This window comes from Nostoc sp. DedVER02, assembly GCF_034530675.2.
Taxonomy (GTDB): domain Bacteria; phylum Cyanobacteriota; class Cyanobacteriia; order Cyanobacteriales; family Nostocaceae; genus Nostoc.
In genome coordinates this window covers 1-57,671 of sequence record NZ_JAVRCP020000034.1, presented here as the reverse complement: position 1 = coordinate 57,671, position 57,671 = coordinate 1, and the positions used below count along the sequence as shown (strand labels likewise).

Below are 57,671 nucleotides of genomic sequence, written 5' to 3'. Positions count from 1 at the left end.
TTCTCCATACGATCTTTCCAGTTAAGTTTATTTGTATTACGTGTCTTATATGTAACTAAGGGGTATTAGCTTAAAGAATGTAAACTTTTATAAACAAAATATATATAAAGATGTAAGTTCTAGTTATATGTATAAAGAGTGAAATTACAAGTTGCCAAATCAGGGCTATCTAAAATTATCACTGAATATTGTTGTGTGGATATTTCAGGAAATTGGAAATTTACGCAGGTGTAATTCTTACACTAGGCGAAAGATAACAATAAAGAAGTTTGGCTAAACAGAACATGAATCTTAGCTGACAAAGCTAAAATCGTGTAGAGATTCAGTAGATATGCCGTCGAAAAGTTTACTAGTTGTGAGTTTAATTCTTGTATTGCTCTGATGGAATTGGTTATCGAAGTTGACGCCCCGACATCCCCAGCTCTTTTCCTCCTTGGAACCAAGCAAGAGAAGGAGGTCGTCCACTGCGACAGTAGAACGACTCTATGCCATAGTGGAACCGGAATCTAAGCCCCACTGGTGCTTAAGAAGCTCCTGATAAGTTGCCTCACGCACTACCATTTGCTCATAGAGTTTTACCAAAAAGTCTTTGGCTTGATCGTGGCTCATGTTTTGAACTTGAGTGGCAAATGAACAGATGCTGAATTGCTGTTCCAAGGATAGTTTCATTGGTTGGCTCATAGTTAACTCCGAAAAAACAACGTGTAAAGGTAATATCGCTTACAGAAGTCCAAATGGGATAATAATTGGACTTATATTTGTCCAACATTTGTTCCTCCGTATTAAGGAAGATAACAATTGTTTGACAGATTGCCCACATCCGAAGTGTGGAACTTTTTTGATATGATATCTTGCACCTAATCCTACTGATATACTACCCAAGTTAGTCGAGCCGTATTCCAGAAAATAGGCTCTGTTTGAACGAAGGTAGAATAACATACCTTTCACTCCTTTCTGCTTTGCACAAGTCTCTTTTGAGGAGATGAGCAGATTTTGTCCTGAATTCTATAGTTCCCTGTTTGAGAGAAACTAAGGTGGTGTCTTCCCAAATATGGAGGAAACTTCGGAACGTGGACTTAAAGGAGGTTGGGGAATGAATGGTAATAAGCGTGAATTATAATCGCTCTACCTTATTATGTGCAAGATGTCAATTTATCGATTTTATGCAAATTCAGCCTCATTAGGTCTTTTTAGAGGCTAAAAATATTTGTATCAAATTGTAAAAGTGAAAAATGCTCACACTGAACAAATTACTGAGTATATCTACCAGATTTGTCATAAGTCATTTGTCAGTTGTCCTTTGTTCAAGGTTACTAAGCATTGACTAATGACTAATGACTATTTATTCGAGTGAAACGATCACAACTGTGATGTTATCGTGCCCTCCCTGCTCCTTAGCAGCCTCAATTAGAGAGATGGCGGCTTTATCAAGCCAAGGAGCATCTTGGAGGCAGCTAGCAATCTTCTGTTCTACAAGTTCTTCTGTTAGACCATCACTACATAACAGTAGGCGATCGCCAGCTTTTACATCTAGTGGTTGCACATCAACTTGATGCAAGTCTTCACGCCCCAAACAGCGCGATAATACATGACGAAAAGGATGCGATCGCGCTTCATCTAAGCTGATGTCACCGATTTTGATTGCTCGTGCAACCCAAGTGTGGTCTTCTGTTACCTGTTCTAATTGCGACTCTCGAAAGCGATACAGCCGCGAATCGCCAACATGAGCGCACCAGGGCGGCTCTGGAGCGCGAAAAATTACTGCTACAACTGTTGTACCCATGTCGGCGCGTTCAGGATGATTTTGCTGATCTTGCAAAATCGCTTCATTAGCACCCCACAAAGCTTGCTCGAGTAATTCTTGAGAAGATTTAGAAGATTCCCAATTTGCCAGCAAATACGCCTGAATTTCTTCAGTGGCTATGCGACTTGCTTCTTCACCTCCAGCATGACCGCCCATTCCATCGGCGACAACGAAAAACCGCCCTTCTGGGTCGACATAGTAAGCATCCTGATTATTAGAACGAATAAGTCCCGGATCGCTAAAACCCGTGAAATTAAGTTTCATAAATTTTTTTGCAACAATTAATACATCCGATCGTAACGGTCAAGGCGCAAAAGTAGTCTGATCAGGATTACTGAAATCCCTAGTGCAATTAAACCAGGTACTAGTGCCCACAATACATAATTGCTAACCACTAAAATCGTAGCTGAAAGTGTGAAACCACTAATTAACAGAGCATAGCTCATTGAAAGCTGAATGCTGCTTTGTCGCCGCAATAGTCTTTCAGTTTCTATAGAACGAACGCGGAGGCGCATATCTCCCCGTTCTAGCTTCTCTAACGTATCCTCTAACCTACGTGGTAGCCCAAAGGCAGTACTACTTACCTGAGCCGCTTGACGACTTAATTCGTTAATAAAGGTATTCCCCTCAGAACCATTCATATCGGTCATAAGCTGCATTGCATAGGGTTTAGCAACTTCCATAAAGTTAAACTCTGGATCTAAACCTTTACCTACACCTTCTAGGGTAGAAAAGGCTCGCATCACAAAAGTGAAGGTTGCTGGAAATCTAAATGGCTGATTATAAGCTATTTCATAAAGGTCGTCACTGATTGCCGCGACCGATTGATTTTCAAAGGGCTTATCCATGAAATGATCCAGCATATACTGGACAGAACGCCGCACTGGGCCCATGTCATCAGTTGGGGCGATCGCACCTAAATCGATCAGAGATTGCACAACGCGATCGCCATCTTTTTGAGCGATACCAAACAGTGTTTGCATCAGTCCTTCGCGCACGTTGGATTTAATCCGCCCCATCATGCCGAAATCGTAGAATATTAAAGCCCCATTTGCACTAATGGCAATATTGCCTGGGTGAGGATCGGCGTGGAAAAAGCCACTATTGAGTAACTGTAGTAAGTAAGCTTGAGCGCCTTGACGAGCGATCGCCTTTCGATCTAAACCGGCTGCTTCTAAAGCTTCGTATTGGCTAATTTTAATTCCAGGGAGATATTCTAAAGTCAGCACTCTGGAACTAGCATAACGCCAGTATACTCTTGGGACATTCACCCAATCGTAGCCGCGAAAGTTCCGGCGAAAAGTATCAGCGTTACGACCTTCGTTAAGATAATCAATTTCTTCCCAAAGAATGCGACAACATTCTTCATAAATACCTAACCAATCTCTTCCCCGTCCCCATTTGGGATGGTTTTGAAAGTAGCGGGTAATTCCTTTGAGAATTTGTAAATCTATTTCAAATAATTTCTTTAATCCAGGGCGTTGCACTTTCACAACAACCGATTCTCCACTATGCAGTACAGCTTTGTGTACTTGCCCCAAGCTAGCAGCAGCTAAGGGAATCGGTTCAAAATTATGGAAGAGTTCAGGAATTTTCTTGCCTAATTCTTTCTCAATGGTCGTTTCTACTTGCTCATAGCTAAATGCCGGTACTTTGTCTTGTAATTTGGCTAATTCTTCTACATATTCACCAGGAAATATATCAGCACGGGTAGAAAATAGTTGCCCAACTTTTATGAAGGTTGGGCCTAAATCCAGCAGGGTATTGCGAATCCAGACCGCTTGGGCTTTGCGTCTTGCAGCTTGCTTTGCCTCAGTCACACCACCCGCATAACTCCAAGATTTGTTGTATAGCCAAAGTTTGAACAATAAGGTCAAGACAAAAGACCAAATGTCCACAAAACGCCGTCTGCTAGAGTATTTTTCCCGATTCCAACGGTATGCCTTATCTGAATAACCTTGTTCCATATCCTTTGTGTACCGTTGGTTTGCAACCGAATCACTTGAGAGAGAAGACACTCTGATTCCTAAACTGTTTTTTCTTATAATGTCATTTGTCATTTGTCATTTGTAAATAATTTTTGACCAATGACCAATGACCAATGACTAGATTTACGCAGAAGTTCTGCGATAATGTTGCAATTCTGTTCGTAACAGGGCAATTTCTGCTCGTAATTCATCAATATCTGCTTGCAAGTCACCTGAATCAGAACTGGCTTGTCCACTACCGGTAGTAGCTTGACCCGAATTAGCTGCTTCTGCTGAACGATTTGCCCGCTCTAGGACTTCTTCTGTAAACTGGCGTAACTGCTCTCTAGCTTCTGCATCAAATTTACCCAGATCGCTCAAAGCATCGGTCAAGGCGACCTCTAAACGCTCATTAACTACTTCGGCTACTGCTCTGCCTACGAAAAAGGCTTGTACTAGTGGGTTACTCATAAATTTTTGTTACGTTGATCCGCAAGAGAATTATAACTTGCCTGTATGCTTTACGGCTTCTGCTGAGGAGTTAGAGATTTGGCGTTGCTGATGGCTAAAGTAGTTAATTAGAAAATATGCTTGATGAAATTTTATAAAATACGACAATCTTTAGGCAGGTAGAACTAGTAGTCTGCCAACCCAAAAATGCTAAGTGAGGACTGGGAAAAGGGGAAAGGGAAAAGGGTAAGGGATTTAAACCCTTTCCCCCTTCCCCCTTCCCCTTTACCCCGCCAAGTTTCCTTGGCGAACTACTAGCTATATAATTGATAAAATTCGCATCTACACAGGTAAGGGCGCGCATAGCCCCACTTTGCATAGTCACTGACAATGTATGTAACTGATTCGAGAAAGTTAAAACCGACTTCCACCAATGCCCCATAGATATGGAAAATTCTCATAACATAGTGGCTGAGTTAATGACACTAGCTCCTATGGGCCCAAGCAGAGATGCAGAATTTTATTGTAGGGCTGCGATCGCTCTTTCTCGGCGTTGGTTCCTTGCACTGGAAATATAACCATTTGCAGCAAGTACCAAAAAAACTAGCTGAACGTGTCATTTACAGCAATGGCAATGGTGGTAATGGCAACGGTAATAAAACAGGAGTCAGAATACAGAACGGGCTAAACGCCTCGCTACCGCTAACAGAATTCAGAATACTCTACCCATAAAGGGATAGAGTTTTGAGGCGAGAATATTTTAATTTTTTTCACTTGACTTCGGGCGAAAGCCGTGTATTGGGGCGTTCGCAGTAGCGTCTTTAAGAGTTGCCAGGTTTTAACCTCTATTCGTCACCCACTCGTACATAATTCATACCTGTTAGCGATAGCGGGGCGTTTAGACCATTCTGACTCCTGAGTTCTGAATTCTGACTCCTGAGTTCTGAATTCTTCTTATAAATGATTTTGGACTTTAGGTTGTTCTTACACCATCGTAGGCTTTTTTAATTTGCGATCGTTAAAAACCAGAGCAATTCATATAGATGCAAAGCACATCTATCGTAGGATATTGCCCCTACAATAGATGTGGTTTTTCAAAACATTTATATTTATTCTTTCCTGTCAACGAGTAAGCTTTATGGTTGATGCACCGCCAGGGATTCTCAGGTTGGCATAGTCGCCGCTTAGTTGAACACGTGACGGTGGTTGGTGTAGGACTACACAACATCTTTGAACTGCGGCTTGATATTCTCGCCATTGCTTACGGATTGCTATACTGGCGGCATCGTCACCTAAGTCTGAAAATCTTAGCCCAGCCCGAATTAGCCAAGATTCTACATCAGTTGTTTCACCGAGTATTTCTTGAATGGGATTAATCTTTTCCATGAGTAATATCTTTTATCTATATTTAAAATTGGTCATTTCACTTTAAAAGAAACTATCAATAATGACCAACATAATTGGTTATCAAAATCATAAATAAAAATGATTAAAAAAATGTGTCATATCTGGGTATGAGTACCTAGATATGACAGAACGAATTCCTATTACAGCTGGTAAACATCATGCTTTAGCTTGCGAATAAGCTGTTTCCTAGCTCGTAAGAACTAGAAACGATAGCCTAATCCAGCTTGGAAGCTGACAGCATCAGCATCACTATTTCTGTAGGCATCAATACCCCATTTAGTATCACCATAGGCAATGACATTCTTGCTAACTTCTGATTCAATACCAAGGGTGACTACAGGTGCATTCTGATTGCCCAATGGGGTTTTTTGACCTTCGTCAGTTACAAAGGAATAACCACCACCGAAGTAAACGTTAGTATTTTTGGCGATGGGCGCATCATAAGTCACGATGGGCATAATTGCAGCAGCATCACCACCATACAGCACAGAACCACGCAGGGAAACAGGTGCATTAGGAACGGCGTAACGTCCTTGAATATTACCGCCAATTTGTGATTCATCGTTTCCTTGTCCGCCACTGGTTGCACCAACTGCAACACCAGCACCGATGTAATTACCGTTTGTACCGGCTGTTTGAGCAGAAGCAATTCCTGCCGAGAGGACAATGGAAGCAGCAGCGAGGAAAGAGGCAGCTAATTTTGTAAATTTCATAGAATTCTTCTCACTAGAGTTAGGTAAAATCAATCTTCTCTAGTACTAGAATCTCTTTTTTTACAAAATGTAACCTCGCACACCTGGTTCACCCAAGTGGCTGAATTCTTTCTCACCCACTTGGGTGTGCTAATTGAAGAATTCAGGAGTCAGAATTCAGGAGTCAGAATCCAGGAGTCAGAATCAAGATGCTCTCTACGAAAAGACTCTTGTTTCCGAAGTGTCTCCAATATTAGAAGAGAAGGCTTTATATTGCGCTATCCACTTTTTCGGTGATAATTTATTCTGTTAGCGGATAGCTAAGGTTTAGCCCATTCTGACTCTTGACTCCTGAATTGTATTGCGATCGCTAAGAGTTATTTCTTCAAAAAACGTTGACGTAGGCGAGATATAAAAGTATTCACCTCTGGTATTTTCATCCAAGAAGCGATCGCAGCAAATACCGCAATACCTACAAAGCCAGATACGCACAACTCCAATACCAAAATCAGTAAACCCGTTTTACCCAGTAATTGCTGAGAACCAATCAATGTACCATAGCTTGCTACTCCAGCTACCACGCTACCAGCAGCCAAACCCAAAATTGGCAAACTCCACTCACGCCAAGGTAAGCCATTGAGTTTGCGATCAAGTAACCATAACAGCATTAACATTGAGCTACAATTTACACCCACTGTTGCTAACACCAAACCGGGAGCGCCAAAAGGTTTAACGAAAAACCAATCTAATATGATGTTGAGCAAGATGTTAAAAACACTGATGCGAAAAGGCGTTTGTCCATCGCCTAAAGCGTAGAACACCCGCACTAAAACATCACGTCCCAAATAGACAAACATCCCAATTCCGTAAGCGACTAACAAGGATGAAACTAGCTGTGTGGCTTCTGGTTTGAAAGCACCACGCTCATATACCACCTGCACAATGGGTACTGATAATGCTACCATCAGCGCCCCTAAGGGTAGCATGGTGAAGGCAGTGAGTAGCAGTCCTTGGCGAATGCGTAATTTTAAATCTGGCCAATTTTCGGGGCCAGCAAGTTTGGCAAATATTGGTAACAGGGGCAGTAAAATAATATTTGAAATAATCCCTAATGGAGTTTGGACTAATAGATTCGCATAGTTAAATCCTGCCGCAGCACCAGGGATAGGACTGGCGAAATAAAGGTCAGTAGCAACATTAATTGGCATCATTCCAGAGGAAACTGTCGCCGGAGTCATGATTTTAATGACTTCTTGAACGCCTGGAGATTTAAAATCAAACCGCAGGCGTAATGTGCCGAGTCCTAATCGCCACTGGACAATTAGCTGCACTAACCATTGGAGAACTGCTCCTGCTAAGGTTCCCCAAGCTAAGACCATTCCCCCAATTAAAGCGTACTCCGGCTTAATAATATCCTTGCCCAGTTGCATCGCCAGGATACCAAGACCGATAACAACGGTAATACTAGATAATAAGGGACTAATGGAAAGTAACCAATATTGATTGGCTGCGTTGAGAGTACCGAAGCCAATGCCAATTAAACCAGCAAATAAAGCCATTGGTGCCATAATGCGGAGTTGTTGAATGGCGATCGCTCTGGTTGTCGCTTCCAAACCATGACCAACTAAATCAACGATCGCATCCGCAAATAAAACTTGAGCAACTGTCACCACCAACAGCAATCCAGCCACCAGCGTTGTCACGGTTTCCACTAAAGGAGCCGCTTCTTCTCGCCGCCGCTTGGCTAAAACGCTGACAACTGCACTATGTAATGGCCCATTTACACCACCGAGTAAGATCAATAGAAAGCCAGGGATAATATAGGCATAGCTATAGGCGGTAGCAGCAGCACCAACACCAAAAGCCGCAGCGATCGCTTGCTGCCGCACTAAACCGAAGACTTTACTAATTAATGTGGCTGCGGCAACAATGCCAGCAATTCCAGCGAAAGAACGAGAGGGTTTTTGGTCTTGTTGTGTCACGAATAATACCCGGCAACTCTTGCAGAGTGCATATTTTAAAACATTTAACCTGAAATACCTTAGTCTGTCAGGTAAATTTTGGCAAATCAGTCATTAGTTTATAGTCTGATGGCAATCATTTTAAGTGTGATGCCTGCGGGGAGCAAAGCAAAATTACCGAATTAGCTCTTATCTTAGTAAGCGGCTCTAGCCTTTACTACAAAACTTGAATTATTTATGTCTTTTGTTGTATACAAACTAAAATTATTTTTCAACCCATTACGAAGATAGATAGAGAAAAGGGAACTATAAGAATAGCCATCTTCTGGGAAATAGTTGAACACTGTAAAAGTTTGCGGTTTGTCATATTTTAGACTCATGAAGTTTGGTATTCGGAACCCTTGTATAAAAACGATAAAATCCAGAGCAATGGAACCAAATTCAAATTTCACAGAAAATCAACTTCTATTGTCAAGCGCTCAACTTCAAGAGCAACTAGATCAACAAAAGGCTCTGGCTAGTGTGATTGTACGAATTCGGGAGTCTCTGGATTTAGAAACGATTTTTCAAACTACCGTTACGCAAGTGCGCCAGCTGCTAAATGCTGACCGTGTAGCAGTCTTCCAATTTGACCTAGAAAAAGACTGGGAAGGAGAATTTGTTTCTGAAGATGTTGCACTTGGTTGGACTTCGGCATTAAAAGTAAAAGTTTACGACCACTGCTTTGGAGAACAATTTGCTTCCAGTTATCAACAAGGTCGAGTTCAAGCAGTAGCGGATATTTACAATGCCGGACTGAGTGATTGTCACATCGCATTTTTAAGTAAATTTCAGGTCACAGCTAATCTCGTTGTCCCCTTATTGCGCCAGAAGGAACTGTGGGGATTGCTTTGTATCCACCAGTGCAGTGAGGCTCGTGACTGGAAAGAATCGGAAATTGAATTTATTCGTCAAATTGCCGATCATCTGACAGTTGCGATTCAACAAGCAAAGCATCTCCACGAGGTGCAATTGCAAGCTGCAAAATTGGCTCAAGCGGTTCAACGCGACCAAGTAATTGCTCAGATTGTCGATGAAATTCGCTCACCCCTTGATATTGAAACCATCTTTAAAACCACAACTCAAGAAATCCGCCAGTTGCTGCAAGCCGATCGAGTCGCCATCTTTAGCTTTAATGGCGATTGGAGTGGTAACTTTGTTGCTGAATCATTTGCTGAAGGTTGGACTCCCTTAGTTGGCATTCAGCCTGCGATCGCTGATACTTATTTACAACAGACGCAAGGCGGACGTTATATTAACAATGAGACATTTACAGCCAATGACATTTATCAAGCCGGATTAACAGACTGTCATGTAACCCTGTTGGAGCAATTCCAGGCAAAAGCCTTTGCAACTGCTCCTATTCTCCAAGGAGATCAACTTTGGGGAGTCATTGCTGCCTATCAAAACGCTTCACCCAGACAGTGGCAATCTTATGAAGTCGAATCATTGACCAAAATCGGTACACAAATTGGTGTGGCGTTACGACACTATAAATTGCTGGCACAGGCTCAGTACCAAGCAGAGCAACAAAAGACATTAACTTGCGTGATTACTCGCATTCGGGAGTCCCTAAATTTAGAGACAATCTTCCAGACTACTGTCACTGAGGCCCGGAAAATGCTGCAAGCAGACAGAGTAGCAGTCTTTCGTTTTGACCCTCAAAAAGATTGGGAAGGAGAATTTATTTATGAGGATGTTGTACCAGAGTGTAACTCGGTAATCGCAGAAAAAGTTTATGATTATTGCTTCGGTGAAAACTTTGCACCCCTTTACGCCCAAGGTCGAGTAAATGCGATCGCTGATATTTATCAAGAAAAGTTTCCCGGTTGCTACGTCCAAATCCTAGAAAAATTTCAAGTGCGGGCAAATTTGGTTGCACCTCTATTGAAGAAAGGTGAACTTTGGGGATTCCTATGTATTCACCAATGTACTGCTCCTCGTCACTGGCAACCCTCTGAAATTGAATTTGCCAGTCAAATAGCCGAGCAATTAGGAGTTGCATTAAAACAGGATTCTTATTTAAAGCAAGTTCAAATGCAGATTGTCCAGTTAGCAGAAGCTACTGAACGCGAGAAAGCAATGGAACGACAAGAATTGCTAGCTGCAACCATTGATAAAATTCGTCAGTCACTTGATATTAAAACTATTTTTAGAACTACTACTCAAGCTGTGCGAGAGTTGCTCGAAGTCGAGCGAGTTGCGATCTACCGCTTTAACGCGGATTGGAGTGGTAAATTTGTGGCAGATTCCTTCAAAGATGGTTGGAAACCTGTTGTACAAACCCAACCAATGATTATAAAAACTTTTGAAGATACAGAAGATGATAATGAACTTCCGCGCAACGAAACTTTTGTTCCTATTCGACAAGGTGAAAAATTATGGGGATTATTGGTTGCTTATCAAAATTCGCAACCCCGTTATTGGAAAGAAGAAGAAATCAATTTACTAGCTCAAGTAGCTGTGCAATTTGGAATTGCAATTCAGCAAGCAGAATTACTCGAACAAACCAAACGCCAAACTTTAGAACTGACTCAAGCCTTGCAAGAATTAAAACAAACTCAGACTAGGTTAATTCAGGGCGAAAAGATGGCAGGTTTAGGACAACTACTTGCTGGAGTGGCTCATGAAATCAACAATCCTGTGAGTTTTATTTTTGGCAATCTTATCCATTTAAATGAATATACTCAAGAACTGCTAAATGTAGTGGAACTTTACCGTCAAAATTCCTCACTCTTACCATCTGTCCAAGATAAAATTGACAAGACTGATTTGGATTTTATCATCGAAGATTTACCCAAAACTCTTGAATCGATGAAAATAGGAACAGAGCGGATTTGTGATATTGTGCTATCATTACGAAACTTTTCTCGTACAGATGAGGGTGAATTAAAAGCAGTAGATATTCATGAGGGATTGGACAGTACTTTGCTGATTTTAGGGCATCGGCTCAAAAATAATAATGAACGTCCAGCTATTGAGATTGTTAAAGAATATGCTAATTTAACTTTGCTCGAATGCTATCCCGCGCAATTAAATCAAGTGTTTATGAATCTTCTAAGTAACAGTATTGATGCATTAGAAGAAAAGTTTAAAACTATACAGCAAAAGTATTTGAACTTATCCCAAACGTGTCCTAGAATACCTTTGACTATCTGGATTAGTACGCAAACCGTTAATAATCAGATTGTAATTAGAATAGCCGATAATGGTCTGGGGATTCCAGAAGATGTGCGATCGCACATGTTTGATCCCTTCTTCACTACCAAAGCACCAGGTAAAGGTACGGGGTTAGGATTGTCTATTAGTTCTCAAATAGTAGTTGAAAAACATCATGGACAAATTAAATGCTCGTCTAAACCTGGAGAAGGAACAGAATTTTTGATTGAAATTCCCACAAGCTGATAGAGATGATGATTGACAAATAAATAACTAATCAGTTATTATTTGCGTATGGCTAGAACTCCAACCATTACCCACTCCCAAATCCTTGAGGCTGCCCGTGCAGTCTTTCTCGAACAGGGATTCAGCGCCACCGCGATGGATGTCGCAAATCGTGCAGGGATCTCAAGTGCCAGCATTTTCAAGCACTTTCCAACTAAAGAAGCTCTATTCTTCGCTGCCATGTCAGAAACGCCCTGCGATCGCATTTGGGCAAAAGAACTCGAAGCTGAAATTGGACAGGGTGACACTCGTTCTGACCTGCTAAAAATCGCATTAAGGATTGCATCTTACTCAGAAAAGTTGCTTCCATGCATGATGCTGGCGTGGTCAGTACGACAACCTGGTGAGATCGTTAGACCGCCAGGAATAGAACCCGAATTCGCCGCGCTAACTGCCTACATCGGGCGTGAGATGGCGCTCGGACGCATTGTGCGAGGCGACCCGACCATCCCTGCTATGACTTTGCTGCATACCGTTGTTGGCTTCACTATGACCCAAACTCTACAAAACACTGCTGTTCACCTAGACACAAGCAGTTTTCTTGAAGATTTTATCAATTTGCTATGGCGAGGGCTTGATCCTAACGTACAAACAGTAAAATAATTTTTTTGCTCAAATAATAACTAATCAATTAGTTATTGTGTTATGCTCCCACAAAAAGCCCTCTAACTCTGGCTTGATACTTAATACCATTTTGGATTTTAGATTTTGGATTGGGAATCGCCTTCTCTGTCTGGGTTCTATTAATTCATCTGTCGTAATCATTTTTCAAATTAATATTACTCAATCCTAAAAAGCAACCAGATGACTACAACCTACCAGAACATTACCCTTGAAGAAGTTGATATCACCTCACCCAGTTTTAGAGCCAATCCGTTTCCAACTTTCAAACGCTGGCGAGATAGCCGAACTATTGTGCCAGTTCAAGCATTTGGGGAACGCGCCTGGATTATTACCCGCTACGACGAAGTGCTGGCTGCTCTCACAGACGAACGCCTCGTCAAAGACCGCAGTAATGCTCAAGATCCTACAAAAAAGCAACAAAAAATGTGGATACCGGGATTCCTCAAGCCCCTCAAGAGCAATATGCTCGATTCCGATGTACCTGACCACACCCGCCTGCGTTCTTTGGTGCATCAGGCGTTCATGCCACGTCTGATCGCGCAAATGCAAACCCGTATTCATCGCCTCGCACATGAACTAATTGATCGTGTCCAAACCAAAGGTGAAATGGATTTAATTCAGGATTTTGCGTTGCCAATTCCAATGGTTGTGATCAGTGAAATGCTTGGTGTAGCTGAACAGGATCGAGCAGCCTTTCACCGTTGGTCAAATGTTATGGTCAAAGTGAGTAAACCTATTGATGGTATTTTTGCCATCCCTAGCCTGTACCAACTTGTTAGCTTTCTGCGCCGACTTTTGGACGAACATCGGCTAAATCCGCAAGATGACTTAACCAGCGCTCTGCTGCAAGCTGAATCAGAAGGCTCTAAATTATCCGAAGACGAATTAATTGGTATGATTGCGCTTTTGCTAACTGCTGGTCATGAAACCACAGTTAATTTAATTGGTAATGGCGTATTGGCATTACTAGCGCACCCAGCAGCACTCGAGCGTTTACGTACTGAACCTGCACTGATAAAATCCGCAGTCGAAGAAATTGTGCGCTATACACCTCCAGTATTGTTCGCTACAACACGCTATGCTCGTGAAGACCTAGTGATAGCTGGCACACTCATTCCCAAAGGTGAGTTAGTACTTGCTGCACTTGGATCGGCTAACCATGATGAATCAAAATTTCCGAATCCAGAAACCCTAATACTAGACCGACAAAACAATAAACACGTCGGTTTTGGATCTGGCATACATCACTGCCTTGGCGCGCCCCTGGCACGGCTTGAGTCCAACATTGCGTTTCAAGTGCTGTTTGAGCGTTTGCCAAATATTCGACTCGCTATCAATCCTGAAAATCTGCGTTGGAATTCTAGTCTGATTACTCGAGGCGTGAAAGCAATTCCTGTCAAATTCTAAATGACCTAGTACCGCAAGGCGGAATTCAAAATGAAAAATTAAAAATTAAAAATCAAGACAGTATGCAGATAACCCGCATTTCTCACAAGCTTAAGGCATTTGATGGAGCAGAGAAGGAGTAATAAGTAATAAGTAATAAGTTTTGGCGTTGCTGAATAATGAGATGATTTTTGCCTCACCCAAAGGCACAAATAGGCAAAGAATCAACATAGAATACTTGGTTGAAAATCTCAATTCATCCCGCAATTATGCAACACCTAAGTTTTTACTCATTACTCATTACTCATTACTCATTACTTATTACTTCTCCCCTCACAAGCGCCGGCTTTAAGAGGTGTGGTGAGAAATCCGGGATAAACCTTTATCTAACAAAAACTTTTACCAACTTAATTGGTAAAGATAGCGTTTAATACAGTTTTAGAGATTAGTTTCAGCTTTGATGCTTATCCGCAAGCGTTGTGATTCTGACCGGAGGCGGAGCAATACGGTTCGGTTAAAGGGGAAAGGTTTTAAATACATCCTTTACCCCTTACCCTTTAACCTTTTCCCAGATCACAAGGAAAGTTCATTGTGCTTATCCGAACCGTATTGGGAGGCGGGGCGTTTAGCTCGTCTGAATTCTTCTTCAAATTATGTTTCAGGAAAGAGCTAATGGAGCCATTGTTTCTGAAGTTTCCAACTAAGTTCGCAGATAGTTCCACGAGGAAAAAGTGATTCGCGTCGAAACTCTCCTTTTAGTTGTTGAGCAAGTATTTTAGAATCCTTTGTGCCTTTATTTTCTAGTTTTGATGTAATTCCCAAACCATTATCTTTCACAGACAATTTATATTGATTTAAACTATAAACACCTGATGCTTCTACACGCTTGACTCCTTGGGCATGTTTGCCAATATTACACAACGCTTCTTCTAAGAATAGACAAATTCCGCGTTTATCTTCTATGTTTAAATATTTATCATCAATTGGTTCAAAATTGCGAACTTTTACTTTTAATGTTTTAAAGTTTTCAAAGTCTCTACGTTCTAAGGTGCTAGAATAAACTTCATATAACAAATCGTGAAGTGGTCGATTCAATTCAATAATTAATCCGCTACCTAAACGCAAACTCTCTTCTGTGGTTAATGCTTCGAGTTTGAGAAATTCGCCAATTTCTCTAATTTCACAATCTAGCTTTTCAAATTCTCCCAGTAAGTGTTCATAAGGGATATCTTTAGCCCGCATGTGCTTTAATGCATAAGCAAGAGTTTGCAAAGGGCCATTATGAATTACAGAAAAAGTGTGTTGAATGGTGTTTTGGCGTTCGTGAATTTGCGATCGCAAAAATTTATCATGCTGGTAAAATGCAAAAGCACTCAAACCTACCCCATTCACGGCTAATATCAGCAAACTCGGTGTTACAGGAATCCATACACCCCACACCCACAGCATTATATACCCGCAGCTAAATAGACAAAATCCTGCTACACTCACACTCAGTATATTTTTCCAAACAGATTGGGTTAGCCGTCCGATAATAATCGGCAAAAAACCCCAAATCAATATCCAAATATACTCTTCGATATCGCCCCAACTGTAAAGCATTGGGCGGTTATCTATTACAGTACTAAGGATTTGACTAATGGCATGAGCATGATAGTCTATGCCATAAATTTGACCGTTTAATTTTAAGTTACGCACAGCAGACGTATAAATAACGTCACCTGTACTCATGTTGCGGTTTCCAACTAAGACAATGCGATCGCGCAGTAATTTTGGATCAACTTTCTGATTGAGAATATCGCGCAGCGAGACAACATTAAAAGGTTGATTACTGTTGCGGAAATTCATTAAAATTGACAATCCCCCATCATCAACATGAACGTATCCGCCAAAATTCTGAGTGATCCGGGATAATTCAATATCACGGAATCTTATTGTATTTGGGTCATTTTCTCCCGTTTCTAATTGAATTCCTCTCGTCTGTAAATACTTAGCAACTAAGCGCAATGCTAAAGAATATTTATCTTCATTGATATTCTTAGGATTTGATGTATATAACAAATAGCGTCGATTTCTGCTATCCTTATCATTAAGTAAATCGACAAATCCAATTCGCTCAGGTGGCAACTTCTTGGGTGGTAAAGTTTCTCCAGGTGGTAAAATTTTTTCAATGCCGATAATATTAGAATTTGCTTGTAATATCTGCGCTAGTTCTTTGCCACCAGGTTCTACAGGAACATTTTTGAAGATATCCAGCCCAATAGCTAGCGGTTTATAAGTTTCCAGCTTGGTAAGTAACTCTGCAATTTTTCTATCTGGAATTGGATATTGTTTAACCCATTCAATATCTTTTTCATCAATACCTACAATTACTACACGTTCATCAGGTTTTTCTATTGGACGCAGACGTAACATTTGATCGAGAAGCATCCATTCCCAAGATTGCATTCCTCCAGCTATTCTGATCGAGATCGCTACAACTAGCACTATTATCCCTGGAGGTGCAGCCAGTGACCACAACCCGAATTCTTTCCAAATCCGATTCCAGATTTTTCTTTTCATCTACCACTCTTCTATCACTCTGGTCAAAGAAAAATCCCTGTTAACTTTTAGAAAATAGCCGTAAACTGTGTTTGGGAATTTATTTTCTCACATTATGGCTACAATTATCGAACAGAATTCAGAATTCAGGAGTCAGGAGTCAGGAGTCAGGAGTCAGGAGTCAGAATGATTGGCGGATAGCGCCGGCGGCAAGCGAGTTTACGATTTTACTTAATCAATTAAACCTTCTTCGCGGGCACGAATTTCGGTAAGGATTCGCATATTCTTGCCACTTTGCTTGCAATCTTCAGGATACACCCCCAGAACATCCTGAATTTTCGTCCAGTAAGTGCGGACGACTCGTTCTGATTTATACATCCGGTCAGCGATCGCTTTATCTGTTAAACTCTCTTCAAAAGCCAATCGCAACACGTCCAACCATTCTGGTTTGAGTTCGATTCCCGTTTTGATATCTTTGGTGTGAGTTGCACCCTGAAGGGCCAAATTAACCCGCATTAGCATTTCATTTTCGGGTAATCCTTTGTCTGCGATCGCAAATCCCCCTTGATGATTATCAATCTCATGTTTGATGCGGATTAGCGCCTTCACATAGCTAGTTTGCACCATGAAATTATAATTGGGATATTCTTGAAGCAAAGCTTGCAACAGCTTAATTCCGTTATCAATTTCTGCTGTCTCCCCTTGGCGATCGGGAATTGATAAATCCATCACAATCAAGTCAAAGTGGTGACATTGAATTTGAGAAAGTGTCTCTTTTCGACTCTGAGCCTTAATAATGGACGCTTCCGGATACTGACGACTTAATACTTCGAGAGTACCAGTCAATATTAATTGATGGTCATCGACAACCAGAATAACTAGTTTCTTTTCCACGAATAAATTTCCATAAACTTGATGTTTTGTCAAACTTATCTCTACCATATTTCCATCTAGATTATAACTTTCTAAAGAAGGCAGGGGGTCTTTAGGTTAAACCCTCTTAACATCAACAAGTAAAATAAAGATAACGATAAAGCTAATAAATTCGTATGTCTCAAGTTTCGATTATCATTCCTACTTTAAATGAAGCAGCTAACTTAGAACGTACATTGCACCAACTGACTTTACTTAATCCTCCTGCTTTTGAAGTGATAGTGGTAGATGGTGGCAGCGAAGATGAGACGGTGAAGGTTGCAAAGCAAATTTTTGAGTCATTTAATCGGACTTTGAATCTACAAGTTATTTCATCTCAACAGCCAGGGCGTTCTATTCAGATGAACTATGGAGCATTAACTGCAACTGGAGATTTTCTTTGTTTTCTTCATGCAGACACTTGGGTTCCAGACGATCTAATCACCGTTATCATCAAGACTTTGGCAGAGCCTAACGTTGCCTGTGGAGGGTTCATTTCTCTGATGAGTGGATCTCAAACAACTCGTTGGGGTATCTCTCTACATAATTATCTAAAAACCTACTATGCACCACTGTTATTTAAGCCTCACCTCTTTTTTCGAGGATTGCGTCTGTTGTTTGGAGATCAGGTAATGTTCTGTCGTCGCATTGATTTCTGGGATTGTGGCGGATTCGATCGGGCTTTGCCGATTATGGAAGATGGAGATTTATGTTTGAAATTAGTTAAAAAGGGACGTATTTATCTTGTGAACCGTATTGTTCAGTCTTCAGATCGGCGTGTGGCAAAATGGGGTAGCTGGAAAGCAACTGCAATTTACCTTTACATTGGGATTTTATGGGGGATTGGCATTGATGCAAATTATCTCAAACGGTTTTATCAAGATATTCGCTGATTCAGACTCCAGTCATAGTAAAGATAGGATATCCGTGTTGAGGCACTAAGGGGATAGTCTGTTTTCAAGTAGTAGCTAATGTATTCAGGAAGGGAGGGTGCAACCTTTAAAAAATCCTGACGATACCACTTGAAAATTTTATTACAGTAAAGGGTTTTACTCTCAATATCATAATGAACTTTTTCAGGGTTATTTATAAAACGACGCGCATCTTCATCTAATTGCTGACTCACTTGCTCAGGAAAGTAAGCTCCCGAACGGAGTAGAGGACAGCCAACCGATGCACAAACGATCGCAAAATGAATTTGTGGCTCCTGCAATTTGTCGCGCAGAATAGAATTCTCAATTTCAGCTAAACTATAACTTTTGCCAAAGATATAATAAAGGCGACGTTGGAAGAACCACAAAAAAGCTAGCCAGTTGGGAATTCCTAAAATTCGTGGACGAATCGACTCTATCGGGTATTTCTCTAGAATTGTCGAAATGGTAAATGCATTGTAAAGGTTTATCCACAATGCCAATTGCTCAAAATTGTTCCAATTAGATTTAAAATCTAGATTTTTTTGGTTTGATAACCAATTGGCAATTGCTTGAGGTTGCTCTTTTTTCCAAGCAATATAGTCTACACGACCATGTTCATCTACGTACTTATGTAATAACCTGTCCCACGGTTCAAAATCAATCACGATCGTTGTAGTTATTCATCAGCAGAACGTTGAAACACTACTGAAAGATTATTTGCTGGCATTTGGTAAGTCTGTTTTAAAATTAAATGTTCAGCCCTAGCTGCTGCCACTACATCCTCTAAATTCCGCACACCCCATTCTTGGTTTTGGCTGCGTAAATATTGGTCAAAAGCGGCATTACTCGCGGCTGTATGTTCTCCACCTTGTTTGAATGGCCCATATAAATAGAGGATACCTCCTGCTTTTAGTATCCGACTTGCCCCTGCCATTAGCCCCAGACAGGCTGACCACGGTGAAATATGAATCATATTAATATTGACAATGGCGACAATTGGCTCCCGATCGAGCCACTCTTTTTCTACTGGCCAAACTGGTTCTCTAACATCTAGCTCAAGGGGTGCATAAACATTATCAGATAAATTATGTTCAGTCCAGGCAATAATGCTGGCTCGCAACTCTAAATTTGCATCTGTTGGTAGCCACCGCCGTGGACTTAGCCTAGACGCAAAAAAGGCTGCATGTTCACCAGTACCACTTGCTATTTCTAAAATAGTGCCACTTGAGGGTAATACCTGCAAAAGTATTTCTAGAATTGGTTCTCGGTTGCGTTCAGTTGCTGGTGCGTATTGTCGTGCGTCTTGGGATGTCATTTGTATCGTTTTTTTTAGCGATCGCAGAAGTTTTTGATCTACTGAATTTGCTTAGTTTATCTTACTAAACGTTAAGTTTGGATATTCATATTTCATAAACATAACCATTTATTACATCTAGAAAGACTTTTAAATAGTTAATAAACGAGAACCGCTATAATAGCGATCGCATAATCTATCAATAGATGCGATCGCTTTCTTAAGATTACAATACGCTAGGGTTAAGCATTTCTTTTAAGTCCAATAAAGAATTTCAGCATTTGGAAAACGCCTACTAATCTCACTCTCAAAGAAGCAACGCAACGCCTTCATTGTATCCCGATCGTAAACGTACTTCATCCCACCAAACTTATTCCGCTTGACACTGCGTTTTGCCTCATCCATCTCTAATTTTGATTGCGGATACCAAGTTTGTAAAACTTCTTTTGACCCTGGTGTGAACCGATGCGAGATTAACTCAAAGGTAAGGTTACAGTCAAAATCCAGTGCCTCGTTGATTTGATCGAACAAACAACTATAATGCATCTCCCAATCGTCTATCGGCATAATTGGCGCGATTACCAAGCCTACAGGATAACCGCCACCGCCACGCTCTTGTGGTAACGCCAACCGTCGCAACGCATTCAATCTGGATGTTACCGATGCTGTGCCACCTTCAAACTTGCCAGAAATGGGTGCTGCATTAACACTTATCCGACAACGGGTATGCCCATTGTGTGGTAAATTAAGTAATCCATCCACAGCATCGAATTTCGATACCCAACGTAAATGTGCATTGCTACGAGTGCCAAAGTAACGGATACATTCAGCCAAGCTTCCAGTTAGATGCTCAATACCCAATGGGTCTGTGTAACAGCTAACTTCAAAACTCGTGTTTTTGCCCTGTTGCTCGTAGTTAGCTAAATTGTCTAATATCTGCGGTAAGTTAGCAAAAACGCGGATGACAGGTGGCCCCGACAAGCTACCAGCTAAGTAGCAGTATTGACAATGAGCGGGACAACCTTCGGCAATGTGAAACTGCCAATCCGCAGAAGGTGGGATGGGACTAAGTTTAAAAGAACTGGGTGGTGCAGTGACCACAGCTAAGGTACGCTTGGCGATGTTGTAAGTATCCCGCTCAGACTCACCACGCAGTCCCTTGAGACGATTCTGTGATAATTCTTCGATTGGTAAGTTGAGTGACTGGACACGTGCAAGAATCTGCTGCCCCCAATCCTCATCTAGGGCAGCAGGTGTAAACAGTACCCGTTCAGGCATCCACAACCTTGCTGGCCTTGTTTGTGTCTCTGATACTGAAACCTGGTCTGTAATTGTATTCACCCGCATTTCTCACAAGCTCCAAAGCGATTGATGATGAGTAATAAGTAATGGGTAATGAGTAATAAGTAAAAGAGCAACAGGCGCAAAAAAGCGTGCAAGAACTTGTACATTCTTACTTCTTACTCATAACTCACTACTCATAACTCTTTACTCATTACTCCTTACTCACTACTCATTACTCCTCCATTCGAGGTGTGGTGAGAAATCCGGGATTCAGCAATATCGTTCTCCGTCTTTATGCTGACTTCTGCAATCAATTTTCAAGAACTTGCTTAATTCGTCGCTCTAACAAATCAAGATCCAAAGTGCCTTCATCACGGCTAATTCTCCGCACAGTCGAATTAACATTACTTAAATTCACTAATAAATCTTGAAGAATTTCCTGCTGCTGCCGTGCTTGGGTAACTTCGCGTGGCTCCTGCACTAAATCACGGATGATGGTATCTTCAGCGCGAGAGGCGATAATTGGATCGTTTTGCCCTTGAATGTGAACAAAAGTCCGTCGTCCTGGGCCTCGTTCTTCTTCTATTGGTATAACTGCTGTTACTTGGTCAGAACGCACATATTTGCCAAATCCCAAATGGACTAGTTCTGATGAGAGGATTTTCATATAATTGAAGGTTAATTTTTAAGTCTTACTTATATTATAAAATCTCCAAAAGTGACTTAAAACCATAGACCATACGGGTTATACCCAATTAAAAGTAGTAGTTATACAGCGTTTTTCGGGTAAATAAAGTATATAGGTAGGGGCACAGTACTGCTGTGCCTTTAAGATTCATCTGTACCTACCTAAAAATCAGGGTTTTGGTTATTAGTTAGGGAACTCCAGAAAATAAATTATCCAATTTCTGAACTTCCCTCCCCCTGCGCTGAAAGCGTTTGCGTAGCGTCCCGGAGGGATGGGATATTTTTTTGTTTGGAAGTCCCTTACAGAAGTGTCCCAGAAGGCTGTTGCACGGTCTTGTTAACAGTTTTTGGTTCTACAAAAGCTTCTCGACCTGTAATCAATCTAGAGCGACGATTACGAGTGATATAATTCCACGCCCACTGAAATACTACTAGTAATTTGGTGTCAAATTCGATTAAGAAGTAGATGTGAACTAATAGCCAAAATGCCCAAGCAATGAAACCTGTGAGTTTGATTAAGCTTAAATCTACAACAGCTAAATTTTGCCCAATCATCGCCAAACTACCTACATCGTTGTAACGAAATTGTGGCAAAGTCTTACCTTTAAGCCGTCGTTGAATTAGTTTACCTACATACTCTCCCTGTTGTTTAGCTACGGGTGCAACACCAGGTAAGACTTTACTATCTTGATGGGAGAAGTTAGCTAAATCTCCAATTACGAAAATGTTGTTATAACCCTCGATAGACAAGTCAGGTTCTACAATTACACGCCCAGAGTAATCGCACTCTACACCTGTACTTTCTTTTAAGACTTTCCCCATTGGGGAACCTTGAACACCTGCTGCCCACAAGATAGTTTTTGAGGCAATTTCTGTAAATTCATTGTCTTGCTTGAAAGTAACAATATCACCTTCAATATTTGTCACTCTGGTGTGAGTGTGGAGTTCTACACCCAACTTTTGCAAAGATACTGCTGCTGATGCGGATAATTCTGGCACCATGTGTGGGAGGATGCGAGGGCCCCCTTGTAATAGTAAAATTTTCGTTTCAGAGGTGTCGATGTTGCGGAAATCTTCTTTGAGAGTTTTGTATGCCAATTCTGCGATCGCACCTGCTAATTCTACACCAGTCGGGCCACCACCCACAATCACAAAATTCAAGTAAGCACGGCGTTTTTCTGGATCAGTTTCTTTTTCTGCTGCTTCAAATGCGCCAAATATCCGGCGACGCATTTCTATCGCATCTTCCACAGTTTTCAAGCCAGGAGCAACTTTTTCCCAGTGATCTTTACCAAAATAGGAATGGTTAGCACCTGTGGCGACAATTAATGTATCATAAGGTACTACTTCATCGCCTAGAATAACTTGTTGGGCTTTTGGATCAATCTCATTTACTTCTCCCAACAACACCTTTGTATTTTTGCTTTTCTTAAATACAGATCGCAATGGTGCAGAAATATCAGAAGGTGATAGCGTACCTGTAGCAACTTGATATAAAAGCGGCTGAAATAGGTGAAAGTTACGTTTATCAATGAGAGTAACATTTACATTCGCTGCATTCAGAGCCTTTGCTGCATACAGTCCACCAAAACCACCACCAACAATAACAACCTGATGTGGTGCATTATTTTCAAGTGAAACTGCCATAAAAAATATTTCCTTGGTTAAGAATTTGTAACTATTCTTAACAAAGATGTAACAGCATTATGGTGTCGGTTGCTGTTTATTCAGAACAATTGAAAAAATAATGAAAGTAGTCAAGGTTATATTATTTCTGTTTGAAGATTGTGAAGAATCATTTCTAGAACTGCTTAATTGGTAATTGACAGAGATAATTTTTTTACTTTGATTGTGTGCCTAAAGACTTGAATATGTTTGTTAATACTAAAATAAATTTCTCGTGTTTACCTGCTTTTACTAAGTCGAAGGTATATAGAAACCTTGCGCCTGTGATATTCAGTTTGATATTACCAGCATTCGTGTCTGGTGTTGCAGGGGCAGAAACTGTGATGCAAAAAGTAGCACGTACAGGAGTATTAACAGCTGGTACAAGTAGAGATGCTTTACCTTTTGCTTATAGTGACAATCAAGGAAAATTGATTGGTTATTCTGTGGATATGCTGACTTTGATTCAGAAGCAGTTAGAGAAAGAATTAGGCAAAAAAATTCAACTTAAATTAGTTGGAGTTAGCCCAGCAGAAAGAATTCCCAAGATAATTAACCGACAAGTGGATATTGTCTGTGATGCTAGTAGCTTTACTTGGGAGCGAGATAAAAAGGTTGATTTTTCAATCAGCTATGGTGTTACAGGTACTCAAATTTTAATTAAGAAGGACAGCAATTTAGGTTCTCCTGAATCTCTGATTAATAAACGTGTGGGTGTACTGGCTGGAACTACCAACGAACAAGCTATCAAGGAGATCCAACCCCAAGCTAAACTTGTATATTTTAAGACTAGAGCAGAAGGATTTACTGCTTTAGAACAGGGTACAATTGACGCTTTGGCATCCGATAGCATTATTATAGAGGGATGGTTACAAACAGCAAAAAATCAAGATAGTTTTGCGATCGCACCACCTCGTCCCTATTCACGAGAAGGAATTGCTTGCATGGTTCCTGAGAATAACTCTAAATTCCTCGATTCTGTGAACTATTCTCTCGTCAAGTTTATGCAAGGATTTGTCAACGATAACCCCAAATATGTGGCAATTTTTGACCGTTGGTTTGGTTCTCAAGGTGTTGTATTTCTAAATCGGGACTTACGTGATTTAGCTGTGGAAACCATGCAATTGATGATAGAGTTTCACGAAGAGATTCCCCAGAAAGATTTGTAGGCTGATGGTTGTGGAGTGGGCAACATGAGCGCTGCGATCGCGCAAGTTGTATATGTAATAGTTTACAACCAGTAGATGGTAAATTCAACTTGTGGCTAGACGTTGTTACCGAGCATTCATCATGAGCTTCAAAACATTAGTCTTCTATGGTTCCTACAGGAGCGATCGCCAGGGCATCAAAGCTGCCAGATTCACGATCGATCAGCTTAAGCAAAGAAACCATGAGGTGATTTTTGTAGATGCAAAGGAGTATGACTTTGGCATTTTAGACCGGATGTATAAGGAGTATGATTTAGGTCAGGCTCCTGCAAAGATGGAAGAATTGGCAGAGCATATCCGAACAGCAGATGGTTTTGTAGTTGTTGCGGGAGAATATAACCATTCCATTCAGCCAGGGTTGAGCAATCTGATGGATCACTATCTAGAAGAATACTTTTTCCGCCCGGCTGGGATTGTTTCCTACTCAACAGGTGGCTTTGGAGGAGTTCGGGCAGCCATACAGTTACGTGCTTTTCTGTCAGAGATGGGAATGTGTACGATTTCCAGTATTTTTGCTATTTCCAAAATTGGGGACTCTCTGGATGAAACAGGCGCTTCAGGGGCGATCGCTTTGACGAAGAGAGTCGGTCAATTTTTGGATGAATTAGAGTGGTATGAAGAAGCATTGCAACGCCAAAGAAAAGAAAAAGGCAACCCATTCTAATCAAGTCAGGATGGGTGTTAAGTAATAGTTATCAGCTTGTGATACTATTTCTCTAATTCCTTTCTGGGCAAGCTTTCTGGAGCGATCGCCGTCGAACTCACCTTAATGGAATAGACTCATGAATGGCTCTCCGGTGGATTCTCTTCTTGTGTTGGAAGTGGTTGTTCAGGTACGCTATCTTCTTGGGATGTAGATTCCACCCTTGTTGTCATACCGTGCTGTTCTTGCCCTCTAAGTCCTAGATATGTGGCGGCGCTGATTCCTTGTAGTGTCAGAAGTGTTTCATCAAATTCCGGCATTGCCAGATTTTTAATTACCTCCCAAACAAAGAATAGTCCGATCGCAATTGTCCAAATAAATGTTTGGAAGCGATGAAAGTTGACTCCATTAATATCCGATAATATGTCATAGAAAAATCCCTCAGAAATGCGTTGACTACCTTTTCTCTTTCTTTCATTACCCTGTCCATCAATTAATGAAGTACCAAATGCAGTTACAGAGTTAATTCCTAATAAAACTAGTGATTGACTTGTCAAAATATTGGTATAATCTCCTGTTATGCCGTAAATAATCAGATAAGCGCCAAAAATTAGAAATGTCCAAAAAGCAAGTTGAGATATCGATAAACTGAAGGGGTTTCTGTTTAATTTTTTTCTACCAAGGAAAAATTGAGCAATTCGGCTTTGCCGATTCTCTTTATCAAGATCAGCCTTTTCAGGTATCAACAGTTCTTGACCGCCAACCACCTCTTTTTGAGAGTAAACCCCTTCTATTCCAGCGCTACGAAGAGTACTGCGGCAATACCTAATAAATATTAATACAATAGCTACAAGTAAAAATAGACACAACCAAAATCGCCACGAAAACAGCACTATTTTTAATTGAGGAGGTGATAGAGGATCGCTCACCGGAATCGCCAGCTTTCGAGGACAGCCTACCCCTGCTATCGCATTAATACTATATCTATTTGCTCTCCCAAGAAGCGCATTCCATGCAGTTTCGGACGAGTCGGTACGTTCAAGTCGAAAGGCTAACCAATTATCATCAACAATTGTCTGTTGATCTTTACCTGGAACCCTGACAATGACTGGTTCTCCGTGGACATCCTCTAGTTCATAGCCATCTAGATACAACACTAATTGCCGAGGATCAAATGTATTGGTGGCATTAGCCGTTGTACTTCTAGTAGCTGCTGATAATCCTTCAACTCTTATCCTGATGCGATCGCCCATTTTAACTTGGTTAAGTCCATTGTCGGCAATTACTTGTTGAGTTTTCAGGCTAGGAGGTACTGAACATATCTGACGCGATGCCAAGTTTACAGCAGGGCCATCAGAACTATCTTGAGCAATGGCTGTAAAGTTGATAGAAACAATCGACAGAAAAACCAACAAAAAAATAGCAGTAAATCTTTTAACATTTTTATACATTACTCGGTATTCCAGCAACAGTGATTATTCTGTGGGTAGTGTAACCGTAGTTGAGTCATTCCGTATATTAAAAAACTTGTCTAAAAAACAATACATCCCCCGCTTACCCCCTTGGTGCTAGCTCCCTAAATCATAATGTTAAAACTATAGTAGTTATAAATTAAAACTTATACATAACAAAATCCAACCTAAAATTAAATAAAAAAATAAGCAAAGAGAGAAGATCATAATATCAATATGATAGTCACCATAAATAAAAGTTTATATATTTGAAGTTATTCCTATAGTTAAGAGAAATAGATAAGTTTTTCCTTATACATCCAATCTAATATTTGTTTAATAATTCGAGGTAGCGAGTGAACTAATTTGGCTTCAAAGGCTGTAAACTGATTTCAACAAGGTGAATGATGTCTCTGCGTCACATTAGAGCAGAGCCAATAAATTAGCCGAGTTTTTATATAGGTAGCCGCGTCATTGATGAAATGGCTGCGTTTACATTGGCAAATATAGCTTGATTAATCATTAGACAATGCAAGAAACATAACGTTTTTCTTGCCTAAATTGTCATAGCTATAAAAAATAAAATTTACCTTGAAAGGAGATATTATGACAGAATTTTTTAATCAAATTTCCCGTCGAAAATTTATCTTTGCAGCCGGGGCATCTGCGAGTGCTGTATTCCTCAAAGGCTGTTTGGGCAATCCCCCTGACAATCTAACTGGTGGAAGCAGTCAAGCACAACCAACTGCTCAATCGGTTTCTAATATTAGTCCTGAACAAACACCAGAAACTACTACAGTTAAATTAGGATATATACCCATTGTAGAAGCGGCTCCTTTAATTATTGCTAAAGAAAAAGGCTTTTTTGCAAAGTATGGCATGACAGATGTTGGCCTTTCCAAACAAGCTTCTTGGGGTGCAGCCAGAGATAACGTAGAAATTGGTTCGGCGGGTGGTGGTATAGATGGTGGTCAATGGCAGATGCCAATGCCACATTTAATTTCCGAAGGTTTAATTACCAAGGGAAATAAAAAAATTCCCATGTATGTCTTATGTCAATTGATTACACATGGTAATGGAATTGCGATCGCAAACAAGCACCAAGGCAAAGGTATTAGTTTAGAATTAGCCAGCGCCAAATCCCTATTCAAGGAATTAAAATCTTCAACCCCCTTCACCGCAGCATTTACCTTTCCCCATGTCAATCAAGATTTGTGGATTCGCTACTGGTTAGCAGCAGGTGGCCTAGATCCAGATGCAGATGTCAAATTGCTGACAGTACCTGCGGCGCAAACTGTAGCCAACATGAAAACAGGAACAATGGATGCCTTTAGTACAGGCGACCCCTGGCCATATCGTCTGGTACAAGACAAAATTGGCTACGTAGCAGCATTAACCGCAGAGATTTGGAAAAATCATCCTGAAGAATATCTCGCTATGAGAGGTGACTGGGTTGATAAAAATCCCAAAGCTACCAAAGCGATTTTAAAAGGAATCATGGAAGCCCAACAATGGTTAGATAATTTTGATAATCGCAAAGAAGCCGCTAAAATTCTCGCTGGACGGAATTATTTCAATCTTCCTTCACCGGAAATTCTGGCCGATCCATACCAAGGTAAATATGACATGGGTGATGGTCGTAAAATTGATGATAAATCAATGGCGGCTTATTACTGGAAAGATGAAAAAGGTAGTGTTTCCTATCCATATAAGAGTCACGATTTATGGTTCATAGTTGAAAACGTTCGCTGGGGATTCTTGCCAAAAGATTATATTGCCAATAATGGTGCTAAAGCCAAGGAATTAATCAACAAAGTCAACCGCGAAGATATTTGGAAAGAAGCTGCTAAAGAAGCTGGGATTCCTGCTGCTGATATTCCCACAAATACATCGCGTGGTGTAGAAGAGTTTTTTGATGGCATCAAATTCGACCCCGAAAAGCCAGAAGAATATTTGAAGAATTTGAAAATCAAAAAAGTCAGTGTTTAGAGAGAGGCACGATTAAACTCTTGTAGAGACGCGATTCATCGCGTCTAAAACAAATAACAAATAAAATTTGCGGAGAAGACAACATCATGACAATAGCTCAAAAACGCCCTGCAAGCCCTAGATTGAATAATAGCTTTATATCCGGTCTGCAAAAACAATTTCCTAATCTAATACCACCAGCGATCGCGATCGCAATCTTCTTGATTCTCTGGCAACTCTTTGCTTGGACTCCAGGTGCTACATTACCAGGGCCAATACAGGTTATTCAAGACACTTGGGTTCTCATTTTCTGGCCATTTTATGATCGGGGGGGGCTTGATAAAGGTTTATTTTGGCAGATTCTCGCTAGTCTGCAACGGGTTGCGATCAGTTATACCCTAGCTGCGATCGTTGGTATTGGCTTAGGCATTTTGATTGGGGTTAATAAAACCATGTCAAAAGCTTTAGACCCCATCTTTCAACTACTGCGGACAGTACCACCTCTAGCTTGGGTTCCCATTTCTTTAGCAGCTTTACGACAAAACGAACCAGCCGCCTTATTCGTAATTTTCATTACTGCAATTTGGCCTATCTTAATTAACACTGCTGTCGGTGTTACCCAAATTCCCCAAGATTACAACAACGTCGCCAAAGTTCTGCAACTTAGCCGCAAAGAATATTTCACTAATATTTTGATTCCGGCGGCATTACCCTACATATTTACCGGCTTGAGAATTGCGATCGGTTTAGCTTGGTTAGCGATTATCGCCGCCGAAATCGTCATGTCCGGTATTGTCGGAATCGGTTTCTTTATCTGGGACGCTTATCAAAATAACAACGTCAGCGAAGTAATTTTAGCCCTAGTTTATATCGGTGTCGTTGGTTTACTCCTAGATAAAGCGATGGGTTGGCTGCAAAACAAGATTTTACCAGCAGAGCAAAAATAGTCATTGGTCATTGGTCATTGGTCATTAGTCATTTGTAAAAAGCTAAGGACTAATGACTAAGTACGTACTAAGGACTAATGGCAAAAGACAAAGGACAAATACCAAATACCAAATACCAAATATCTTATGTTTGTAGCTGTCGATCAAATTGAAAAAGTTTTTGAATTAACTGGTGGTGGCAAATATATCGCCCTTAAAGGAATCGACCTCCAAATAAAAAAAGGAGAATTCGTTTCTTTAATTGGTCACTCCGGTTGCGGTAAATCCACTCTATTAAATATGATTGCAGGTTTGGATTTACCAACTGAGGGTCTTGTCACCTTAGAAGGACAAAGAATCACCAAACCTGGCCCAGATAGAATGGTGGTGTTCCAAAATTATTCGCTATTACCTTGGCGGACGGTAAGAGAAAATATTGCCCTCGCTGTAGATTCGGTAATGAAGGGCGTACCAGCTGATGAGCGAAATGCTATTGTCGAAAAACATATTAATATGGTGGGTTTGCGTCCCCATGCAGACAAACAGCCGGGGATGTTATCAGGTGGGCAAAAGCAGCGAGTTGCGATCGCCCGCGCCCTAGCAATTCGCCCGAAATTACTCTTGCTAGATGAACCCTTTGGTGCATTAGATGCACTCACACGCGGCAATTTGCAAGAACAACTGATGCAAATCTGCGAAGAAAATCAAGTTACCGCCGTGATGGTTACACATGATGTAGATGAAGCGGTGCTGTTATCTGACAGAATCGTGATGCTAACCAACGGCCCCGAATCTAAAATTGGTGACATTTTAGAAGTTGATATTCCCAGACCCCGCAAGCGGATGGAAGTAGTAGAACATCCCAGTTACTACAGCTTGCGGAGTGAGATGATTTACTTCCTCAATCAGCAAAAACGGATCAAAAAAATTCGGGCGCGGAAAACTGCCGACATTGCCCGTCATGGATTAGAAAAAGTTAACCTAGAAATTGGCTTTTTACCTCTGACAGCTTGCGCCCCCTTAGCAGTTGCTAAAGAAAAAGGCTTCTTTCTCAAACATGGTTTAGATGAAGTTAACCTCGTGCGGGAAAGTAGCTGGCGGGGTATAGAAGATGGCATCAGTGGTGGTTACTTAGATGCGGCTCAAATGCCTTCAGGGATGCCGATGTGGTTAACCTTGGGAGGACATAATAACCAACCTCTGCCCGTTGTCACCGCCCTTACCATGACTCGCAACGGTAACGCCATTACCTTGGCAAAACGCTTTTACGACGAAGGTGTGCAAAGCTTATCAGATTTCAAAAGATACCTGCTTCGCACCCGTGAACAACGGCACACAATGGGAGTAGTACATGCCGCATCGATGCACAACTTACTGCTGCGTTACTGGCTAGCGGCTGGTGGAATTGACCCAGATTGCGATGTGGACATGAAGACCATTCCCCCAGCGCAGATGGTAGCCGACCTCAAAGCTGGAAGCATTGATGGTTACTCCGTGGGTGAACCTTGGAACTACCGGGCTGCTGTGGAAAATGTCGGCTTTACCATCGCTACTGACTTAGAAGTTTGGCTGGGACACCCCGGTAAAGTTCTTGGTGTGCGGGAAGATTGGGCAGAAAATTATCCAAATACGCATATTGCCTTAACCAAAGCTTTGTTAGAAGCTTGCGTATATTGTGCAAATCCCGAAAATACCCAAGAAATTCGCCGAATTTTAGCAGGACGAGATTACGTCAGCACTGATTTAGAATATATTCAACTCGAAGATCCAGATAGTCTCAGCTGTGACTTAGACCATCCGTTGCGAGACTATGCCCATCACCAGTTTTATTCTGAATCTGCCATTAACCGCCCCAGCCGCACCGAACAAATTTGGATTATGAGTCAATTGGCGCGTTGGGGTGACACTCCCTTCCCCAGAAATTGGGTAGAAGTTGTTGAACGGGTTTGTCGAGTGCGTGTTTTCAGCACCGCCGCACGAGAATTAGGTTTGGATATTAGCTATATTCGCCAACCGATTAAACTGTTCGATGGTACTCCCTTTAACGCCGACGAGCCGATCGCCTATCTCAACAGCTTGAAAATTAAACGTGATTTTTCAGTCGCGGAAGTTGTTCTTGATGCACCAAGAAGGAGACTCGCCTCATAAAAAAATCGTGAGAGAAAGAGGGAGGGGGAGAAATAGGACATCACACGCGAACCTCTGAACTCCGTTAATGAGGCTTTGAACTCCATTAATGAACCTCTGAACTCCATTAATGAGGCTTTGAACTCCATTAATGAACCTCTGAACTCCATTAATGAGGCTTTGAACTCCATTAATGAGGCTTTGAACTCCATTAATGAACCTCTGAACTCCATTAATGAACCTCTGAACTCCATTAATGAACCTCTGAACTCCATTAATGAACCTCTGAACTCCATTAATGAACTTCTGAACTCCGTTAATGATATCTGACTTTTCACCCACCTCATGTAGAAAAACCAGCAAAAGACCTAACCCCCTACCCCCTTCCCTTGTAGAGAAGGGGGAAAATTCAAAGCCTCTCCCCTTCTAGGGGAGAGGTTTGGAGAGAGGTCAGAATATTCATTTGCACATCGCCTAAATTTAGCTTTTTAATCCCCAAATACCAAATACTATGCAAAACCGCAACTCAACAGCTACAAACACATTAGGAAAACCATTCGTAACTGCAACCACCACCCACAGACCTTTCCTAGAAATTAAAGACGTTACCAAAGTTTATCCTACAAAGAAAGGCCCCTTCACCGTACTTGATGGCGTTAACCTCAACGTCGAACAAGGCGAATTTATTTGCCTCATCGGCCACTCCGGCTGTGGCAAATCGACACTATTAAATATGGTATCTGGCTTTAACTTTCCCACATCCGGCGAAGTCTTACTCGAAGGAGAACCAATTACCAAGCCAGGCCCAGACAGGATGGTTGTCTTCCAAAACTATGCCCTACTACCCTGGCGGACTGCTTTTGAAAACATCTATTTAGCTGTTAACGCCGTTTATCCCAACAAACCACAAGCTGAAAAAAGAGCGATCGTGCGCGATCATCTAGCAATGGTGGGACTGGGTGATGCAATGGAAAAGAAACCAATGCAAATGTCCGGCGGGATGAGACAACGGGTTTCCATCGCCCGTGCTTTAGCGATTCGTCCCAAAGTCTTAATTTTAGATGAACCCTTTGGGGCGCTGGATGCCATCACCAAAGAAGAATTACAAGAAGAATTGCTGAAAATTTGGGGCGATAACCGTTGTACAGTGCTGATGATTACCCATGATATCGACGAGGCACTATTTTTGGCAGATAAATTGGTAATGATGACTAACGGCCCACACGCGAAAATTGGCGAAGTCATGGAAATTCCCTTTTCTCGTCCACGCGATCGCGCCCGGATCATGGAAGATCCCCAATACTACCAACTACGTAATTATGCTCTAGATTTCCTCTTTAACCGCTTTGCCCATGATGACGTAGGTTAAACTAATTCGTAATTCGTAATTCGTAATTCGTAATTCCTAATTAAAGACCCCAGCCCCAACCCCTCCCCGCTTTTCGGGAGGGGTTGGGGCTGGGGTTCTTCGAGTTTAATAAGCAATCAAGCGGACATGATATTAGTAATTAGTTAAACTAATCGTCATTCTCCTAATTTCTAAAATGGTTCCTTCCAAACGAGTTTATCTATTGCTAGTTTTAGGTATAGCGATTGCCCCGATCATATACTTTTTTCTTAGCATTAAAGCAGCGATCGCCATTATTGTCCTATTTGATGCCCTAATTCTCGGATTGATGGTTGCGGATGGTTTACAGGTGCGGCGTTCTCGCGTGCAAATTACCCGCGAATTACCATCCCGATTATCCATTGGGCGAGATAATCCGGTCATCCTAAAAGTAACATCACCAAAAACCAATGCCTTAATTGAAATCTGCGATTACTACCCAACAGGATTTGGTGTATCAGCATCTACACACCGGGCGATTATACCCAGTAATACCACCCAAGAATTGACGTATACCGTCAACCCAAAACAGCGCGGCGAGTTTCCTTGGGGAAATATTCAAGTCCGACAGTTAGGAATTTGGGGATTAGCTTGGGATGATTGGCAAATTCCTCAAAGTTTGCCAGTGAAAGTTTATCCTGATTTAGTGGGATTGCGATCGCTGACAATTCGTTTAACATTGCAATCATCAGGATCGATGCGCCAATCTCGCAAAACTGGTATTGGTACAGAGTTTGCCGAACTGCGAAACTATCGCACTGGTGACGATTTGCGGTTTATTGATTGGAAAGCTACCGCCCGTCGGGTTGGGGCTTATGGGAATGCAACGCCACTGGTGAGGGTTTTAGAACCAGAACAAGAACAAACTTTACTCATTTTGCTCGATCGCGGACGGTTGATGACCGCAAAGGTGCAGAATTTGCAGCGATTTGACTGGGGTTTGAATGCAACCTTATCCTTAGCATTGGCAGGATTACATCGAGGCGATCGCGTGGGTGTTGGTGTATTTGATCGCCAGATGCATACATGGATTCCCCCAGAACGCGGTCAACATCATTTAAATCAGTTAATCGATCGCCTAACTCCAATTCAACCAGTATTATTTGAATCTGATTATTTGGGGGCGGTAACAAATGTTTTGCAGCGTCAAACTCGCAGGGCGCTTGTAGTCGTGATTACCGACTTAGTGGATGTCACCGCCTCTACCGAACTCCTAGCTGCACTCTCCAAGCTAGCACCCCGCTATCTGCCATTTTGCGTAACTCTGCGAGATCCACAAGTCGATCATCTGGCACATACCTTTACAGATAATGTTACAAATACTTATACCCGTGCAGTGTCACTAGATTTATTAATGCAAAGACAAGTAGCATTCGCTCAATTGAAACAAAAAGGTGTATTAGTACTAGATGCGCCAGCAAATCAAATTGCCGATCAGGTAGTTGAGCGATATCTGCAACTCAAAGCACGGAATCAACTCTAATAGAGAGGCGAAATTAATTTCGCCTCTCTATTAATCAAGATTAAACAACCACAAAATTGTTGTTGGTTAATGACAATCCAGTTGATAATTGAGCAAATTTCACCTGAGCAAACCCAGTGTCACTGCCATCTTGGTCAAAGAACAGTCCACCTGTAGAATCATCATAGATGAATCGTTGAGCGATCGCAGTTGCAGATGTGCCGATGGTAAACTGACTTGTCTGAAGTGAACCTATTGATAAACCGCCACCAAAACCACTAGCTGATACCTGAATCAATTCATTTGTGGCATTGAAATCATAAATAGTGTCAACGCCTTCATTGTTGTAACTATTGAAAACAAAGGTATCAATCCCGCTCCCACCTATGAGGATGTCATTACCATTGCCACCTATGAGGGTATCATTGCCACTGCCACCATCAAGGGTGTTATTTCCTGTTGAGCGAGAGTCGAAGTTGGTCGTGCTAGAGTAGCTGCCAGAAATGTCAAAATAATCATTACCAGCACCTCCAGAGAGCAGGTTATTGCCTGATGAACCACCAGCCCTCAATGTATCGTCACCAGCACCTCCGTTGAGGGTGTTATTGCCTGATGAGCGAGAGCTGAAGAAGCCGTCCGTGACAGTGTAGAAGTAGCCAGAGATGTCAAAATAATCATTACCATCACCCCCAGAAAGGAGGTTATCACCTATTGAACCACCAGCCCTCAATGTATCGTCACCAGCACCTCCGTTGAGAGTGTTATTTCCTGTTGAGCTAGAGTTGAAGTAGGCCGTGCTGGAGTTGTAGCCAGAAAGGTCAAGATAATCATTACCATCGCCCCCAGAGAGCAGGTTATTGCCTTCTGAAACGCCAGCACTCAATGTATCGTCACCTGCACCTCCATTGAGGGTGTTATTGCCTGTTGAGCGGGAGTCATCTTGGCTGTAGGGGCCCGCCAAGTAGCCAGAGATGTCAAGAGAATCATTACCACTGCCCCCAGAGAGTAGGTTATCGCCTTCTGAACCGCCAGCAGACAATGTATCGTCACCTGCGCCTCCGTTGAGGGTGTTATTGCCTGTTGAGCGAGTGTCATACGTACCACGGTAACTGAGGTACCTGCCAGAGATGTCAAGAGAATCATTACCACTGCCCCCAGAGAGCAGGTTATCGCCTTTTGAACCGCCAGCCGTCAATGTGTCGTCACCTGCGCCTCCGTTGAGGGTGTTATTGCCTGTTGAGCGGGAGTCAGATATACCAAGATAAGCATAGTACCCGCCAAAGATGTCAAGAGAATCATTGCCATCGCCACCAGAGAGCAGGTTATCGCCCTTTGAACCGCTAGCCGTCAATGTATCGTTACCTGCGCCTCCGTTGAGGGTGTTATTGCCTGTTAAGCGAGAGTCGGATGAATTATAAACAAAGATACCAGAGACATCAAGATAATCATTGCCATCTCCCCCAAAGAGCAGGTTATTGCCAGCGCCACCCCGCAGCAAGTCGTTGCCACTTTTACCATCAATGATGTCATCACCTCCCTGACCATTGATGACATCATCTGAGTCATCAAAACCGCTAACGTTATTGTTCAAGTCGTTAAGGAAAGTGACTGTATTTTTATTGAAAATAGTGCTTTGGGTGGAATTGGCGTTGAAGACATCAAAGCTGTCTGTAGTGCTAGTTTGTCCATAAAACACAATATTGCCCAAGTCTACAGTGGCTCCTGTAGATATGCTGAGGTTATCCAGGTTTTCCAGGGCAAAGTTTTGTAGAATTACTGTACTATATAGACTATTTTGAAAGGTAATTTGCAGATTGCTGCCATTCTGGGTAAGCAGCAGATTTCGAGCAGTCAAGCCATTGCGTTGGAATATTAGGGTGTCCACTTCGGCAATGACTCCTGCTGTCGGATTTATTCCTTGACCCACGCCGCCAAAATCCGTAATATAAATCGCGTCGGTCGCGATATTGTAAATATCGTTGCCACCTCCACCAGTTAAGGTGTCGTAGTTTTGACCGACTAGGGTATCATTACCGTTGGTTCCAATGATATCTGCCATAAATTTTACCTACCTAAATTGATTTTTTCAGTAACTCTCAGTTCTTACAGTGCTGTCAGCGATGTTTTTGGGCACAAAAATTCACCAAAACTTGACGTTTTCGCTCCTCTTGAGAAACAATATATTTCTCGAAGATTCACCTATTTATTGCACTGAGCGATCAAATATCAGGTGCTAAAAATAGCATCTAATATTTTTTTGTACGTAGAGGTAATTCATGAATTGCCCCGACACCGTGTAGCTTTGTCTGGCTCCTAAATTTATTTTTTGGAAATCCCTAATTAAACAACTACAAAATTGTTGTTGGTTAGTGACAATCCAGTTGAGAGTTGGGCAAATTTTACCTGAGTAAACCCAGTGTCACTACCATCTTGGTCAAAGTACAGTCCACCTGTAGAATCATCATAGATGAATCGTTGAGCGATCACCGTTGCAGATGTGCCGATGGTAAATTGATTAGCTGAAAGTGAACCTGTTGATAACCCGCCACCAAAACCAGTAGTTGATACCTGAATTAATTCATTAGTGGCATTGAAATTATAAATACTATCTACACCTTCATTGTAACTATTGAAACCAAAGGTATCTGTACCATTCCCTCCTGCAAGGATGTCATTTCCGTTGCCACCATACAGGGTGTTATTACCGGAGGCATTATAGGCAAAGATATAATCATCACCGTTGTCACCATACAAGGTGTTATTCCCGGATGAATTATAGGCCAAAATATAATCATTGCCATCACCCCCTGATAGTAGATTATCGCCTGTTAAACCGCCAGTATTCAACGTATCGTCACCAGCGCCACCTTCTAGAGTGTTATTACTAAATGAGTCATAATTGTAGTATTCAGAGTTTCCTTCAGGAGATTCGTAGTTGTAGGAATAGCCAAGGATGTTAAGAGAATCATTACCATCACCTCCTAAAAGTAGGTTATTACCTCTTGAACCGTCAGCATTTAACGTATCGTCACCAGCACCGCCATTGAGGGTGTTATTGCCTGATGAGCGATAGTTAAAGAAGTCAGATTCGTAGTAGTACTTTTTGGTCAAGGTATAACCAGAGACATTAATAGAATCATTGCCATCACCTCCTAAGAGCAGGTTATCGCCTGTTGAACCACCAGCATTCAACGTATCGTTACCAGCGCCACCGTTGAGAGTGTTTTTGCCTGATGAGCGAGAGTCATAGTATTCGGAATATTCATCGTTGTAGGATAGGAGGTAGCCAGAGACATTAATAGAATCATTGCCATCACCCCCTAAGAGCAGGTTATCGCCTGTTGAACTGTCAGCGCTCAAGTTATCGTCACCAACGCCACCGTCGAGGGTGTTATTACCAGACAGCACAGAGGGTAAGTAGCTAGAGGCAAAGATATAATCATTGCCATCATCCCCTAAGAGTAGGTTATCACCTGTTGAACCGCCAGCATTCAACGTATCATTACCAGCGCCACCGTTGAGGGTGTTTTTGCCAAATGAACGAGAGTCATAGGGATTAGAGGGAGAGTAATCGTCGGAGAAATAGCCAGAGATGTCAAGAGAATCGTTACCATCATTCCCTAAGAGGAAGTTATCACCTTTTGAACCACCAGCATTCAACGTATCGTCACCAGCACCACCGTTGAGGCTGTTATTACCTGATGAGCGAGAGTCGTAGTAATTTTCGAGGTAGCCAGAGACGGTGATAGAATCATTGCCATCACCCCCAGATAGCAGGTTATCACCCGTTGAATCGTCAGCATTCAATTGATCATCACCAATACCACCATCAAGGGTGTTATTTCCCACACCGTCAACAAGAGTATCATTTCCCGCGCTGCCAATGAGAATATCATTTCCCGCACCACCTCTAAGCAGGTCATTACCGCTCAAGCCGTTGATGTAGTCATTACCCCCCTGACCATTAATGACATCATTGGAGTTATCAAAACCCGTGATGTTGTTATCGAGGTCATTCAGGAAGGTAACAGTGTCGCCTTTGAACAGGGTAGTTTGAGTGGAATCAGCATCAAACACATCGAAACTGTCGTTGATGCTGGTTTCTCCATCAAACAGAATATTGCCAATAGCTGGTTGTGAAGAAGTTGCTTGCAGATTATCCAAGTCTTCTAATTTGAAGTTTTGGAGAATGACTTTGTCATTAGTGAGAGATTGAAAGCTAATTTCTAAGTTGTTACCATTTTGAGTTAATAGCAGATTTTGAGCAGTTAAGCCACTACCTATAAATTGCAAAGTGTCTAAGAAAGCAATGACTGCCTCTGAGGGATTTGAGCCTTTACCCACACCACCGAAATCGGTGATAATATCAGTGCCGTAACTAGTGCTGTAGAGTAAGTTGTAAATAAATTGATCATTGCCTCCACCACCAGTTAGGGTGTCGTTATCATTCCCACCTGTCAAAACATTATTACCTGCACTGCCAGTAATCGTATCATTTCCAGAACCCCCGGAGAGTGTATCGTTGCCACTGTTGCTCACAATGTTGTCATCAAAGCGCGTACCTGAGATATTTAATCGTTCGATATTTTTGTAGTCAACCTGATACGTACCTGCCGTAATTTCTCCAATGTTATTAGTAGCATTGAAAGTCGTTGTGATACCCCCTGTAGCATTGCTGTAATTAACGAATAAAATATCGTCACCCTTTCCTCCATCTACGATATCTTTGCCACCATCGCCTGTGGAGAGTGTATCGTTGCCACTGTTGCCCACAATATTGTCATCAAAGCGCGTACCTGAGATATTTAATCGTTCGATATTTTTGTAGTCAACCTGATACGTGCCTGCCGTAATTTCTCCAATGTTAGTAGTAGTATTGAATGTAGTTTTGATCCCCTTTGTAGCTAATGTGTAATCGACAGACAACAAATCGTCATCTTTACCCCCATCTACCGTTTGAGCCACTAAATTAGAGGGGGCACTATCTGAGGATGTGGGGCTTAGATAGAAGGAATCATTGCCATCGCCACCAGAAAGTAAGTTATTTCCTGTTGCATATTCAGCCCTCAAGGTATCCTCACCAGCCCCACCCTTGAGGGTATTATTGCCTGATGAGGGGTAAAAAGACGGCCCACCACTACCCCCTATGACTATGCCAGAGACGGAGAGAGAATCATTGCCATCGCCACCAGAAAGTAAGTTATTGCCTGTCGAATACTCAGCCCTCAAGGTATCCTCACCAGCACCACCTTTGAGGGTATTATTACCTAATGAGCTAAAATTAAAGTACGATCTATAATACCTAAACCCAGAGGTAGAAAGGTAATCATTGCCATTGCCCCCAGAGAGAAAATTATTGCCCTCTTCAGACTCAGCATTCAAGGTATCATCACCAGCACCACCTTTTAGGGTGTTATTGCCTGAAGAGTTAACAACTTCGTATGGGTAGCTGCTATAAACATAAGAGGCGTAGAGAGAATCATTGCCATTGCCCCCAGAGAGGAAGTTATCGCCTTCTGAACCCCCAGCACTCAATGTATCGTTACCAGTGCCACCCTTGAGGGTATTCTTGCCTGTTGAGGAGTCAACATCCAAGATATCATCGCCCAGATCACCAATGAGAGTATTATTCCCAGCACCACCCCGCAGCAAGTCGTTGCCACTTTTGCCGTCAATGATATCATCACCCCCCTGACCATTTATGACATCATCTGAGTCGTCAAAACCATTAACATTATTGTTCAGGTCGTTAAGAAAGGTGACTGTATTTTTGTTGAAGACAGTGCTTTGGGTGGAGTTGGCATTGAAAACATCAAAGCGGTCTGTAGTGCTAGTTTGGTCAGAAAACACAATATTCGTCAAGTCTACAGTGGCTCCTGTAGATGTGCTGAGGTTATCGAGGTTTTCCAGGGCAAAGTTTTGCAAGGTGACTGTAGGACTGTAATAATAATTCTCATCAAAGGTGATTTGCAGATTGCTGCCATTCTGAGTAAGCAGCAGATATTTAGCAGTCAAACCAACACCTGAGAATGTTAAGGTATCAACTTCGGCAATGACTTCTGCTGTCGGATTTGTTCCTTGACCTACGCCACCAAAATCCGTAATAGTATAAGTGTAGCGAGAAGATTCGCCGTAGTAAATGTCATTGCCACCCCCACCAGTCAAGGTGTCGCCGTTGTTACCAAATAGGGTATCATTACCGTTGGTTCCGATGATATCTGCCATAACTTTTACCTGACTAAATTGATTTTTTAAGTAATTTCAGTTCTTTACACTGCTGTAAGTGATGTTTCCAGGCACGAAAATTCACAAAAACTTGACGTTTCGATACTCTTGAGAAACAGTAATATTTCTTGAAAATTCACCCTGAGAATGGAATTCTACGTAACAATTCTCGAACTTCTTGAACTTAGAGTTTAGTAAATAGGCAATTTAAGCCTTGACTGTCCAGAAGTCAATTCATGAATTAACCCTATATGTGTTGATGCGTAAGTCCTATAACTATTCTCTTACTATCTAAGCCTTAAGCACTATACAAATTAATCAAGCTGTGAATTTCAGATAATTGTTCAGTAGAAATCAGTGAACAACCATCAAAAAATCAAGCTTGAATGCCTAAAAACCAATTTTGATATTTGGTTTTTGCCAGTGCCTAAGTCCTACTAGTTTCAAAATGGGAAGCAGTTAACTTTTGATTGGGAAAGATATTTTTATGCCTCCTTGTAGGCTATTCTTTGTGAGTGCCGAGCTTGAACATAGAGAACATCTCAATTGCCTCAAAATAACTACATACTGAATATCTTACTTAGATGTCTATATTTAAATAACCGTCTTTGCATACTCTTCACATTGTTCGATGATAAATGTATACACAAATACTGAACTTTATCAATTCTTCATACTTTTCTACTTTCTAAGTAATAAGAAAGCATAAAACAGTAAAAAAGTTTGAAGGAGCAATGCAAAATCAATATTTTCCTTTTTAAATGGGGTGATGATGGAGATTGAGCGATTACTCTAGATTCTCAAAATTACAAACGCAGATATGAGCTAACTAAGTTAAAAGGTGTTGATGAATCAATACCTCATTCCGCAACACCTCTTTTTCTTAAAATTCATTACATTGAGCAATCAAATATGAGATGCTATTTATAGCATCTCATATTCTCTAGGTAAGTCAATTCATGAATTGCCCCGACACTATGTAGTTTTGCCTAACTCTTAATTAAGATTAAACAACCACAAAATTGTTGTTAGTTAGTGACAATCCAATTGAGAGTTGGGCAAATTTTATCTGAGTAAAATCACCTGCGCTGCCATCTAGGTCAAAATACAGCCCACCTGTAGAATCATCATAAATGAATCGTTGATTGCTTGTCGTTGCAGATGTTCCGATGGTAAACTGACTTGTCTGAAGTGAACCTTTTGACAACCCGCCACCAAAACGAGCAGCATCTACATCTATCTGAATTAATTCATTAGTGGCGTTGAAATCATAAATAGTGTCAACACCCCCATTGTAATCATTGAAACCAAAGGTATCAATCCCATTTCCTCCAATTAGGCTATCATTACCACCATCTCCACCTGTAAGGGTATCATTGCCATTGGTGCCAACAATATTGTCATCAAAGTTTGTACCTGAGATATTTACTCGTTCAATATTTTTGTAGCTAACCCGATATGTGCCTGTCGTAATTTCTCCAATGTTAGTAGTGGTATTGAATGTCGTTGTTATACCGTCTGTAGCTAAGGAGTAATCTTCAAACAACAAATTTAACAAATCGTCAGGTAAGCTGTAATTGGCAAACAACAAATCGTCACCCTCACCCCCATCTACCGTTTGAGTCAATAAATTAGAGGGGGCAAGAGATGCAAATGTGGGGCTGAGATAGAAGGAATCATTGCCATCGCCCCCAGAGAGGAAGTTATTCCCTCCTGAATAATCAGCCCTCAAGGTATCGTCACCAGCCCCTCCATTGAGGGTGTTATTCCCCGATGAGGAGAAATAAGTAGCGCCTTCGGCGCTGTAATTAAAATAGGCAGAGACAGAGAGAGAATCATTGCCATCGCCCCCAGAGAGGAAGTTATTCCCTCCTGAATAATCAGCCCTCAAGGTATCGTCACCAGCGCCACCCTTGAGGGTATTATCGCCTGACGACTTAAAATTAGGACTTCTTCTATTATTAAAAGTGCCAGAGGTGGAGAGATAATCATTACCATCGCCCCCAGAGAGGAAGTGACTGCCGGATGGAGACTCAGCGTTCAAATAATCGTCACCAGCACCACCCTTGAGGGTATTATTGCTTGAGGAACTGAAAGAGATGAGACGGTCAGGGGCAAACGTGCTAAAAACGTCAGCAGTATAAAGAGTATCATTGCCATCGCCGCCAGAGAGGAAGTTATTCCCGGATGTTGCTCCAGCATCCAAGTAATCGTCACCATCGCCACCCTTGAGGGTATTATCCCCTGCTGAAAATTCAACATTCAAGTAATCGTTTCCAGTACCACCAACAAGTGAGTCATTACCTGTGAGGCTATCGTCTCCCACACCACCAACCAGGGTATCATTTCCTATACCACCAAGGAGAGTATCATTTCCCGCACCACCTCTGAGCAAATCGTTCCCACTCAAGCCATTAATGATGTCATTGCCCCCCTGAGCATTTATGACATCATCTGAGTTGTCAAAACCGCTAACGTTATTGTTCAGGTCGTTAAGGAAGGTGACTGTATTCTTATTGAATATGGTGCTTTGGGTCGAGTCGGCATTGAAGACATCAAAGCTATCTGTAGTGCTAGTTTGTCCATTAAACACGATATTGCCCAAGTCTACAGTGGCTCCTGTAGATTTGCTCAGGTTATCCAGGTTTTCCAAGGCAAAGTTTTGTAGGATAAATAAGTCTCCAAAAAACCTTGTTGTATAAGGATCGCCTTCAAAGTTGATTTCTAGATTGTTGCCATTCTGGGTTAATAGTAAGTTTTTAGCAGTAGCACCATTGCCCTGGAATTCTAAAGTGTCTACTTCGGCAATGACTTCTGCTGTCGGGTTTGTCCCTTTACCTACGCCACCAAAATCGGTGATGATATTATTTTTGTTATTGGGTGGGGAGTTGTAGTCGTAAACAAATTTATCGTTGCCGCTTCCACCAGTCAAGGTATCGTTGCCACCAGTATATCCATATATGTTTATAGTATCGTTACCGTTGGTTCCAATAATGATATCTGCCATAACTTTTACCTACCTAAATCAATTTTTTCAGTAACTTAAGTTCTTACAGTGTTCTTGTGTGGTTTAAAAACACAAAAATACATCAAAACTTGGCGTTTTCGATCTTCTTGAGGATATAGCAATATTTCTTGAAAATTCACCCAGAAAATAGGATTCTACGTAACAATTATCGAACTTAGAGCTTAGTAAAAAGGCAGTGAAAGCCTTGATTGTCCGTAAGTTCAATTCATGAATTGACCGTATATGTGTTGATGCATAAGTTCTATAACTATCTCTTGCTATTTAAGCCTTAAGCACTATACAAATTAATCAAGCTGTCAATTCCAGATAATTGTTCAGTAGAAATCAGTGAACAGTATCAAAAAATCAAGCTTGAATCCCTAAAAACCACTTTTTATATTTGGTTTTTTGCCAGTGCCTAAGCCCTACTAGCTTTAAAGTAGGAAACAGTTAACTTTTGAGCAGGAAAGATGTTTTTATACCTTGTTTGTGGGTTATTCTCCTTAAGTGTCGAGCTTGAATATATAGAACATCTCAATTGCCTCAAAATAACTACATACTCAATATCTTACTTAAATGTCTATACTTAAATAACCATCTTTGTATACTCTTCACATTATTTGCTGAGAAATGTATAAATAAATACTGAGCTTTATATATTCTTCATACTCTTCTAGTTTCTAAGTAACAAGAAAGCAGAAAACAGTAAAAAAGTTTGAAGGAGCGATGTAAAATAAATATTTACCTTTTTGAATGGGGCGATGATGGAGATGTTGCGATCGCTATATCAATCTTAGATGTCTTTACAGCGATCGCTTTAGATTATCAAAATCACAAACGCAGATATGAGGTAACTAAGTTAAGTTGATGAATCAACACCTCATTCCGCAACACCTCTTTTTCTTAAGATTCATTACATTAAGCAATCAAATATGAGATGCTATTTTTAGCATCTCATATTCTCTAGGTAAGTCAATTCATAAATTGCGCCGACACTATGTAGTTTTGCCTAACTCTTAATTAAGATTAAACAACCACAAAATTGTTGTTGGTTAGTGACAGTCCAGTTGAGAGTTGGGCAAATTTCACCTGAGTAAAATCACTTGCGCTGCCATCTTGGTCAAAATATAGCCCACCTGTAGAATCATCATAGATGAATCGTTGAGCGATCGTGGTTGCAGATGTTCCGATGGTAAACTGGCTTGTCTGAAGTGAACCTATTGACAACCCGCCACCAAAACGAGCAGCATATATCTGAATTAATTCATTAGTGGCGTTGAAATCATAAATAGTGTCAACATCCCCACTGTATCCATAGAAACCAAAGGTATCAGTGCCATTTCCTCCAATTAGGCTATCATTACCACCGCCTCCAGTAAGGGTATCATTGCCACTGTTCCCCACAATTAAGTCATTAAAGCGTGTACCTGAGATATTTAATCGCTCGATATTCTTGTAGCTAACCCGATTCGTGCCTGTCGTAATTTCTCCAATGTTAGTAGTGGTATTAAATGTGGCTGTAATACCCCCAGAAGTATTATAGTTGTAGCTGTTGTAACCAAAGGACAACACATCGTCACCCTCACCTCCATCTATGGTATCGTTGCCACTTGCGCCTGTAGAGAGTGTATCATTACCATTGCTGCCAACAATATTGTCATCAAAGTTTGTACCTGAGATATTTAATCGTTCGATATTTTTGTAGCTAACCCGATATGTGCTTGTCGTAATCTCTCCAATGTTAGTAGTGGTATTAAATGTGGTTGTAATACCGTCTGTAGCTAAGGAGTAATATTCATCAAACGAATCTAACTCGTCAGATAAGTTGTAATTGGCAAACAACAAATCGTCACCTTCACCCCCATCTACCGTTTGAGTCAATAAATTAGAGGGGGCAAGATATGCAAATGTGGGGCTGAGATAGAAGGAATCATTGCCATCGCCCCCAGACAGGAAGTTATTCCCTGTTGACTGTTTAGCGTTTAAGGTATCGTCACCAGCCCCTCCATTGAGGGTATTATTTCCCGATGAGGAGAAATAAGTAATGCCTTCGGCGGTGTTACTAAAATAGGCAGAGACGGAGAGAGAATCATTGCCATCGCCCCCAGAGAGGAAGTTATTGCCTGTTGAATAATCAGCCCTCAAGGTATCGTCACCAGCGCCTCCATACAGGGTATGATTGCCTGACGAGCTAAAATTAGAAATTCTTCTATAATAAAAAGAGCCAGAGGCGGAGAGAGAATCATTGCCATCGCCCCCAGAGAGAAAGTGAGTGCCAGATGGAGACTCAGCGTTCAAGGTATCGTCACCAGCACCACCATTGAGGGTGTTATTGCTTGAGGAACTGAAAGAGATGATCTCGTCGCCCCCGTACATGGTAAAAACGTCAGTAGCATAAAGAGAATCATTGCCATCGCCGCCAGAGAGGAAGTTATTCCCTGATGTTGCCCCAGCATCCAAGGTATCGTCACCATCGCCACCCTTGAGGGTATTATCCCCTGCTGAAAATTCAACATTCAAAAAATCATTTCCATTACCACCAACAAGATAGTCATTACCTGTGAGGGTATCGTCTCCCACACCACCAACCAGGGTATCATTTCCTATACCACCAACGAGAGTATCATTCCCCGCACCACCTCTGAGCAAATCGTTCCCACTCAAGCCATTAATGATGTCATTGCCCCCCTGAGCATTTATGACATCATTTGAGTTGTCAAAACCGCTAACGTTATTGTTCAGGTCGTTAAGGAAGGTGACTGTATTCTTATTGAATATGGTACTTTGGGTCGAGTCGGCATTGAAGACATCAAAGCTATCTGTAGCGCTAGTTTGACCCTCAAACACGATATTGCCCAAGTTTACAGTGGCTCCCGTAGATTTGCTAAGGTTATCAAGGTTGGACAGGGCAAAGTTTTGCAGGATAAGTGAGGGTGAACTATTATAAAACCTCGTAATAGGATCGTCTACAAAGCTGATTTCCAGATTGTTGCCATTCTGGGTCAGAAGCAAGTTTTCAGCAGTAGCACCATAGCCCTTTAATTCTAAGGTGTCCACTTCGGCAATGACTTCTGGTGTCGGGTTTGTCCCTTTACCTACGCCACCAAAATCGGTGATGATATTCTTTTTGTCGTCGAGGCTACCGTATAAGTAATCAAATTCGTAAACAAATTTATCGTTGCCGCTTCCACCAGTTAAGGTATCGTTGGCATCGCCGATAATAATATCGTTGCCGCTTCCACCAATTAAGATATCGTTGCCAGTTGAGATATATTTGGCACCGCCGATAATAGTATCGTTGCCTGCTAGACCGTTAATCGTATCCGCCTCGTAACTGCCAAATAGACTATCGTCACCATTGGTTCCAATGATATCTGCCATAACTTTTACCTACCTAAATCATTTTTTTCAGTAACTTCAGTTCTTACATTGCTGCTTGTGCATAAGGGCACAAACAACTCACTAAAACTTAGGGTTTTCGATACTCACTCTTGAGGAACAGTAATATTTATCGAAGATTCACCCAGAGCATGGGATTCTACGTGACAATTATCCAACTTAGAGACTAGCAAAAAGAGAGTTAAAGCCTTGATTGTCCGTAAGTTCAATTCATGAATTAACCCTATATGTCTTGATGCGTAAGTTCTATAAATATCTCCAACTATCTAAGCCTTAAGCACTATACAAATTAATCAAGCTGTGAATTCCAGATAATTGTTCAGTAGAAATCAGTGAACAATTATCAAAAAATCAAGCTTGAATGCCTCAATACGAATTTTTTTTATATTTGTTTTTTTTGCCAGTGCCTAAGTCCTACTAGTTTCAAAGTAGGGAACAGTTAACTTGAGGATGGGAAAGATATTTTTATACCTTGCTTGTGGGCTATTCTCCGTGGATGTCGAGCTTAAACATAGAGAACATCTTAAATCGCCTCAAAATAAGTACATAACTTAATATCTTACTTAGATGTCTATACTTGAATAATCGTCTTTACACACTCTTCACATTATTTGACGATAAATCTATGTACAAATACTGAGCTTTATCAATTCTTCATACTATTGTAGTTTCTAAGTAATAAGAAAGCATAAAACAGTAAAAAAGTTTGAAGAGTAATGCAAAATCAATATTTTCCTTTTGGAATGGGGCGATGATGGAGATTGAGCGATCGCTATATCAATCTTAAATATCTCTGCAATGATTCCTGTAGATTCTCAAAATTACAACGCAGACATGAACTAACTGAGGCAAAAAGTGTTGCTGAACGATCTCTTGATTCAGCAACACTTCTTTCTCTTAACATTACTCCTGAATTTATTTTTGGGAAATCCCTAATTTAGACTAAACAACCACAAAATTGTTGTTAGTTAGTGACAATCCAGTTGAGAGTTGGGCAAATTTTACCTGAGTAAAACCACCTGCGCTGCCATCGAGGTCAAAGTACAGTCCACCTGTAGAACTATCATAAATGAATCGTTGAGCGATCGCGGTTGCAGATGTTCCGATGGTAAACTGGCTTGTCTGAAGTGAACCTATTGATAACCCGCCACCAAAACCAGCAGAGGATACCCGAATCAGATCGTTAGTAGCCTTAAAATTATAAATACTATCAACGCCTTCAGTGTAACTACTGAAAGCAAAGGTATCAGTCCCATTCCCTCCTGTGAGGATGTCATTACCATTGCCACCATAAAGAGTGTTATTACCTAATGCGTTAGATGCAGAAAGAGTATCATTGCCATCACCCCCAGAGAGTAAGTTATTGCCTGTTGAATAATCAGCAACTAACTTATCTGCACCAGCACCACCGTTGAGGCTATTATTGCCTGACGTTCTGCGATAGATTCCTTCACCAGACCCACCGTAATCGCCATATTCGTCATACTCGTAGCCAGAAGCGGAAAGATAATCATTGCCATTATCTCCATTCAGCAAATTATCACCTGATGAATAGTCAACATTTAAGTTATCATCACCTTCACCACCGTTAAGGGTGTTATTTCCAGTAGTCTTATACAATGTTCCTCCGAAGCCATGACCGTAGCTAGAAGCGGAGAGATTGTCATTTCCATCGCCACCAGAGAGCAGATTAGCGCCTCGTGAATAGTTTACATTTAAGTAATCCTTGCCAGCACCACCATTGAGAGTGTTACTACCTGATGTGTTATCAAACCTGTAGCCCTCGAAGTTGGAGGCAAAGAGAGAATCATTACCAGCACCACCAGAGAGCAGATTATTGCCTGTTGAAATGTTAGCACTCAAGTAATCGTCACCAGTGCCACCGTTGAGAGTATTATTACCATCGGTAAGATTGATGGAGAGAGTATCATTGTTATCTCCACCATCCAGGAAGTTATTGCCTTTTGAAAAGAAAGCACTCAAGCTATCATTACCAGCGCCACCTTTGAGAGTGTTATTACCAGATACCACAGGGTCGTAGTAGCCACCGGAGACGGAGAGAGTATCATTGCCATAGCCACCATCCAGTAAGTTATCGCCTGGTGAATAGTCAGCATTCAAGCTATCGTTACCAGCGCCACCATTAAGAGTATTATTACCAAACACCGCATCGCTGCTGTAATAGTCACCAGAGACGGAGAGAGTATCATTTCCATCACCACCAGAGAGCAGGTTATTGCCTGGTGAAGAGTCAACATTCAAGTTATCGTTTCCAGTACCACCATCGAGGGAGTTATTTCCCGTATCACCAACAAGGGTATCATTTCCCGTACCACCAACGAGAGTATCATTCCCCGTACCACCATCCAGTAGGTTATTGCCTGTTGAACCGCTAGCACTCAAGTAATCATCACCAGCACCACCATTGAGGGTGTTCTTGCCAGATGAACGAGAGTCGTATGTGTTGGAGAGGTCGCGGATTTCGTAGGGGTTGCTGTAGGGAGTGTACTTGTAGTAGCCAGAGATGGAGAGAGTATCATTACCACCGCCACCAGAGAGCAGGTTATTGCCTTGTGAACCACTAGCGCTCAAGCTATCGTTACCAGCACCACCGTTGAGGGTGTTATTGCCAAAGGAGCGAGAGTCATTATTTGAGTAGCTATTTCCTTCGTAATAGCCAGAGATGGAGAGATTATCATTACCATCGTCCCCAGAGAGCAGATTATTGCCTGCTGAACCGCTAGCACTCAAGTTATCGTCACCAGCGCCACCATTGAGGGTGTTCTTGCCAGATGAGCCAAGGTAGCCGGCCTCTGGGTAGTTGACGTATCCACCGTAGCTAAAGACATCAAGATAATCATTGTCATCGCCTCCAGAAAGCAGATTATCCCCTGTTGAATTTTTAACACTCAAGCTATCGTTACCAGTACCACCGTTGAGAGTATTATTGCCCGCACCACCAATAAGAGTATCCTTCCCCGCACCACCTCTCAAAAGGTCGTCACCACTTTTGCCATCGATGTAGTCATTACCACCCTGACCATTGATGACATCATTTGAATCGTCTAAACCTGTAATGTTGTTGTCAAGGTCATTGAGGAAAGTTACCGTGTTTTTGATACCCAGACTAGTATCAGTGGAGTCGGCATTTAAGACATTAAAACTGTCAGTGATGCTAGTTTGTCCATCAAACAGGATATTGCCAATAGCTGGTCTTGTTCCAGAACCATTCAGGTTCTCCAAGTTTTCTAAGTTGAAGTTTTTTAGGATAATTTTGCTATCAGCCACCCCATCAAAGGTAATTTCCAGATTGTTACCATTCTGGGTAAGCAACAGATTTTTAGCATTGAAACCAGCACCCTGGAATTTGAGCGTATCCACTTCAGCAATGACTGCTGCTGTAGGGTTTGTTCCTTTACCTACGCCACCAAAATCAGTAATAGTATCAGTACCATCACCCAAGTTGTAAATAAATTTATCCTTGCCACCACCACCAGTCAGCGTGTCGTTACCCTTTTTAGCTGTAATGCTATCGTTGCCTGCTTTACCCTTAATTGTGTCAGCATCATTACTGCCCATTAAAGTATCATCACAGTTGGTTCCAATTATATTTGTCATAACTTTTGCACTTCCTTAATCAATGTTTTAGTAACTTTATTAAAGTTTTCAGCCCGGAGTTAGTACTGTTTTAGAACACAAGAACTCGCCGAGAGTTTACACTTTCGGCATATTTTTATGTCACCCTTGAGGGACAGTAATTTTTTTGAAAATCTACTCTGTCAAACAGCTTGCAAATAACATGCAGCTATCTGCATATCAAGCTGTCATTCACTATAAAAATTAATGAGTGTGTAGATAGACTGAAATAGGACATTTCAGGCTTTTTACAATCATCTTCAATTTAATAGCGTAGGTAGGCATCATTGAAAAAGCATCACAAAATCGAGCTTCAACGCCTGAAAACTACACCTCATACGTTTATTTTTTGTCAATGCGTAAATCCTAGTACCTTGAGAATAGGGAACAGTTAACTCTTGATAGAGAAGGTGATTCTCATACCCTTGTTGTGGGCTATTGCCTGTGGGTGTCTAGCTTAAAAATAGGGAACATTTAAATAACCTGATATTAACAAATACTGAATATTTACTTAGATGTCTATACTTTAAGAAGCATCTTTGCATACTCTTTACATTATCTGCCTAAATATATATATGCTAAGAAATTCTCTTAGTATATCCTTCACATTTTGAGAATTTATAATTAAGATTTTGCAGATACCAGCAGTTACAAGAAAGTTGGAGTGGAGGCTTTCAAAGCAATAAATTTCCAATATGTTTTTCTTTGTGAACGCTGTCATACCTGCGGTAAGCTACACCCTACGCATGATAAAATATCATCGCTGTGCAACACATACTATAAGTTACAAAAGTTACAAACGCATACATGAAGTAATTTAGCCAAGAAGACTTAATGCTTATTAAACGTTTGCTGCGATCGCTATGATGAAATAAAATCTCAAATGCAAAGATGATCCAACTTAGTCAAGAACACTTGCAAATTATCTGCACCCATGCTGAAAGCACCTATCCAGATGAGTGTTGCGGTATAATTCTGGGCTATCTGGCTAATGAGGGTAAAACTGTGGTAGAAGTCGTGCCAACAGAAAATGCCTGGAATACAGAAGCGGCGGCTGAGTTTTTAGGGGAACGCACAGCAGAAAGTAAAAGACGGCAATATGCGATCGCACCCGAAGTTATGCTAAAAATGCAAAAGGAAGCACGCGATCGCTCACTGAACATTATCGGTATTTTTCACTCCCATCCAGATCATCCTGCTATCCCTTCAGAATGCGATCGCTTATATGCTTGGCAAGGATACTCGTATATAATAGTTACCGTCCAAAACGGTAAAGCTGGAGAACTTCTAAGTTGGAGCCTTGACGATCGTCATCAGTTCCAAGCAGAGGCAATTAAAAATATAATTTAACGATTTACTTTAAAGACAGTCACTCGTAGCGGTTTTAGCCACCACCACGGATAAAAATTCACCTTCCCTACTAGACATCTCTAATATAAGATACAGTTTTTCGATAGGATAATATTCCGCTCTCCCAGATCATAACTGCTATGCTCAACCCTAATCTGGACGAAATCCAGTTGACCAAGGACGATTACGAACGCTACTCCCGACACCTGATTTTACCGGAAGTAGGGCTAGAAGGACAGAAGCGCCTAAAAGCCGCCAATGTACTATGTATCGGTACAGGTGGACTAGGTTCACCACTACTTTTATATCTAGCGGCGGCGGGTATTGGACGCATCGGAATTGTCGATTTTGATATTGTCGATACTTCCAATCTGCAACGCCAAGTCATCCACGGGACATCTTGGGTGGGTAAACCCAAGATTGAATCAGCAAAAACCCGCATTCACGAGATTAACCCCTATTGTCAGGTTGATTTATACGAAACTCGCCTGACTTCCGAAAACGCCCTAGAAATCCTGGAACCTTACGATATCGTCGTGGATGGTACTGATAACTTCCCCACCAGATATCTAGTTAACGACGCTTGCGTATTGCTGAATAAGCCCAATGTCTACGGTTCAATTTTACGCTTTGAAGGCCAAGCTACTGTATTTAACTACCAAGGCGGGCCGAATTATCGTGACCTTTTCCCAGAACCACCACCACCAGGAATGGTTCCCTCTTGTGCAGAAGGTGGTGTACTGGGGATTTTGCCAGGAATTATTGGTTTAATCCAAGCAACGGAAACTGTCAAAATCATTTTGGGACAAGGTAATACCCTAAGTGGACGATTGCTGCTATATAATGCCTTAGACATGAAATTTCGGGAATTGAAACTGCGTCCTAACCCGATTCGCCCAGTGATTGAAAAGCTGGTAGACTACGAAGAATTTTGCGGAATTCCCCAAGCTAAGGCAGAAGAGGCAAAACAGCAGATGGAAAGTCAAGAAATGACAGTTAAGGATTTGAAGGAATTGCTGGATAGTGGTGCAAAGGATTTTGTACTGCTGGATGTCCGCAACCCCCATGAGTATGATATTGCCAAGATTCCCGGTTCGGTGTTAGTGCCCTTACCAGACATTGAAAATGGAAATGGCGTTGCAAAGGTGAAGGAAATATTAAACGGCCACCGTTTAATTGCTCATTGTAAGATGGGCGGGCGATCGGCAAAAGCCTTAGCCATTCTCAAAGAAGCCGGGATTGTCGGGACGAATGTCAAAGGCGGAATTACCGCTTGGAGTCGAGAAATCGATCCTTCAGTTCCAGAGTATTAAAAAGAGAGGCAGAAGGCAGGAGGAATACTAGCCTCTGTTTTCTGCCTTGAGCAAAAGTTTGCGGTTTAAGTCGCCACTTCCCATCTCCTGATGACCTTTTTGGAATTAAAAGTTAAAAATTAAAAATTATTCTATTTTTAATTAATTAATTTTACTACAGAGCTAACAATGATAGATAGCGTAGTGTTAGCGAGGCTATGTACTCCTGCAAAGAAGCAAGCTAGGCACAGGATATCCTAGAAAGCGCCTTGAAATTTTTAATTAATAATTTTTAATTTTTAATTGGAGCAAAGCGACTTGACTACCTCAAAATCTCATTTCAATATTTTATGGGTGCAAGTTTGGGTGTTGGCAGGGGTGCAGGGAGCAATTACTCTCACTTGGTTAATTTATAATATATATCTGCCACAACTTTTGACTCAGTTTGGTTTTCCTGCTTCACTTGCAGTTGCCTTGGTGCTATTTGAAAATGCCTTGGGTGCGGTGCTGGAACCATTGATGGGTGGACTTTCAGACCAAGCTAGACGCTGGGTAGGAACTCGGTTTCCCTTTATCTCAGTAGGTATGATTCTGGCATCGGCTTTATTTATTGCCATACCATGCGTTGTGAGTTTGATTCCACCTACTACCGTAATGCGATCGCTCTTACCTATAGTATTGGTAGCCTGGGCATTAGCAATGACAATATTTCGTTCTCCAGCGATGTGTTTGTTGGGAATGTATTCTACACCAGCCCAGCTACCTTTAGCAGTAAGTGTTGTCACCTTAGCCGGTGGTGCGATTGGGGCTTTTAGACCGATAAGCCACAAGTTTATCCTGAGCTTAGGGCCAGTTTATACCTTTGCGATCGGTTCTTTTGTGATGCTGGGGGCGGCGGCTGTGTTGCGGTTAGTCAATCCTCCAGAAGCAGTAGTGGATAGTAGACACCAAATAGAAGTAGTAAAGTTGCCGTTACAAAAATTGGCGTTGATTTTAGTAACTGGTTTTGGTGTAGCGTGGGGTATCCGATTTCTCTTTGATGTCTTGGGTAAAGTACTCAAGACCCAACTGAATACTGATAATATTGATGTGTTTATGGTGTGGATCGGATTAGCGATCGCAATTGCCAGCATACCGGCTGGAATCTTCGCTGTCAAAATTGGTAATCCTCAAGCTATGCTTTGTGGGATCTGTGCGATCGTTCCCTCATTACTGATAATGATATCTGTGGGCGCACAAATTCCGATAATTCTATTAATCGTTGCTGGCTTTAGTTTAATTGTCAACGGGGCAATTCCCTTTGCTTTAGGATTAGTACCTCAACAGTGGGCGGGATTAGGAATTGGGACGTATTTTGGGGGATTCGCTTTAGCAATGAGTTTGTTTGGTATTATATTTACCCAACCGCAAACAATAACACCTTTTATCGGTGCAGTTGGGAGTGCATTGGCATTTTTGTTAGCTGGTGTATGCATTGTGATAAGTAGCATTTCTGAAACCCCAAAAACGCAGAAGTTTAACAAATAGGGACGCAGAGATTAATTCTGTGTCCCTATATACATAGAAGTCTGACTTCCCTAATTACGAATTACGAATTACCTACGGGTTTAACCTGACTCAAGAAACTGTGAAGTTTTTCGCCTTCAATGACTTCTGTTTCTAAGAGTTGAGTCGCTATCTCTTCTAGCAAGTCTCGATTCTGTCTGAGAATCTCTAGAGCTTGTTCGTGGGCTGTTTCCACGATTTCCTTGACTTCGCTATCAATGGCTTTAGATGTGTCTTCACTCACCGCCCGCCGAGGATTAGCCCCACCATTACCCAAAAACATCGATTGTTGTCCTTGTTGGTAAGCCAATGGCCCTAAAACTTTGCTCATACCATAAGATGTTACCATCCGTTCTGCCAAGTCAGTTGCTCGTTGTAAATCGTTGGAAGCACCTGTTGTAATACTGTTAAACACAATTTCTTCGGCAGAACGTCCACCTAATAGAGTTGCAATCTGACCCCGCAATTCATCTTCATTCATCAAAAAGCGGTCTTCAGTTGGTAATTGCAGAGTGTAGCCCAAAGCAGCCATCCCACGGGGAATAATCGAAATCTTTTCTACGCGACCGTTTCCTGTGGTTAGCGCCCCGACCATTGCGTGACCAACTTCATGGTAGGCAACAATCTTTTTCTCAGTCTCGTTCATCACGCGACTCTTCTTCTCTAAACCTGCGACTACCCGCTCAATTGCTTCGGCGAAGTCTTCTTGAGCAATACTTTCACGGAGATTGCGAGCTGCTAATAATGCGGCTTCGTTGACCAAGTTTGCCAAATCTGCACCAGCAAAACCAGGAGTACGAGTAGCGATCGCTCTTAAGTCTACATCATTTCCTAATTTTACCTTTTGAGCGTGAATTTTGAGAATTGCTTCCCGACCAGATAAATCAGGACGGTCTACCAAAACTTGGCGGTCAAAGCGACCTGGACGCAGCAATGCCGAGTCAAGGCTTTCGGGGCGGTTGGTAGCTGCTAGGACAATCACCGTTGCATCGCCAGCCGCAAACCCGTCCATCTCTGTTAGTAACTGGTTGAGGGTCTGTTCTCGCTCATCGTTACCACCATAGAAGCCGTTACTACTACGAGATTTACCAATTGCATCTAACTCATCAATGAATACAATACAAGGGGCTTGTTTTTTAGCCTGCTCAAACAAATCCCGCACTCTGGAAGAACCTACACCGACAAACAATTCTACAAATTCGGAACCAGAGATGCTAAAAAATGGAACACCTGCTTCTCCGGCTACAGCTTTCGCTAAAAGTGTCTTACCAGTACCAGGAGGGCCAACTAACAGCACACCTTTGGGAATCCTCGCACCAATTTGGGTAAAGCGTGCCGGGGTCTTGAGGAAATCTACAATTTCCACTAACTCAGTTTTCGCTTCTTCTACACCAGCCACATCTGCAAAGGTAATTTTAGCTGATTCGCCTTCAACGTAAACCTTAGCTTTGCTTTTACCAATGGAAAGCGCACCTTGGGGGCCACCACCGCCACCACGAGACACAAAGAACTGCCAAATCCCAATAAAAATCAGTGGTGGAATCACCCAACTTAAGAGGGTTGTAAACCAAGTATTTTTGGGTGGAGGAGTAGCAGCAAACTCAACTCCCTTTTCCTCGAGCAGTTTGGGTAACTCTAAATCAAAAATTGGTGTAGTTGCAAATACCGGGCCCGGCTGACCATTTTCTGTTTTTACTTCATAGAGAATCTGATTTTGACCAACAGAAACTCGGTTGACTTCTCCTTCTTGCACTTGATGAATAAACAAGCTGTAAGGAACACCAGTCGGGCCAGAAGCAAATAAACCAGGCAAAAATAAATTTAAAAGCAGGAATAGCCCTGATACTGCCAGTAATATATTAGCAACGATCCGAAACCGAGGTGATTTAGGTTGTTCTTTAATTGCCATAGATTTTATTACCAATCCTTAGAATGAAAACTATTGAGAATGTGACTTTATGGAAAAATTTAGATATTTCCAGTCTAAAGAGTTGAAGCCGCAGCTTATACTGTTTCCAACCAATCAAAAATTTGGGCTAACTGATCCAGTGTTATCAGTCCATATTGCCAAAGGGTCATAGCCAGGAAGTTGGGGGTCTGCTCACAATGGCGCAAAGCCAGAGAAATTGCTCCACGAGAAATACCCAAATCTTCTTCTAAAAAATGCACCAATTGATCTGTAGCTTTCATCGCAATGTTAAACAATGTTGTTAAATAAGTTGTATTTCTGAGAAACCTTGACTTGTGTGATGCAATATAGATATTGCATCGTCAAGTTATTAAATTTGTCTTGATCCTTAAGGATACTACCTATTTTCATAATTTTTCCTCTTTAGCAGTGTTGCAGCATTTTTTATTTATGTAACTAAACTTAACAATTAAATTAATCTTTGGGAACTAACAAGCAAATACGGTTTACCGTACTCAAAGACTTAACACCACTGGAAATGAGAAAATATTAATGCACAGAGCGTTGTTAAAAAAGATGCAGAGATTGTGAGACGCAAAGAAAAATTTCCGTGTCCTCTTCCATACCTCCGTGTTATATTCTTTTTTTAGCAATGATTTATATATCTATCTAGAGATATAAAGAGAGCGATCGCAAGTATCAAATTAGGTTAAAGTCAGTAGGAACGCAGCTACGCCTACGTAAAATCTAATTGCAAGTCTGGTATAAATTCTTGTATAGTTGCAAGCAAAACAAATGTTATACCAATAACTATCTGTTTTGCTTGAAAGTCTTTTTTTAGCAAGGATTATTATCGTTTTCTTTTGAGATTGATAGAAGATATAGGAATCCAGTTTGATTTGGAGAAAATATATGTAGGATGTGAGCGCGGAGAGTACGGCATCAAACCCATGATAATAGTGCGTTACGAACTCCGTTCTAACACACTCTACTGGACTGACACAGCTAAAATAGTGCAATAGATATGCCAAGGTGAGGACTCGAAAGTGGGAAGAGGTCGCCGAG

At 41.5% G+C, this 57,671-nt stretch carries 38 protein-coding genes and 1 pseudogene (1 of these 39 running past the window's edge); 17 read left to right on the top strand and 22 right to left on the bottom strand.

Annotated elements, in window-relative coordinates; genetic code table 11:
* Positions 1 to 25, top strand: the 3' end of a protein-coding gene (locus RMZ41_RS25275; protein WP_322644679.1) for a serine/threonine-protein kinase. The gene continues 1,529 nt to the left of window position 1, outside the view; only the last 25 of its 1,554 coding nucleotides appear in the window; its start codon lies beyond the left edge, outside the window; it ends in the stop codon at positions 23 to 25.
* Positions 26 to 483: 458 nt separating this feature from the next.
* Here RMZ41_RS25275 and RMZ41_RS25270 read toward each other — a convergent pair whose 3' ends face one another.
* From RMZ41_RS25270 to RMZ41_RS25255, 4 genes are all read right to left on the bottom strand, one after another.
* Positions 484 to 681: an NblA/ycf18 family protein gene (locus RMZ41_RS25270; RefSeq protein WP_292779026.1), complete on the bottom strand. Its 198-nt coding sequence runs from the start codon at positions 679 to 681 to the stop codon at positions 484 to 486.
* A 661-nt stretch (positions 682 to 1,342) separates the two neighbouring features.
* The gene (locus tag RMZ41_RS25265) at positions 1,343 to 2,068 is read right to left on the bottom strand and encodes a Stp1/IreP family PP2C-type Ser/Thr phosphatase (protein ID WP_322644680.1); all 726 of its coding nucleotides are present in this window, start codon (positions 2,066 to 2,068) and stop codon (positions 1,343 to 1,345) included.
* A 17-nt stretch (positions 2,069 to 2,085) separates the two neighbouring features.
* On the bottom strand, positions 2,086 to 3,771 hold the full coding sequence (locus RMZ41_RS25260) for an AarF/ABC1/UbiB kinase family protein (protein WP_322644718.1): 1,686 nt from the start codon (positions 3,769 to 3,771) through the stop codon (positions 2,086 to 2,088).
* Positions 3,772 to 3,915: 144 nt separating this feature from the next.
* A complete protein-coding gene (locus tag RMZ41_RS25255) occupies positions 3,916 to 4,242 on the bottom strand; it encodes a DUF6825 family protein (RefSeq protein ID WP_322644681.1) in 327 nt (108 codons plus the stop codon).
* Positions 4,243 to 4,731: 489 nt separating this feature from the next.
* Here RMZ41_RS25255 and RMZ41_RS25250 point away from each other — a divergent pair, with 489 nt between their 5' ends.
* Entirely contained in the window at positions 4,732 to 4,953 is a 222-nt protein-coding gene (locus RMZ41_RS25250; RefSeq protein WP_322644682.1) for a hypothetical protein, read from the top strand.
* A gap of 390 nt (positions 4,954 to 5,343) precedes the next feature.
* Here the strand turns inward: RMZ41_RS25250 and RMZ41_RS25245 are convergent, their stop codons facing one another.
* From RMZ41_RS25245 to murJ, 3 genes are all read right to left on the bottom strand, one after another.
* On the bottom strand, positions 5,344 to 5,607 hold the full coding sequence (locus RMZ41_RS25245; RefSeq protein WP_322644683.1) for a hypothetical protein: 264 nt from the start codon (positions 5,605 to 5,607) through the stop codon (positions 5,344 to 5,346).
* A 221-nt stretch (positions 5,608 to 5,828) separates the two neighbouring features.
* On the bottom strand, positions 5,829 to 6,341 hold the full coding sequence (locus tag RMZ41_RS25240) for an outer membrane beta-barrel protein (RefSeq protein ID WP_322644684.1): 513 nt from the start codon (positions 6,339 to 6,341) through the stop codon (positions 5,829 to 5,831).
* Between the two features lie 356 nt (positions 6,342 to 6,697).
* Complete coding sequence (gene murJ, locus RMZ41_RS25235; protein ID WP_322644685.1) at positions 6,698 to 8,302, bottom strand: murein biosynthesis integral membrane protein MurJ; 1,605 nt, start codon at positions 8,300 to 8,302, stop codon at positions 6,698 to 6,700.
* A gap of 408 nt (positions 8,303 to 8,710) precedes the next feature.
* On the opposite strand from murJ, the gene RMZ41_RS25230 reads away from it, so the two are divergent.
* The 3 genes from RMZ41_RS25230 (at position 8,711) to RMZ41_RS25220 (ending at position 13,795) form a co-directional block, all read left to right on the top strand.
* Positions 8,711 to 11,725, top strand: a complete 3,015-nt coding sequence (locus tag RMZ41_RS25230) for a GAF domain-containing protein (protein WP_322644686.1) — start codon at positions 8,711 to 8,713, stop codon at positions 11,723 to 11,725.
* A gap of 48 nt (positions 11,726 to 11,773) precedes the next feature.
* Positions 11,774 to 12,367, top strand: coding sequence for a TetR/AcrR family transcriptional regulator (locus tag RMZ41_RS25225; RefSeq protein WP_322644687.1), 594 nt, complete (start codon positions 11,774 to 11,776; stop codon positions 12,365 to 12,367).
* Positions 12,368 to 12,568: 201 nt separating this feature from the next.
* Complete coding sequence (locus RMZ41_RS25220) at positions 12,569 to 13,795, top strand: cytochrome P450 (protein WP_322644688.1); 1,227 nt, start codon at positions 12,569 to 12,571, stop codon at positions 13,793 to 13,795.
* 648 nt (positions 13,796 to 14,443) lie between these two features.
* Here the strand turns inward: RMZ41_RS25220 and RMZ41_RS25215 are convergent.
* Together RMZ41_RS25215 and RMZ41_RS25210 are read right to left on the bottom strand one after the other, a co-directional pair.
* On the bottom strand, positions 14,444 to 16,336 hold the full coding sequence (locus RMZ41_RS25215; RefSeq protein ID WP_322644689.1) for a CHASE2 domain-containing protein: 1,893 nt from the start codon (positions 16,334 to 16,336) through the stop codon (positions 14,444 to 14,446).
* A 210-nt stretch (positions 16,337 to 16,546) separates the two neighbouring features.
* On the bottom strand, positions 16,547 to 17,257 hold the full coding sequence (locus RMZ41_RS25210; protein WP_322644690.1) for a response regulator transcription factor: 711 nt from the start codon (positions 17,255 to 17,257) through the stop codon (positions 16,547 to 16,549).
* Positions 17,258 to 17,364: 107 nt separating this feature from the next.
* Between RMZ41_RS25210 and RMZ41_RS25205 the strand changes: the two genes are divergently transcribed.
* Entirely contained in the window at positions 17,365 to 18,120 is a 756-nt protein-coding gene (locus RMZ41_RS25205; RefSeq protein WP_322644691.1) for a TIGR04283 family arsenosugar biosynthesis glycosyltransferase, read from the top strand.
* Here RMZ41_RS25205 and RMZ41_RS25200 read toward each other — a convergent pair.
* The 5 genes from RMZ41_RS25200 to RMZ41_RS25180 form a co-directional block, all read right to left on the bottom strand.
* A complete protein-coding gene (locus RMZ41_RS25200; RefSeq protein ID WP_322644692.1) occupies positions 18,105 to 18,806 on the bottom strand; it encodes a DUF547 domain-containing protein in 702 nt (233 codons plus the stop codon). The genes RMZ41_RS25205 and RMZ41_RS25200 overlap by 16 nt on opposite strands.
* 11 nt (positions 18,807 to 18,817) lie before the next feature.
* Positions 18,818 to 19,456: a DUF938 domain-containing protein gene (locus RMZ41_RS25195; protein WP_322644693.1), complete on the bottom strand. Its 639-nt coding sequence runs from the start codon at positions 19,454 to 19,456 to the stop codon at positions 18,818 to 18,820.
* A 234-nt stretch (positions 19,457 to 19,690) separates the two neighbouring features.
* Entirely contained in the window at positions 19,691 to 20,713 is a 1,023-nt protein-coding gene (locus RMZ41_RS25190; protein WP_322644719.1) for a spore photoproduct lyase family protein, read from the bottom strand.
* A gap of 316 nt (positions 20,714 to 21,029) precedes the next feature.
* Positions 21,030 to 21,386: a hypothetical protein gene (locus tag RMZ41_RS25185; protein WP_322644694.1), complete on the bottom strand. Its 357-nt coding sequence runs from the start codon at positions 21,384 to 21,386 to the stop codon at positions 21,030 to 21,032.
* A 320-nt stretch (positions 21,387 to 21,706) separates the two neighbouring features.
* Complete coding sequence (locus tag RMZ41_RS25180; protein ID WP_322644695.1) at positions 21,707 to 23,053, bottom strand: NAD(P)/FAD-dependent oxidoreductase; 1,347 nt, start codon at positions 23,051 to 23,053, stop codon at positions 21,707 to 21,709.
* A gap of 224 nt (positions 23,054 to 23,277) precedes the next feature.
* Between RMZ41_RS25180 and RMZ41_RS25175 the strand changes: the two genes are divergently transcribed.
* Together RMZ41_RS25175 and RMZ41_RS25170 are read left to right on the top strand one after the other, a co-directional pair.
* Positions 23,278 to 24,240 (top strand): amino acid ABC transporter substrate-binding protein, encoded by a 963-nt coding sequence (locus RMZ41_RS25175; RefSeq protein ID WP_322644696.1) that lies wholly within the window; start codon positions 23,278 to 23,280, stop codon positions 24,238 to 24,240.
* 121 nt (positions 24,241 to 24,361) lie between these two features.
* Positions 24,362 to 24,943, top strand: a complete 582-nt coding sequence (locus RMZ41_RS25170; protein ID WP_322644697.1) for an NAD(P)H-dependent oxidoreductase — start codon at positions 24,362 to 24,364, stop codon at positions 24,941 to 24,943.
* 116 nt (positions 24,944 to 25,059) lie between these two features.
* On the opposite strand, the gene RMZ41_RS25165 is transcribed toward RMZ41_RS25170, so the two are convergent.
* On the bottom strand, positions 25,060 to 26,373 hold the full coding sequence (locus RMZ41_RS25165) for a hypothetical protein (protein ID WP_322644698.1): 1,314 nt from the start codon (positions 26,371 to 26,373) through the stop codon (positions 25,060 to 25,062).
* A gap of 606 nt (positions 26,374 to 26,979) precedes the next feature.
* Here RMZ41_RS25165 and RMZ41_RS25160 point away from each other — a divergent pair.
* The 5 genes from RMZ41_RS25160 to RMZ41_RS25140 all read left to right on the top strand — a co-directional run bounded on the left by RMZ41_RS25160 (position 26,980) and on the right by RMZ41_RS25140 (position 34,264).
* Positions 26,980 to 28,362, top strand: a complete 1,383-nt coding sequence (locus tag RMZ41_RS25160) for a CmpA/NrtA family ABC transporter substrate-binding protein (protein WP_322644699.1) — start codon at positions 26,980 to 26,982, stop codon at positions 28,360 to 28,362.
* An 86-nt stretch (positions 28,363 to 28,448) separates the two neighbouring features.
* Positions 28,449 to 29,288: a nitrate ABC transporter permease gene (ntrB, locus tag RMZ41_RS25155; RefSeq protein WP_322644700.1), complete on the top strand. Its 840-nt coding sequence runs from the start codon at positions 28,449 to 28,451 to the stop codon at positions 29,286 to 29,288.
* A 126-nt stretch (positions 29,289 to 29,414) separates the two neighbouring features.
* Positions 29,415 to 31,415: a nitrate ABC transporter ATP-binding protein gene (locus tag RMZ41_RS25150; RefSeq protein ID WP_322644701.1), complete on the top strand. Its 2,001-nt coding sequence runs from the start codon at positions 29,415 to 29,417 to the stop codon at positions 31,413 to 31,415.
* Positions 31,416 to 31,905: 490 nt separating this feature from the next.
* The gene (locus RMZ41_RS25145; RefSeq protein WP_322644702.1) at positions 31,906 to 32,763 is read left to right on the top strand and encodes a nitrate ABC transporter ATP-binding protein; all 858 of its coding nucleotides are present in this window, start codon (positions 31,906 to 31,908) and stop codon (positions 32,761 to 32,763) included.
* Positions 32,764 to 32,938: 175 nt separating this feature from the next.
* Complete coding sequence (locus RMZ41_RS25140) at positions 32,939 to 34,264, top strand: DUF58 domain-containing protein (RefSeq protein WP_322644703.1); 1,326 nt, start codon at positions 32,939 to 32,941, stop codon at positions 34,262 to 34,264.
* A gap of 40 nt (positions 34,265 to 34,304) precedes the next feature.
* On the opposite strand, the gene RMZ41_RS25135 is transcribed toward RMZ41_RS25140, so the two are convergent.
* The 3 genes from RMZ41_RS25135 to RMZ41_RS25125 form a co-directional block, all read right to left on the bottom strand.
* The gene (locus RMZ41_RS25135; protein ID WP_322734432.1) at positions 34,305 to 36,302 is read right to left on the bottom strand and encodes a calcium-binding protein; all 1,998 of its coding nucleotides are present in this window, start codon (positions 36,300 to 36,302) and stop codon (positions 34,305 to 34,307) included.
* 281 nt (positions 36,303 to 36,583) lie between these two features.
* Positions 36,584 to 40,468: a calcium-binding protein gene (locus RMZ41_RS25130; protein WP_322644705.1), complete on the bottom strand. Its 3,885-nt coding sequence runs from the start codon at positions 40,466 to 40,468 to the stop codon at positions 36,584 to 36,586.
* A gap of 1,006 nt (positions 40,469 to 41,474) precedes the next feature.
* Positions 41,475 to 43,475, bottom strand: a complete 2,001-nt coding sequence (locus RMZ41_RS25125; protein WP_322644706.1) for a calcium-binding protein — start codon at positions 43,473 to 43,475, stop codon at positions 41,475 to 41,477.
* Positions 43,476 to 44,190: 715 nt separating this feature from the next.
* On the opposite strand from RMZ41_RS25125, the gene RMZ41_RS25120 reads away from it, so the two are divergent.
* Positions 44,191 to 44,343 carry a hypothetical protein gene (locus RMZ41_RS25120; RefSeq protein WP_322644707.1) on the top strand — a complete coding sequence of 51 codons (153 nt, stop codon included), beginning with the start codon at positions 44,191 to 44,193 and terminating at the stop codon, positions 44,341 to 44,343.
* Between the two features lie 158 nt (positions 44,344 to 44,501).
* On the opposite strand, the gene RMZ41_RS25115 is transcribed toward RMZ41_RS25120, so the two are convergent.
* Both RMZ41_RS25115 and RMZ41_RS25110 read right to left on the bottom strand, forming a co-directional pair.
* On the bottom strand, positions 44,502 to 46,856 hold the full coding sequence (locus tag RMZ41_RS25115; RefSeq protein ID WP_322644708.1) for a calcium-binding protein: 2,355 nt from the start codon (positions 46,854 to 46,856) through the stop codon (positions 44,502 to 44,504).
* A 960-nt stretch (positions 46,857 to 47,816) separates the two neighbouring features.
* Positions 47,817 to 50,486 (bottom strand): annotated as a pseudogene (locus RMZ41_RS25110) (beta strand repeat-containing protein); the annotation flags it as partial.
* A 915-nt stretch (positions 50,487 to 51,401) separates the two neighbouring features.
* Here RMZ41_RS25110 and RMZ41_RS25105 point away from each other — a divergent pair.
* The 3 genes from RMZ41_RS25105 to RMZ41_RS25095 all read left to right on the top strand — a co-directional run bounded on the left by RMZ41_RS25105 (position 51,402) and on the right by RMZ41_RS25095 (position 54,679).
* Complete coding sequence (locus RMZ41_RS25105) at positions 51,402 to 51,860, top strand: M67 family metallopeptidase (protein WP_322644710.1); 459 nt, start codon at positions 51,402 to 51,404, stop codon at positions 51,858 to 51,860.
* A 140-nt stretch (positions 51,861 to 52,000) separates the two neighbouring features.
* A complete protein-coding gene (gene moeB / locus RMZ41_RS25100; RefSeq protein WP_322644711.1) occupies positions 52,001 to 53,173 on the top strand; it encodes a molybdopterin-synthase adenylyltransferase MoeB in 1,173 nt (390 codons plus the stop codon).
* A gap of 297 nt (positions 53,174 to 53,470) precedes the next feature.
* Positions 53,471 to 54,679 carry an MFS transporter gene (locus RMZ41_RS25095; RefSeq protein ID WP_322644712.1) on the top strand — a complete coding sequence of 403 codons (1,209 nt, stop codon included), beginning with the start codon at positions 53,471 to 53,473 and terminating at the stop codon, positions 54,677 to 54,679.
* Positions 54,680 to 54,740: 61 nt separating this feature from the next.
* On the opposite strand, the gene ftsH4 is transcribed toward RMZ41_RS25095, so the two are convergent.
* Together ftsH4 and RMZ41_RS25085 are read right to left on the bottom strand one after the other, a co-directional pair.
* Complete coding sequence (gene ftsH4 / locus RMZ41_RS25090) at positions 54,741 to 56,606, bottom strand: ATP-dependent zinc metalloprotease FtsH4 (protein WP_322644713.1); 1,866 nt, start codon at positions 56,604 to 56,606, stop codon at positions 54,741 to 54,743.
* A gap of 95 nt (positions 56,607 to 56,701) precedes the next feature.
* Positions 56,702 to 56,887 carry a DUF2949 domain-containing protein gene (locus RMZ41_RS25085; RefSeq protein WP_322644714.1) on the bottom strand — a complete coding sequence of 62 codons (186 nt, stop codon included), beginning with the start codon at positions 56,885 to 56,887 and terminating at the stop codon, positions 56,702 to 56,704.
* Positions 56,888 to 57,671: the final 784 nt, after the last annotated feature.

Excerpts from the sequence above, each read along its gene's own strand:
- RMZ41_RS25230 (WP_322644686.1), top strand. The coding sequence starts at position 8,711 with ATGGAACCAAATTCAAATTTCACAGAAAATCAACTTCTATTGTCAAGC.
- RMZ41_RS25260 (WP_322644718.1), bottom strand. The coding sequence starts at position 3,771 with ATGGAACAAGGTTATTCAGATAAGGCATACCGTTGGAATCGGGAAAAA.
- RMZ41_RS25145 (WP_322644702.1), top strand. The coding sequence starts at position 31,906 with ATGCAAAACCGCAACTCAACAGCTACAAACACATTAGGAAAACCATTC.
- ftsH4 (WP_322644713.1), bottom strand. The coding sequence starts at position 56,606 with ATGGCAATTAAAGAACAACCTAAATCACCTCGGTTTCGGATCGTTGCT.
- RMZ41_RS25140 (WP_322644703.1), top strand. The coding sequence starts at position 32,939 with ATGGTTCCTTCCAAACGAGTTTATCTATTGCTAGTTTTAGGTATAGCG.
- RMZ41_RS25170 (WP_322644697.1), top strand. The coding sequence starts at position 24,362 with ATGAGCTTCAAAACATTAGTCTTCTATGGTTCCTACAGGAGCGATCGC.
- RMZ41_RS25265 (WP_322644680.1), bottom strand. The coding sequence starts at position 2,068 with ATGAAACTTAATTTCACGGGTTTTAGCGATCCGGGACTTATTCGTTCT.
- RMZ41_RS25185 (WP_322644694.1), bottom strand. The coding sequence starts at position 21,386 with ATGAAAATCCTCTCATCAGAACTAGTCCATTTGGGATTTGGCAAATAT.
- RMZ41_RS25270 (WP_292779026.1), bottom strand. The coding sequence starts at position 681 with ATGAGCCAACCAATGAAACTATCCTTGGAACAGCAATTCAGCATCTGT.
- RMZ41_RS25255 (WP_322644681.1), bottom strand. The coding sequence starts at position 4,242 with ATGAGTAACCCACTAGTACAAGCCTTTTTCGTAGGCAGAGCAGTAGCC.
- moeB (WP_322644711.1), top strand. The coding sequence starts at position 52,001 with ATGCTCAACCCTAATCTGGACGAAATCCAGTTGACCAAGGACGATTAC.
- ntrB (WP_322644700.1), top strand. The coding sequence starts at position 28,449 with ATGACAATAGCTCAAAAACGCCCTGCAAGCCCTAGATTGAATAATAGC.
- RMZ41_RS25105 (WP_322644710.1), top strand. The coding sequence starts at position 51,402 with ATGATCCAACTTAGTCAAGAACACTTGCAAATTATCTGCACCCATGCT.
- RMZ41_RS25225 (WP_322644687.1), top strand. The coding sequence starts at position 11,774 with ATGGCTAGAACTCCAACCATTACCCACTCCCAAATCCTTGAGGCTGCC.
- RMZ41_RS25210 (WP_322644690.1), bottom strand. The coding sequence starts at position 17,257 with ATGGTAGAGATAAGTTTGACAAAACATCAAGTTTATGGAAATTTATTC.
- RMZ41_RS25115 (WP_322644708.1), bottom strand. The coding sequence starts at position 46,856 with ATGGCAGATATCATTGGAACCAATGGTGACGATAGTCTATTTGGCAGT.
- RMZ41_RS25195 (WP_322644693.1), bottom strand. The coding sequence starts at position 19,456 with ATGACATCCCAAGACGCACGACAATACGCACCAGCAACTGAACGCAAC.
- RMZ41_RS25245 (WP_322644683.1), bottom strand. The coding sequence starts at position 5,607 with ATGGAAAAGATTAATCCCATTCAAGAAATACTCGGTGAAACAACTGAT.
- RMZ41_RS25150 (WP_322644701.1), top strand. The coding sequence starts at position 29,415 with ATGTTTGTAGCTGTCGATCAAATTGAAAAAGTTTTTGAATTAACTGGT.
- RMZ41_RS25190 (WP_322644719.1), bottom strand. The coding sequence starts at position 20,713 with ATGCCTGAACGGGTACTGTTTACACCTGCTGCCCTAGATGAGGATTGG.
- RMZ41_RS25130 (WP_322644705.1), bottom strand. The coding sequence starts at position 40,468 with ATGGCAGATATCATCGGAACCAACGGTAATGATACCCTATTTGGTAAC.
- RMZ41_RS25125 (WP_322644706.1), bottom strand. The coding sequence starts at position 43,475 with ATGGCAGATATCATTATTGGAACCAACGGTAACGATACTATAAACATA.
- RMZ41_RS25175 (WP_322644696.1), top strand. The coding sequence starts at position 23,278 with ATGTTTGTTAATACTAAAATAAATTTCTCGTGTTTACCTGCTTTTACT.
- RMZ41_RS25240 (WP_322644684.1), bottom strand. The coding sequence starts at position 6,341 with ATGAAATTTACAAAATTAGCTGCCTCTTTCCTCGCTGCTGCTTCCATT.
- RMZ41_RS25180 (WP_322644695.1), bottom strand. The coding sequence starts at position 23,053 with ATGGCAGTTTCACTTGAAAATAATGCACCACATCAGGTTGTTATTGTT.
- RMZ41_RS25205 (WP_322644691.1), top strand. The coding sequence starts at position 17,365 with ATGTCTCAAGTTTCGATTATCATTCCTACTTTAAATGAAGCAGCTAAC.
- RMZ41_RS25135 (WP_322734432.1), bottom strand. The coding sequence starts at position 36,302 with ATGGCAGATATCATTGGAACCAACGGTAATGATACCCTAGTCGGTCAA.
- RMZ41_RS25085 (WP_322644714.1), bottom strand. The coding sequence starts at position 56,887 with ATGAAAGCTACAGATCAATTGGTGCATTTTTTAGAAGAAGATTTGGGT.
- RMZ41_RS25250 (WP_322644682.1), top strand. The coding sequence starts at position 4,732 with ATGCAGAATTTTATTGTAGGGCTGCGATCGCTCTTTCTCGGCGTTGGT.
- RMZ41_RS25215 (WP_322644689.1), bottom strand. The coding sequence starts at position 16,336 with ATGAAAAGAAAAATCTGGAATCGGATTTGGAAAGAATTCGGGTTGTGG.
- RMZ41_RS25160 (WP_322644699.1), top strand. The coding sequence starts at position 26,980 with ATGACAGAATTTTTTAATCAAATTTCCCGTCGAAAATTTATCTTTGCA.
- RMZ41_RS25220 (WP_322644688.1), top strand. The coding sequence starts at position 12,569 with ATGACTACAACCTACCAGAACATTACCCTTGAAGAAGTTGATATCACC.
- RMZ41_RS25165 (WP_322644698.1), bottom strand. The coding sequence starts at position 26,373 with ATGTATAAAAATGTTAAAAGATTTACTGCTATTTTTTTGTTGGTTTTT.